The sequence below is a fragment of the Limnothrix sp. FACHB-881 genome (genome assembly GCF_014698135.1).
Lineage (GTDB): Bacteria > Cyanobacteriota > Cyanobacteriia > CACIAM-69d > CACIAM-69d > CACIAM-69d.
On sequence record NZ_JACJSN010000001.1, the window covers coordinates 1 to 57,671 of the forward strand.

General features: G+C 55.7%; 49 protein-coding genes, 2 tRNA genes and 1 pseudogene. 36 read left to right on the top strand and 16 right to left on the bottom strand.

The window, feature by feature from the left end; all coding sequences use genetic code 11:
• Positions 1-375 precede the first annotated feature (375 nt).
• From H6G52_RS00005 to H6G52_RS00065, 13 genes are all read left to right on the top strand, one after another.
• On the top strand, positions 376-789 hold the full coding sequence (locus H6G52_RS00005) for a XisH family protein (protein WP_190525647.1): 414 nt from the start codon (positions 376-378) through the stop codon (positions 787-789).
• Complete coding sequence (locus H6G52_RS00010; protein ID WP_190525649.1) at positions 777-1,145, top strand: XisI protein; 369 nt, start codon at positions 777-779, stop codon at positions 1,143-1,145. Before H6G52_RS00005 ends, H6G52_RS00010 begins: the two co-directional genes overlap by 13 nt.
• Before the next feature lie 34 nt (positions 1,146-1,179).
• A complete protein-coding gene (locus tag H6G52_RS00015) occupies positions 1,180-1,827 on the top strand; it encodes a type I restriction endonuclease subunit R (RefSeq protein WP_190525651.1) in 648 nt (215 codons plus the stop codon).
• A gap of 291 nt (positions 1,828-2,118) precedes the next feature.
• Positions 2,119-3,246, top strand: coding sequence for a class I SAM-dependent methyltransferase (locus H6G52_RS00020; protein ID WP_190525653.1), 1,128 nt, complete (start codon positions 2,119-2,121; stop codon positions 3,244-3,246).
• A 220-nt stretch (positions 3,247-3,466) separates the two neighbouring features.
• The gene (locus H6G52_RS00025) at positions 3,467-3,916 is read left to right on the top strand and encodes a YbjN domain-containing protein (RefSeq protein WP_190354091.1); all 450 of its coding nucleotides are present in this window, start codon (positions 3,467-3,469) and stop codon (positions 3,914-3,916) included.
• 74 nt (positions 3,917-3,990) lie between these two features.
• On the top strand, positions 3,991-4,746 hold the full coding sequence (locus H6G52_RS00030) for a biotin/lipoate A/B protein ligase family protein (RefSeq protein ID WP_190525655.1): 756 nt from the start codon (positions 3,991-3,993) through the stop codon (positions 4,744-4,746).
• Between the two features lie 161 nt (positions 4,747-4,907).
• On the top strand, positions 4,908-5,489 hold the full coding sequence (locus H6G52_RS00035; protein WP_190525657.1) for a hypothetical protein: 582 nt from the start codon (positions 4,908-4,910) through the stop codon (positions 5,487-5,489).
• A 290-nt stretch (positions 5,490-5,779) separates the two neighbouring features.
• On the top strand, positions 5,780-6,061 hold the full coding sequence (locus H6G52_RS00040) for a hypothetical protein (RefSeq protein WP_190525659.1): 282 nt from the start codon (positions 5,780-5,782) through the stop codon (positions 6,059-6,061).
• Between the two features lie 111 nt (positions 6,062-6,172).
• On the top strand, positions 6,173-7,927 hold the full coding sequence (locus H6G52_RS00045) for a glycoside hydrolase family 3 N-terminal domain-containing protein (RefSeq protein WP_190525661.1): 1,755 nt from the start codon (positions 6,173-6,175) through the stop codon (positions 7,925-7,927).
• Positions 7,928-8,003: 76 nt separating this feature from the next.
• Positions 8,004-9,314, top strand: coding sequence for a carboxyl-terminal processing protease CtpC (ctpC, locus tag H6G52_RS00050; RefSeq protein WP_190354094.1), 1,311 nt, complete (start codon positions 8,004-8,006; stop codon positions 9,312-9,314).
• Positions 9,315-9,454: 140 nt separating this feature from the next.
• Positions 9,455-9,643 (top strand): DDE transposase family protein, encoded by a 189-nt coding sequence (locus tag H6G52_RS00055; protein WP_190525663.1) that lies wholly within the window; start codon positions 9,455-9,457, stop codon positions 9,641-9,643.
• Between the two features lie 107 nt (positions 9,644-9,750).
• Complete coding sequence (gene cobA / locus H6G52_RS00060; RefSeq protein ID WP_190354095.1) at positions 9,751-10,599, top strand: uroporphyrinogen-III C-methyltransferase; 849 nt, start codon at positions 9,751-9,753, stop codon at positions 10,597-10,599.
• A 12-nt stretch (positions 10,600-10,611) separates the two neighbouring features.
• A tRNA-Ser gene (locus tag H6G52_RS00065) sits at positions 10,612-10,696 on the top strand.
• A gap of 168 nt (positions 10,697-10,864) precedes the next feature.
• On the opposite strand, the gene H6G52_RS00070 is transcribed toward H6G52_RS00065, so the two are convergent.
• From H6G52_RS00070 to H6G52_RS00080, 3 genes are all read right to left on the bottom strand, one after another.
• The gene (locus H6G52_RS00070; protein ID WP_190525665.1) at positions 10,865-11,167 is read right to left on the bottom strand and encodes a TIGR02450 family Trp-rich protein; all 303 of its coding nucleotides are present in this window, start codon (positions 11,165-11,167) and stop codon (positions 10,865-10,867) included.
• 77 nt (positions 11,168-11,244) lie between these two features.
• Positions 11,245-11,745, bottom strand: a complete 501-nt coding sequence (locus tag H6G52_RS00075; RefSeq protein ID WP_190525667.1) for a hypothetical protein — start codon at positions 11,743-11,745, stop codon at positions 11,245-11,247.
• A 5-nt stretch (positions 11,746-11,750) separates the two neighbouring features.
• On the bottom strand, positions 11,751-13,043 hold the full coding sequence (locus H6G52_RS00080; RefSeq protein WP_242026094.1) for a S1 RNA-binding domain-containing protein: 1,293 nt from the start codon (positions 13,041-13,043) through the stop codon (positions 11,751-11,753).
• A 260-nt stretch (positions 13,044-13,303) separates the two neighbouring features.
• Here H6G52_RS00080 and H6G52_RS00085 point away from each other — a divergent pair, with 260 nt between their 5' ends.
• On the top strand, positions 13,304-14,272 hold the full coding sequence (locus tag H6G52_RS00085; RefSeq protein ID WP_099531761.1) for a DnaJ C-terminal domain-containing protein: 969 nt from the start codon (positions 13,304-13,306) through the stop codon (positions 14,270-14,272).
• Between the two features lie 137 nt (positions 14,273-14,409).
• On the opposite strand, the gene H6G52_RS00090 is transcribed toward H6G52_RS00085, so the two are convergent.
• Together H6G52_RS00090 and H6G52_RS00095 are read right to left on the bottom strand one after the other, a co-directional pair.
• A complete protein-coding gene (locus H6G52_RS00090; protein WP_190525669.1) occupies positions 14,410-17,196 on the bottom strand; it encodes a DUF3769 domain-containing protein in 2,787 nt (928 codons plus the stop codon).
• 332 nt (positions 17,197-17,528) lie between these two features.
• A complete protein-coding gene (locus H6G52_RS00095; RefSeq protein ID WP_099531763.1) occupies positions 17,529-17,645 on the bottom strand; it encodes a photosystem II reaction center protein I in 117 nt (38 codons plus the stop codon).
• Positions 17,646-17,900: 255 nt separating this feature from the next.
• On the opposite strand from H6G52_RS00095, the gene dprA reads away from it, so the two are divergent.
• Positions 17,901-19,136: a DNA-processing protein DprA gene (gene dprA / locus H6G52_RS00100; protein WP_242026095.1), complete on the top strand. Its 1,236-nt coding sequence runs from the start codon at positions 17,901-17,903 to the stop codon at positions 19,134-19,136.
• 71 nt (positions 19,137-19,207) lie between these two features.
• On the opposite strand, the gene H6G52_RS00105 is transcribed toward dprA, so the two are convergent.
• The 3 genes from H6G52_RS00105 to H6G52_RS00115 form a co-directional block, all read right to left on the bottom strand.
• Positions 19,208-19,735: a hypothetical protein gene (locus H6G52_RS00105; protein ID WP_190525672.1), complete on the bottom strand. Its 528-nt coding sequence runs from the start codon at positions 19,733-19,735 to the stop codon at positions 19,208-19,210.
• A gap of 100 nt (positions 19,736-19,835) precedes the next feature.
• Positions 19,836-20,639, bottom strand: a complete 804-nt coding sequence (locus tag H6G52_RS00110; protein WP_190354099.1) for a glutathione S-transferase family protein — start codon at positions 20,637-20,639, stop codon at positions 19,836-19,838.
• Between the two features lie 221 nt (positions 20,640-20,860).
• A complete protein-coding gene (locus H6G52_RS00115) occupies positions 20,861-21,796 on the bottom strand; it encodes an Rpn family recombination-promoting nuclease/putative transposase (RefSeq protein WP_190525674.1) in 936 nt (311 codons plus the stop codon).
• 289 nt (positions 21,797-22,085) lie between these two features.
• Here H6G52_RS00115 and H6G52_RS00120 point away from each other — a divergent pair, with 289 nt between their 5' ends.
• The gene (locus H6G52_RS00120; RefSeq protein WP_190525676.1) at positions 22,086-23,816 is read left to right on the top strand and encodes a hypothetical protein; all 1,731 of its coding nucleotides are present in this window, start codon (positions 22,086-22,088) and stop codon (positions 23,814-23,816) included.
• Positions 23,817-24,100: 284 nt separating this feature from the next.
• On the opposite strand, the gene folE is transcribed toward H6G52_RS00120, so the two are convergent.
• Positions 24,101-24,817 (bottom strand): GTP cyclohydrolase I FolE, encoded by a 717-nt coding sequence (gene folE / locus H6G52_RS00125; RefSeq protein ID WP_190354102.1) that lies wholly within the window; start codon positions 24,815-24,817, stop codon positions 24,101-24,103.
• Between the two features lie 271 nt (positions 24,818-25,088).
• Entirely contained in the window at positions 25,089-25,694 is a 606-nt protein-coding gene (locus H6G52_RS00130) for a TetR/AcrR family transcriptional regulator (RefSeq protein WP_199291432.1), read from the bottom strand.
• Positions 25,695-26,169: 475 nt separating this feature from the next.
• Here H6G52_RS00130 and H6G52_RS00135 point away from each other — a divergent pair, with 475 nt between their 5' ends.
• The 5 genes from H6G52_RS00135 (at position 26,170) to H6G52_RS00155 (ending at position 31,770) form a co-directional block, all read left to right on the top strand.
• Complete coding sequence (locus H6G52_RS00135) at positions 26,170-27,480, top strand: HlyD family efflux transporter periplasmic adaptor subunit (protein WP_370567642.1); 1,311 nt, start codon at positions 26,170-26,172, stop codon at positions 27,478-27,480.
• A gap of 272 nt (positions 27,481-27,752) precedes the next feature.
• The gene (gene devC, locus H6G52_RS00140) at positions 27,753-29,048 is read left to right on the top strand and encodes an ABC transporter permease DevC (RefSeq protein WP_234406488.1); all 1,296 of its coding nucleotides are present in this window, start codon (positions 27,753-27,755) and stop codon (positions 29,046-29,048) included.
• A 12-nt stretch (positions 29,049-29,060) separates the two neighbouring features.
• On the top strand, positions 29,061-29,897 hold the full coding sequence (locus H6G52_RS00145; protein WP_370567643.1) for a DevA family ABC transporter ATP-binding protein: 837 nt from the start codon (positions 29,061-29,063) through the stop codon (positions 29,895-29,897).
• Positions 29,898-29,952: 55 nt separating this feature from the next.
• Entirely contained in the window at positions 29,953-30,216 is a 264-nt protein-coding gene (locus tag H6G52_RS00150) for a hypothetical protein (protein WP_190525678.1), read from the top strand.
• 399 nt (positions 30,217-30,615) lie between these two features.
• Positions 30,616-31,770 carry a response regulator gene (locus tag H6G52_RS00155; protein ID WP_158234318.1) on the top strand — a complete coding sequence of 385 codons (1,155 nt, stop codon included), beginning with the start codon at positions 30,616-30,618 and terminating at the stop codon, positions 31,768-31,770.
• Between the two features lie 133 nt (positions 31,771-31,903).
• On the opposite strand, the gene H6G52_RS00160 is transcribed toward H6G52_RS00155, so the two are convergent.
• Entirely contained in the window at positions 31,904-32,431 is a 528-nt protein-coding gene (locus H6G52_RS00160) for a hypothetical protein (protein WP_190525680.1), read from the bottom strand.
• 188 nt (positions 32,432-32,619) lie between these two features.
• Here H6G52_RS00160 and H6G52_RS00165 point away from each other — a divergent pair, with 188 nt between their 5' ends.
• Together H6G52_RS00165 and H6G52_RS00170 are read left to right on the top strand one after the other, a co-directional pair.
• Entirely contained in the window at positions 32,620-32,775 is a 156-nt protein-coding gene (locus H6G52_RS00165; RefSeq protein WP_190525682.1) for a hypothetical protein, read from the top strand.
• Positions 32,756-33,991: an NAD(P)/FAD-dependent oxidoreductase gene (locus tag H6G52_RS00170; RefSeq protein ID WP_190525683.1), complete on the top strand. Its 1,236-nt coding sequence runs from the start codon at positions 32,756-32,758 to the stop codon at positions 33,989-33,991. Before H6G52_RS00165 ends, H6G52_RS00170 begins: the two co-directional genes overlap by 20 nt.
• Positions 33,992-34,060: 69 nt before the next feature.
• On the opposite strand, the gene H6G52_RS00175 is transcribed toward H6G52_RS00170, so the two are convergent.
• A complete protein-coding gene (locus H6G52_RS00175; RefSeq protein WP_190525685.1) occupies positions 34,061-35,107 on the bottom strand; it encodes a hypothetical protein in 1,047 nt (348 codons plus the stop codon).
• A gap of 524 nt (positions 35,108-35,631) precedes the next feature.
• On the opposite strand from H6G52_RS00175, the gene H6G52_RS00180 reads away from it, so the two are divergent.
• The 9 genes from H6G52_RS00180 (at position 35,632) to H6G52_RS00220 (ending at position 43,860) form a co-directional block, all read left to right on the top strand.
• A complete protein-coding gene (locus tag H6G52_RS00180; protein ID WP_190525687.1) occupies positions 35,632-36,576 on the top strand; it encodes an alpha/beta fold hydrolase in 945 nt (314 codons plus the stop codon).
• A gap of 723 nt (positions 36,577-37,299) precedes the next feature.
• A complete protein-coding gene (locus tag H6G52_RS00185; protein ID WP_099531775.1) occupies positions 37,300-37,956 on the top strand; it encodes a HEAT repeat domain-containing protein in 657 nt (218 codons plus the stop codon).
• A gap of 140 nt (positions 37,957-38,096) precedes the next feature.
• The gene (locus H6G52_RS00190; protein ID WP_099531776.1) at positions 38,097-39,137 is read left to right on the top strand and encodes a permease; all 1,041 of its coding nucleotides are present in this window, start codon (positions 38,097-38,099) and stop codon (positions 39,135-39,137) included.
• A gap of 4 nt (positions 39,138-39,141) precedes the next feature.
• Positions 39,142-40,011 (top strand): DUF6816 family protein, encoded by an 870-nt coding sequence (locus H6G52_RS00195; protein WP_370567644.1) that lies wholly within the window; start codon positions 39,142-39,144, stop codon positions 40,009-40,011.
• Between the two features lie 64 nt (positions 40,012-40,075).
• Positions 40,076-40,149, top strand: a tRNA-Arg gene (locus H6G52_RS00200).
• Positions 40,150-40,198: 49 nt separating this feature from the next.
• Complete coding sequence (locus H6G52_RS00205; protein WP_242026098.1) at positions 40,199-41,011, top strand: ABC transporter ATP-binding protein; 813 nt, start codon at positions 40,199-40,201, stop codon at positions 41,009-41,011.
• Positions 41,008-41,628: a hypothetical protein gene (locus tag H6G52_RS00210; RefSeq protein ID WP_370567645.1), complete on the top strand. Its 621-nt coding sequence runs from the start codon at positions 41,008-41,010 to the stop codon at positions 41,626-41,628. The genes H6G52_RS00205 and H6G52_RS00210 overlap by 4 nt, the downstream gene beginning before the upstream one ends.
• A gap of 365 nt (positions 41,629-41,993) precedes the next feature.
• On the top strand, positions 41,994-42,341 hold the full coding sequence (locus tag H6G52_RS00215; protein WP_190354108.1) for an antibiotic biosynthesis monooxygenase: 348 nt from the start codon (positions 41,994-41,996) through the stop codon (positions 42,339-42,341).
• Positions 42,342-42,399: 58 nt separating this feature from the next.
• Positions 42,400-43,860, top strand: coding sequence for an ATP-dependent DNA helicase RecQ (locus H6G52_RS00220; RefSeq protein ID WP_190525688.1), 1,461 nt, complete (start codon positions 42,400-42,402; stop codon positions 43,858-43,860).
• 206 nt (positions 43,861-44,066) lie between these two features.
• Here H6G52_RS00220 and H6G52_RS00225 read toward each other — a convergent pair whose 3' ends face one another.
• Both H6G52_RS00225 and rimI read right to left on the bottom strand, forming a co-directional pair.
• The gene (locus H6G52_RS00225) at positions 44,067-46,556 is read right to left on the bottom strand and encodes an ATP-dependent Clp protease ATP-binding subunit (protein ID WP_199291434.1); all 2,490 of its coding nucleotides are present in this window, start codon (positions 46,554-46,556) and stop codon (positions 44,067-44,069) included.
• Positions 46,557-47,011: 455 nt separating this feature from the next.
• Positions 47,012-47,599, bottom strand: a complete 588-nt coding sequence (gene rimI / locus H6G52_RS00230; RefSeq protein ID WP_190525690.1) for a ribosomal protein S18-alanine N-acetyltransferase — start codon at positions 47,597-47,599, stop codon at positions 47,012-47,014.
• A gap of 73 nt (positions 47,600-47,672) precedes the next feature.
• Here rimI and H6G52_RS00235 point away from each other — a divergent pair, with 73 nt between their 5' ends.
• Together H6G52_RS00235 and H6G52_RS00240 are read left to right on the top strand one after the other, a co-directional pair.
• Positions 47,673-48,152, top strand: a complete 480-nt coding sequence (locus H6G52_RS00235; protein ID WP_190525692.1) for a hypothetical protein — start codon at positions 47,673-47,675, stop codon at positions 48,150-48,152.
• Positions 48,143-48,802, top strand: coding sequence for a hypothetical protein (locus tag H6G52_RS00240; RefSeq protein WP_190525694.1), 660 nt, complete (start codon positions 48,143-48,145; stop codon positions 48,800-48,802). Before H6G52_RS00235 ends, H6G52_RS00240 begins: the two co-directional genes overlap by 10 nt.
• Here H6G52_RS00240 and H6G52_RS00245 read toward each other — a convergent pair.
• Positions 48,769-49,581 (bottom strand): hypothetical protein, encoded by an 813-nt coding sequence (locus H6G52_RS00245; RefSeq protein ID WP_190525696.1) that lies wholly within the window; start codon positions 49,579-49,581, stop codon positions 48,769-48,771. The genes H6G52_RS00240 and H6G52_RS00245 overlap by 34 nt on opposite strands.
• Before the next feature lie 42 nt (positions 49,582-49,623).
• Here H6G52_RS00245 and H6G52_RS00250 point away from each other — a divergent pair.
• Positions 49,624-49,806 (top strand): annotated as a pseudogene (locus H6G52_RS00250) (Uma2 family endonuclease); the annotation flags it as partial.
• Here H6G52_RS00250 and H6G52_RS00255 read toward each other — a convergent pair.
• Complete coding sequence (locus tag H6G52_RS00255; RefSeq protein WP_190525700.1) at positions 49,796-55,219, bottom strand: ATP-binding sensor histidine kinase; 5,424 nt, start codon at positions 55,217-55,219, stop codon at positions 49,796-49,798. The pseudogene H6G52_RS00250 and the gene H6G52_RS00255 overlap by 11 nt on opposite strands.
• A 301-nt stretch (positions 55,220-55,520) precedes the next feature.
• Between H6G52_RS00255 and H6G52_RS00260 the strand changes: the two genes are divergently transcribed.
• Complete coding sequence (locus H6G52_RS00260; protein ID WP_190525709.1) at positions 55,521-57,446, top strand: GTPase family protein; 1,926 nt, start codon at positions 55,521-55,523, stop codon at positions 57,444-57,446.
• The last annotated feature ends 225 nt before the right edge of the window (positions 57,447-57,671 follow it).

A 57,671-nucleotide genomic window follows, 5' to 3' on the forward strand; every position in this document is an offset into this window, starting at 1 on the left:
ATGGCAGACCGTTTGACCCCAGCCAACTAGCGGTCGCCACAGCTCCTGGCTCTTAAGCTTTACCTTTCTTCACTCTCAGCCCCTTGCGTCTATCCGGGGAACACAGTATCTACGAAATTTTGAGGTGATCGCGTAGGGTGCTGTGGGAGAACGCTTTCGGGGTAGCGGCTTGGCTGGTTTGGCTCCCACGCACCATCGATCGCCCCTCGGGATCACGAGTCGGTTGATCTGCGCCAACGGTGGCGGTGCGTAGGGCACAAAGAAAACATCAGAAACCCAGAAAACGTTGCCCTACGCACCCTACGGCAGAATTGGGGATTAAGCTAAAATCCAACTCAGCTCGCAAGCCTAACGCGATCGCCCAAGACAATTTCTATGGCCAAAGATCTATTTCACCAAGCGGTTCGCAACGCATTAGAAAAAGAAAATTGGTCGATTACGGATGATCCCCTGAGTCTCAAGCTCGGTGGTGTTGATTTGTATATCGACTTGGGGGCAGAAAAGCTGCTGGCAGCAGAACGCGCCGGCCAGAAAATCGCCGTAGAAATTAAAACCTTTGGCGGCCGATCCGAAATCGCTGAGTTTCATTTAGCACTCGGTCAATTTTTGAATTATCGATTAGCCTTACAAGTCAGTGATCCTGCGCGGGAACTCTTCCTGGCTGTTCCCCAAGTCATTTATGAAAGCTTCTTTACGCTTGAATTTATCAAAATGTCGATCACGAACTATCAAATCAAGCTGTTAGTTTATGAACCCGCAACGGAGACCATTGCCCTATGGAAAAACTAGCGACCTATCGGCAATACGTCAAAGAAGTGCTGAACGATTTTTGCGAATTTCGTCGCAACGCTTCCATTCGTCCCGAAGCCAGGGCGATCGCCGTTAACCCCATTTTTGATGAAGCCAACGATCGCTATGCCGTCGTCATTGATGGCTGGACAACCAAGCGACGCGACTATGGCCTGATCATGCACATTGACATCAAAAGCAGCAGCCCAGAGGATGCCAAAATTTGGGTTCAATACAACGGCACCGAAATCGAAATCGTGCAACAACTGCTCGATCGCGGTGTGCCCAAGGAAGATTTGGTGCTGGGCTACCATCACCCCAGCATCCGCTCCTTCACCGAATTTGCCCTAGGTTAGAGGTTGATGGATTGCTGCATTCTTGGAGGAAACCATGCCAGACACCCTCGCGATCGCCCAATCCTTCCTCAGTCTGCGCCAGGTCGAAACGCGCTTTCAGCTCAACCCCACCGTTGACCCCGCCTTCTTTGCCGAAGCAACCGCCGCCCAAGCTGCCCAAATCACTCTCAGTCCAGCAGAATGCCAAACCCTCGATCGCATTCGTGCCAGCTATCGCTACAGCAGTGCCGAAGGAGATTTGACCGAAGCAACGGTGAACTTATTGTTGGTTTCGCCGTTGCTTTATCTCGCAGGATTTTGCGATCCGCCCTTTCGGCTCCAAGCAGAAGCCAGCGTCGAAATTGTGGTGGACGATCGCAATGAACGCTACACCGGGCGAATTGATACGTTGGTGATTTGCCAAGAATTGTGGGTGGCGATCGTCGAGTCAAAACGCACCCGATTTGCCGCTTCAACAGGCATTCCCCAGGCCTTAGTTGATGCCTGCGCCAACCCCGATCGCGATCGCCCCCTGTTTGCATTAGTCACCAATGGCGATAACTTTTTATTTTTGAAAATCCAAGGCAATCACTACGCGATTTCCAGTGATTTTTCAATCTATTCCCAACCAGAAAACGGGCTATATGGTGTATTGCGATTATTAAAGTCCATTGCCTCACAGGTCGAGGAGATTCGCGTCTAACCACCCCGCCAAAACCCAACAGTGCCACAACATCCAAATTGCGATCGATCGCCCTCAGCATTCTAAAGATCGGTTGTTTGGTTATATCGATGCTGGGAGAAAACCGCGCCAGCAGGCTGCTTCGCTGCCCGATCGCCCGATTGATCGTAAAGTTTTCGTTACAATAGACCCTCAAGACCGCCCCAATTGCCATCGGGGTTTGGTTTTCGCCGGGGACTTGCCCCTTAATAATCCAAGCGATCGACGCATTCCCGGTCTCGGGTCGATCGCCCTTCAAAATTTTCCATTGCCATGACTGCCACCACCGATCGCCGCCCACAGCAACCTTTTTCGCTGCCGAATCCTAATGACCTGCTGAAGCTGGCCTATCAGACGTTTCAGCAGGGCAAGGGAGCTTTTAGCTTGGCCCACAAGCAAATGAACACGCGGGTTTTGAATGCGATCAAACCCCTGCCCCAACGAAATCAAAGCCTGCCGCCGGAGGTGTTCCAGTTGTTGCAGCGCCGGATGCAAACGCTGCTGGAAACCGATTGGCAGGATGTGGAGCGGGGGGTTTATGGGCCTGAGTTGGTGTTTGAAAATGCTTGGGATGAGTTCCTGAAGTTCTATCCGTTGGTGATTTGGGATGGGTTCCAAACGTGGATGCGCCTGTCGGAAAAGCGCTTTCAGGAGTTTTCGCCCTCGATCGACACCAATGGTTATCCGAAGTATTACCTACAAAATTTCCACTACCAAACCGATGGCTATCTGAGCGATTGGTCTGCGAATTTGTACGATTTGCAGGTGGAATTGCTGTTTAACGGGACGGCGGATGCGATGCGGCGGCGGGTGTTGGCCTCGATCGCCCAGGGGGCACGCGCTTTCCCAGAAGTGACGGGGCGCGATCTGCGGGTGCTGGATGTGGCTTGCGGGACGGGGCGCACCCTGCGATTCATTCGATCGATTCTGCCCAAGGCGGCGCTGTTTGGGCTGGATCTGTCGCCGGCCTATCTGCGCAAGGCGAATCAAATGTTGTCGCAACAGCCCGGTGAGCTGCCCCAACTCGCCCAGGGCCAAGGGGAAGCGCTGCCCTATGTGGATGACTATTTCCACATCACCACCAGCACGTTTTTGTTTCATGAGTTGCCGGGGCCGGTGCGCTCCCAGGTGATCCAAGAGCTGTTCCGGGTGACGAAGCCGGGGGGCACGGTGGTGCTGTGCGATTCAATTCAGGCGGCCGATGCGCCGGAACTGGAGCCGGTGTTGGCAGGGTTCCCGGCGGCGTTCCATGAACCGTTCTATCGCCACTACATCACGGATGATTTGGTGGCCTATTTGGACAAGGCCGGGTTTGAGCAGGTGGAAACCTCAACCCATTTCCTGAGCAAATATTGGGTGGCCCGGAAGCCGAGCGATCGCCCTGAAAATCCTGAAAATTAAGATCCCGAATATCCAGCAATAGATATTCAGCATCAGACGCTCAGCAATAGACGTTCAGCATTAGACATTCAGTATCAGTTGCATCGATCGAGCGTTGCGACCACACTGGATGGGGTGGGCATGGGGCGATCGGGCGGCTGGCCTGTGGCCAGTTGCTCGGCTCCTGCGGGGCGAAATCCCCTCCAGCCCGCTAACCTGACTCAACACTTGACTTAGACCTATGACAACGGCGGCGGAAGAAGCTTTGTTGGACGTAGCAGAAGGGCCCACCAGCGCGATCGAGACGATCGAAACGGTGATCTCCAGCTTGGCCACAGAAAACAGCGCTATGGTTAATCGCAGCGGCGGATCGTCCCTTTGGCGGTTTCAATACGGCTCGGTGGAGGTCTATGTGCAACTGACGGGCGAAACCGACGATGACACTTTGACGGTGTGGTCATCGGTGTTGAATCTGCCGGTGAAGGATGAGGCCGGGTTGCTGAAAAAACTGATGGCGGCTAATTGGTTGAGCACCTTTGAGGCCCGCTACGCGATCGCGGAAAATTCTGTGGTGGTGACCACAACCCGCACGGTGGCGGAACTGTCGCCGGGGGAAATTTCCCGATCGATCACGCTGGTGGCTTCGATCGCCGATGACAATGATGAAGCACTGCAAGCGGAATTTGGTTAAAGCGGCTTTTGCTGGCGAGTTGCGGGGCCGCGATTGATATATCCACAAATTGAGGCTATTCACCAATTGAGGCCATGGGCGATCGCTGGCGACTGATCCCAACCCTGAACGAATCCGGCGCGGTGCAAATGGCGACCGATCGCTGGTTGTTTGAGCAGCATGTTCAAGCAGCGGGCCCGCCGGTTCTGCGGTTTTATACCTGGTCGGAACCCACCATTTCTCTGGGGTTCCATCAACGGCGTTACCCGGCCGCTTGGGAACAGTTGCAATGGGCCGATCGCCCGATTCCCCTGGTGCGGCGGCCCACGGGGGGCCGGGCAGTGCTCCATGGGGATGATCTCACCTATGCGGTCATTGGCTCCCAGTTCGGCAGCCGTCGGGATGCCTATTGCCGCATTTGTCGATTTTTGATTGCGGGTTGGCAGGCTCTGGGGGTGGAGTTGCGGTTTGGCGAGGGGCGATCGGTCGGTTTGCGTAACCAAGCCAACTGTTTTGCGCTGGCCACCGATGCGGATTTGGTGCTGGCTGACGGCGGCGAAAAGTTAATCGGCAGCGCTCAATATTTGCGAGGCGCGGCGGTGCTGCAACATGGTTCGATCGCCCTGTATCCCAACCGATCGCTCCATGGCCAGATCTTTGGCACGGAGCCGCTGGAACCCCGGTTGCCGCCCCTGTCCCGATCGCACCTGGTGGCGACCCTGACTCAGGCCGCTCGGGATACGTTCTCGATCGAGCTGGAGGAACAACCCTTGAGCGATCGGGAATGGGCGGCCATTCGGGCCCTGGCCCAGGAACAGGAGTTGCCCGATCGTTCCCGGGCCGATCGCTAATGCCGTGATCAATTGCCGTAATCAATCGGTACGCTCAGACAATACGCTCAGACAATATGCTCAAACAGCATTAACAATTTCCCCAACCCAGCGCCCTCATCTCCGTCCAGCGTTATCGTGGATTTAGCAGAGAGATTGCAACGCCTGTCGTTGTCCTCGCGATGGTTTCCTCCACCCGCCTTCCGGATCTCAAGCCTGAATACGATCGCCTCTGGGAAACTTGCCAAATCCGCTCCAACTGGCAAGCCAGGGCCAAGCAAGCAGCCGATCGCGCTTTGAAGTTTCGATCGCGCTATGGGGCCATTGAGACTGCGATCCAAGTGCCCTGGTGGTTTGTGGCGGCGATTCACAACCTAGAGTCCACCTGTGACTTTCGCTGCCATTTACACAACGGGCAACCCCTCAGCCAGCGCACCACGATCGAGCCGATCGGGCGGGGCCCCTTCAAAACTTGGGAAGACAGCGCGATCGATGCCCTCACCCTCAAGGAGTTTGACGGCCCGCGCGTGAAGGATCATTCCTTGGGGGCTTGGCTGTGGCGAGCCGAACGGTTCAACGGCTTTGGCTATCGGCTCTATCGCCCCACGGTGCTCACGCCCTATCTGTGGAGCGGGAGCAATCACTATCAAGCGGGAAAATATGTGGCCGATGGTAAGTTCGATCCCCAAGCGGTGTCGGAACAAGTGGGGGTGGCGGTGTTGTGGAAGGCCCTTGAGGCTATGGGGGCGATCGACCTGCCTTGAGAGGCGGTTAAGTCGGGTTTGTTGAAGGGGCGGGCCCGCAATCAATGGTGGTGGAATAATCTCACCGTTAAGAAGAAAGATGCGATCTCAGCGGTAAAAGCAGGCGGCTATGGTATCCAAGGAAGTTGTGGTGATCATGCAGGTTGCCCGGATCCTGGGGGTTGAAACGGATGATCTTTAGAAATTGAAGGATCCACTACAGCGGATGGATTCGGAGTGAGAAGAGGCGAAAGAGGGCCCGATTGGCTCGCCTTCTTCGCTAGGATTGGGCTAGTTTTTCATCCAGTCCGATGGCTCCCAAAATTACCAAGACGGTTTCCGACAAGTCCCCTAAGCGATCCAACGTTTGGGTTGAACGGGTGGTGTGTGTGTTGTTTGGTGCGACGATGATGGCGATCGTGCCGCCGATGTGGAATGTGCTGTTTGGCAAGTCTGATTTTGAACGGGCAATCGAGAAAAACAAAGCCTGGTCGGAATGCATTGACCAAAATCGACAGGACGGGTTTGAGGCGGCCAAGGTGATTTGCGGCCAAGACCCGGATGAGCACGAACGCAAACAGCAGCAAAAGTGAGCACGGCATTGCTTGGCTGTGAGTGCGATTACGAGCCTATGCTGGCCGAAAAGCCTCATTGTTGGTTATGGTTCCACCAGGAATCGCGAGAAGTTGCCTAGAGTTGCTGCCATGACTGTTTCGGCCCCGTTCCCCTTGCCTGACCTCGATCGCCTGACCCTGCGCCAACAGATTGCCCAAATGGTTGTTGTGCGGGCTTCGGGCTTTCTGTTTGATGCCCAAATTCGCTATCCCGCTTGGGAGCCGATCGCCTCGGTGCTGGAATCTTGGATCCAGGAGTTGGGCGTGGGGGGCGTGATTCTGCTGGGTGGGGGCGCGGCAGAGGTGGCGCTGCGAACCCATGAGTTTCAACGGTGGGCCCCCGTGCCTCTGCTGATTGCGGCGGATATTGAAGAGGGCGTGGGGCAGCGGTTTGGGGGAGCCACCCAAGGGCCGCCCCTGATGGCCCTCGGCGCGTTGGCACAGCAGGACTTACCCCAAGCGCTGACCTTGGCCCACAACTTGGGAGCCATGACGGCAGCGGAAGCCCAAGCGATCGGGCTGAATTGGTTGCTGGGGCCGGTGGTGGATGTGAATAACAATCCTGCTAATCCGGTGATTAATGTGCGATCGTTTGGGGACGATCCGCAATTGGTCGGGCAACTGGCCGCGGCCTTCATCGCCGGGGCCCATCAGTTCCCGATTTTGACGGCGGCCAAGCATTTTCCGGGCCATGGCGACACGGCGATCGATTCCCATTTGTCTCTACCGGTGATTCCCCACGATCGCCCACGATTGAACGCGATCGAGCTGCCTCCCTTTGGGGCGGCGATCGAGGCCGGTGTGGATGCGGTGATGAGTGCCCATTTGCAAATTCCCGCCCTTGATGCCCAACTGCCCGCCACCCTGTCGCGATCGATTTTGACCCAGTTGCTGCGGCAAGACTTGGGCTTTGGGGGGCTAATTGTGACCGATGCGCTGGTGATGGGGGCGATCGCTCGGCACTATGGGGCCAACGAAGCGCCCGTGATGGCCGTGGAAGCGGGGGCTGATATTTTGTTGATGCCGGTGGATCCCCCGGGGGCGATCGAGGCCGTGGCCCAGGCTGTGGAGGCGGGACGCATTTCCCCGGAGCGGATTCGGGAATCGGTGGCGCGGATTTGGCAAGCCAAGGGCAAGGTTTTTCAGGCGGCCGATCGACAGGCGGCCGACGTTCCCCCCAGCGCGATCGACCTGCGGGGACAATTGGGCCAGCCCCAGCACCAAGCCACCGTGACGGCCATTTTGGAAGGCAGTTTGGGCGGTGGTAACGGGGTGTTGGCCCTGCCCCGATCGCCCGAAACACCCGAAACGCCCGATCGCACCTTAGCCCAGGAAGCCTTGGAAAATTTGGGCACTTTGGCAGAGCTGACCCCCGAAGCGGCGATCGACTCCCCGGCCGATACTCCAACCCAGTGCCCGATCGCCCGCAATTTGATCGTGGTGGATGACGCGATCGCCAGTGACTTCCTGGGGCAATTTGTCCCGGCGATCGCCTGGCCGCGCCAGTGGGGCATCGGGCAACTGCAAATTGTGGACAGCTACAGCCCGGTAGATTTCGAGGCGATCGGTTCCCTGGCGGCCCAGCAACCCACCCTTTTGCAAATTTTTGCCCGGGGCAATCCCTTCCGAGGCAGCGCCAACCTCACCCAAGGGGCGATCGCTTGGCTGAAAGCCCTTCAAGAATCCCACCAATTAGCGGGCGTGATTTTATACGGCAGTCCTTACCTGCTAGAAACTATGCGGCCGCTGTTGGGGTCAAAAATTCCCTACCGATTCAGCTATGGCCAAATGCCCCGGGCCCAAGCGATCGCCCTGGGCAGCCTGTTCAATCAAGTGATGCCCTAATTGCCTTGCCAATCGCCATCGACCCGGCAAAACACTATGATGAGAATGAGACGCGCGAATGATGAACTAGAGCCTTATGCCGATCGCGAATAGCAAGCTCGTTTTAGGTGCGGCGGCCACAACGGTGGCTGCTGTGACTCTGACAGGCGCGGGCATTCACCTTTCGCAAGGTCATGCTTTCTTCCAAGAAAACCCGAAGGAAGTGATCGACGAGGTTTGGCAAATTGTCGATCGGCTCTATGTGGATGGCACCTTCAACCAGGTGGACTGGCAAGCGGTGCGCCAAGACTATTTGAACCGCGACTATACCCAACCCGAAGCGGCCTACAAAGCGATTCGGGAAATGCTGGAAAAACTCGGCGATCCTTACACTCGCTTCATGGATCCCGATGAGTTCCGCAACATGCAAATCGACACCTCCGGTGAACTGACGGGGGTGGGATTGCAGTTGGGTGAAGACAAGAAAACCAAGGAATTGGTCGTTGTTTCCCCGATCGATGGCTCCCCGGCGGCCAAGGCGGGCATTTTATCGAAGGATAAAATCCTGAGCATTGACGGCAAATCCACCAAGGGGATGGATATTAACCAAGCCGTGAAGCTGATTCGCGGCCCGGTGGGAACCACGGTGGTGTTGACCCTGCAACGGGGCGATCGCACCATGACTTACACGATCGAGCGGGCCCGTATTGAGCTGCATCCGGTGAGTTTCAGCGAGCGGCCCAAAGACGGCACAGCCCCGATCGGCTACATTCGCCTGACCCAATTCAGCGCCAACGCCGCCACGGAAATGCGCGAAGCCATCCAAAAGCTAGAATCCCAAAACGTTTCTGGCTATGTGTTGGATTTACGCTCCAATCCCGGTGGCTTGCTGTATGCCAGCATTGACATCGCGCGGATGTGGATGAATGAGGGGGCGATCGTGTCCACGGTCGATCGCAACGGCGAGACCGATCGGCAACAGGCCAACCGCACGGCCCTCACGAACAAACCCCTCGTGGTTTTGGTGGATGGGGGGTCTGCCAGCGCCAGTGAAATTCTGTCTGGAGCTTTGCAGGACAATCAACGCGCCGTTTTGATTGGTACGAAAACCTTTGGGAAAGGGTTGGTGCAGTCAGTTCGGAACCTGGGCGATGGTTCCGGGATGGCGGTGACGGTGGCTAAATATTTGACTCCCAGCGGTCGCGACATCAACAAACACGGGATCGATCCCGATATCAAGGTGGAATTGACCGATCAACAACGGGAGTTCCTGAGTGAAAACCGCGACAAAATTGGCACGCTAGAAGATGCCCAATACGCGAAGGCCCTGGAAGTGTTGCAAGGGGAAATTGCCAAGCTGAAGGATGGTGAAAATGCTGGAGCCAGCGCCGCTACTGCTCCCCGATAGCTGATTAGATCTTTGAGGAAGCAAGCTGCTGTTCATCAACGGGCGATCGGCTCGGTGATTGCTCAATTGGGTGATTGATTAATTAATTGGCCGATCGGCAATTTCGGTAATTAGGGTTAATCAACAGATTGAAGACGTTGATGGAAGTCCCGGGACTCTATATTGTGCGCTGTGCAGACGATCGCTGCGAAATTGTCCCGAGCGATCGCCTGGCCGATTTGCCCAATCCCCATCCAACGGGCGATCGGTGGGGCCCCTATGGCGAGCTGGCGGAGGCGATCGCCAAGCGCGTGGGGCTGATTCGTGCGGGTAAATGCAAACCCCAGTAGGCACAGTTGGGCGATGTCGGTAGCCCATGACCCCAAAATTGCTCCCCGAAATACTGCTCAGGCATCCTTTAAGATCAATATCTCGAACGTTCCGGTAGTTCTCATTCATGACCGACTTTGCGACTCCCCAGCCGATCGGGAAGGTTTATTTGGTGGGGGCGGGGCCTGGCGATCCGGGCTTGCTGACCCTGAAGGGAAAGACATTGCTCGAATTGGCCGATGTGGTGGTTTACGATGCGTTGGTGAGTGCCCCGATTCTGGCCATGATTAATCCCCAGGCGGAACGAATTGACGCGGGAAAACGCCGGGGCCGTCACTCAAAGTTGCAAGCAGAAACCACCCAATTACTGATTGAAAAAGCCCAGACAGCGGCGATCGTGGTGCGGCTGAAAGGGGGCGATCCCTTTGTGTTTGGCCGAGGGGGGGAGGAAATGCAAGATCTGTTGCGATCGGGTGTGCCGGTGGAGGTGGTGCCGGGCGTGACGGCTGGCATCGCTGCGCCGGCCTATGCGGGCATTCCCTTAACCCATCGCGACTACAGCTCATCGGTGGTGTTTGTGACGGGGCACGAGTCGGCGGGGAAATATCGCCCCCAGGTGAATTGGTCAGCGATCGCCCAAAGTGCTGAAACGATCGTGATCTATATGGGTGTGCATAACCTGAACCAGATTGTGCCCGCCTTGATTTCAGCGGGGCGATCGCCCACCGATCCCGTGGCGCTGATTCGGTGGGGAACCCGTCCTGAACAGGCGGAATTGGTGGCCACCTTAGAAACGGTGTGCGATCGAGTGACCGAAACGGGATTTTCTGCCCCGGCGATCGCCATCATTGGCCCCGTGGTGCAGTTCCGGGCAGATTTGGCCGCGATCGCAGCCCCGCAGCAGTTTCAAATTCCGCTGACTGGGTGGGAAATCTCAGAATCAGGGGTCGATTTTGCGCCGACAGGGGTAAAATAACAGGGCTTACCGGGAGAGGTGGCAGAGTGGTCGAATGCGCTCGACTTGAAATCGAGTGAGCCGCAAGGTTCCGTGGGTTCGAATCCCACCCTCTCCGTTGATCTTTATTCCCACCACCCTAATACAACCGTTGATCGATCGAGCGGGGGACAAGATGCTCAAGCCCCCTGTTACGACGGTTGTGCATGGAAAATCAACTGATCCTAGGAAATGACGATCGGCCCTAGCCCCATGGCCCTTCCAAGTGGCGGCTGGGGGCTGGGCATCACAACGCGTCCGGGTGCAGCACTTCCACTTCTTCGCTCAGGTCATCGCCCCGATCGACCGCTGCCAGAATTTCAATTTCTTCGAGGGTTTGCCAGCCCGCTGCCCACAGATCACGGTTTTTGAGATTGCGCGCATCAATCCAAAACCGCGCATTGGGATCGCAGGAGGCCACCAATTCCGCATAGACTCGATCGCCCTCGTTTTTGCGATTGTTCACCTGGAAATGTCGCCAGCCGAAGGTGCGCTGGCGGGCCGTCCACTTGGAACCCAAGAGATGCGGAAATTTTTGCTTTTTAGCCATGGTTGCTCATGGGTGCTGAATCATGAATTGGGCAACCAACTTAAAAATTGGGTAACCAACTTAATCGGGCAGCCAACTTAATCGGGCAGCCAACCGCAGAGAATTTCCACGATCCGATCGCCCCGTAGGCGCAAGGTCAAAAAAGCCCCGTCATCGGTCAGGTAGCCCCAGCGATCGGAATTGCGCCAATTGGGTTCTCCGTAAACGGCCAGGATGCGGCTGGAGCGATCGCCCACCCGTACCCCTTCAGCCGTTCCCCAGTTGGGCCGCGTCGTCGTGATCATGGCCAACGCTCCATCACCAAAGCCCAAAATCAGGTTGGGGTAATACCAAGCCTCGTAGCGGTCATAGTTGCCAGGGGGCTGGTTTTGGGTGCGTTGGGGCCGGCCCAGTCGGGCGCGCACCCGCTGGGGATTGTCGCCCAAGCGCAGGCCATTGAACCCCAGCCGATCGCTCCGAATTTCTGCCGGTTGGTTCGGGGTGGCTTGGGCGAGTGGGCTAGGAGGCAAACCCGCGATCGCCGCCGGGGCGATCGCCCATTCCAGGCAAAGGGCCAAGACCAGGGCGATCGGGATCATAGGGGCTATGCGTCCGACTCAGGAGCGCGGCTAGGTTTCGGTTTCAAATCCACCAGCCGGATCGGGGCCTTGGGCGCAGGGGCCGGTTCTGGCTTGGTGGCGGGTTCCACTGCTGCCGGGTTGTCTGGCGTTTCCGGGGCGATCGCCTCGGGGCTGGCCTGGGCTGCGGTTGATTCGCTTGATTCGCTTGACTCACTTGAGTCAGTCGGTGCGATCGATTCTGCGGCTTCTGGGGCGGTGGGCTGCTCGGTTGGCTCCGGGCTGGACTCCGCGATCGGCTCCGGCTCTGCGTCCCAGTGGGGATAAAGCTGGGCATGACGGGCGATCGCCTCGGTCATCACCGTGGCCTTGTTTTCCAACATTTCGCCCCGATGATTTTCCAGCACCGCTGTTGAGAGGGCGATCCGTCCCTTCCACTCATCAATTTCCATAATCACGGCCCGGATCCTTTCGCCCTGGCTGAACAGATCCTCGATCGAGGCCACATGGGCTTGGCTCATTTGCTTGACATGCAGCAGCCCTGTGTTGCCCTCAAAGCTCACAAACACGCCAAAGGGGCGAATCCCGGTGATTTTACCTTCAATGAGTTGGTTCACCTTCAGGCGTGCCATCAGGCCCACCTTGGCCGCTTCCCGGTTCGAGAGCACCAATTTTTTGGCATTGCGGTTCACCTCGATCGGCACGACGGTCAAGGTTTGGCCCACCAACGAGTCCAAATCCTCCCGCTCCACCAGGTGCGATCGGGGAATGAACCCCCGCAAGCCCATCACGGCCGCCGTCACGCCGCCTTTGTTGACCCCATTCACACGCGCGGCGATCGCCTGTTTTTCCTCTTGGGCCTTGGCCAACTCTTTCCAGGCCTGATCCAACACCATTTGTCGAATTGAAATGGTCACCTGACCATCTGCGTTGGCTTCCTTGAGCACAATGAACTCGCGCTCCACATTGGGCGGCAACAGGTTTTGCAGTTCCTCAGCGCCCGAGGGTTCGCGCATGGCGGCTTCGCGCACCGGCAAAAACGCAGCGGATTTGCCGCCAATGTCTACATAAACCCCGTCGTTGGCGTACTCAAAGGGTTTGCCCTTGACCCGTTGCCCCGCCTCAAAAGAGACGGTTTTTTCGTCGAGGGCAGCCATGAAGTCCTCCATGGAAAAGGAGGGAGCAGCGGGTTTTGCGGCCATGATGGGTTTAATCAGCAAATAACAAGTCAAAAATCCGAGCCGGACGGGCGATCGCGCCGTGATTGGCTCCATCCCCTCACTATAGCTGAGGGGCGATCTTCCGGGGTCAGCGGGCATCCCTAGATCAAGACATGGATTAAGACATGCGGGTTGATCCAGGACGCTCCCGATCCGGCTCTGGTCACCTGCTGCTGATCGCGCTTGGAATGGTTGGGCGATCGCAATCTGCGGCCGGTCGTTAGATGGCCGCAGATTGCCGATCGCGCTGCCAATCGACCGGATCGGTTAGCCGATCGAACGCCTAAGGGCCCATCGCGGTAAGCTGGAAAGCCGAAGCGCCGATCGCGATCGCAGCCGTTTGAACTTGACCTCCCCGAATGCAAAACTTCCGCAACTACTACGCAATTCTCGGTGTTGCCAAAGAGGCCAGCGGCGACGAAATTAAACGGGCCTTCCGGCGACTGGCTCGGCAATATCACCCCGACCTGAACCCCGGAAACAAGGAAGCCGAAGAGCGATTCAAGGACATTGGCGAAGCCTACGAGGTACTTTCGGACACAACCAAGCGGGCCCAATACGACGAATACAGCAAATTTTGGAAACAGAAGGGATTCCAAAATGCCCGGCGGGCAGCGGCAGGACGCACCTGGGGCGATCGCTCCGAATCTCGGGTGGCCGACAACCTGGACTACAGCGAGTTTATTGACTTCAATAGCTTTGTCGATCGGCTGTTGAATCGACGCGGCGAACCGACGGCCCCACCCCAGCCCGGCAATCGAGATTACTACCGGCCCGGCACAACCCGCACGGCCTATACCGTGAAGCCACCGGTTGCCCGGGATGCGGAAGCACGGTTAACCATTCCCCTAGAAAAGGCCTTCAGTGGCGGCCGGGAACGAATTCGACTAGAAGACGGCCGATCTCTGGAGGTGAACATGCCGCCAGGGTTGGTGACTGGCCAGCGGATCCGCCTCAAAAATCAGGGAATTAATGGCGGTGATTTGTTCCTGAAAATCACCGTCGCCCCCCACGACTTTTTCCGGCTGGAGGGGGTCGATCTCTATTGCGAAGTACCAGTCACCCCCAGCGAGGCGGTGTTGGGCAGCGCGATCGAAGTACCGACCTTGGATGGGATGGTGAAGATGAACCTGCCGCGCGGGGTGCGCCACGGCCAGCGGCTGCGCCTGTCGAATAAGGGCTATCCGATCAACCGCGATCGCCGGGGCGATCAGATTGTGGAAATCCAAATCGCTACGCCAACCCAATTGAGCACCGATGAGTTGGCGTTGTATGAGCAATTACGGGCGATCGAGTCGTTCGACCCCAGAGCCAACCTGCCCATTTAAGAGCAAGGTTTGAGTGGCCGGTGGGATGGGCAATGCCCACCTGTTAATCGCTTTATGGCATCTGTTTCATGACTTGCCGATCGTTTTAGATCAAGGCTGGAGGTGAAGGCGATCAGGCCATAATCGATCGATTGGGCCTAGATATCACCAAATTCCTGACCGCTGCCCGTCCAGTTGAAATCCGTGATCCGCAGTTGCAGGGAGCCGGATTGGCGCTCTGGATCAACGCGCAACAGCAGACCGTAGGTGCGGCGGCTATATTCCAGGGTGTAGTTACTGTCGATCCGTTCGCCCGTATCAACGTTGTAGACCTGCTGGAAGCCAACCCGGAAGGGGCCATAAATTTGCTGCGTGAGGCCAACGACCACCACCCGCGCATCCCCGACGCGATCGAACAGGAACGGCGAGGAACCATGTCGCCAGTTTTCGATGTAGCCCAAGGTGAAGGCCGTGTAGTCTAGCCAAGGACGGGAAAAATGGCCCAACTGTCCCTGGAGGACGATCGAGCCGGTGAGCACGTTTTGATAGTCGCCGCTGCTGTAGTTTTGCCAAACCATTTGCAAGCGGGGAACCAGCACGATGCTCGGCCGCAGGGCCACAGGACTGTAGCGCAGGCCGGCTTCGGGTGTGGCCGGCAAAGCTTCGCCACGCCACAGGACGATCGGGCGGGCCACTGCAATTGCCATTTGCGTGCGATCGAGGGTGATTCGATCGTCCGTGTTGCGGCTGGGTTCATCAATCAATTCACCAAAGTCCGATTGGGCATTGATGTTTTGGTAGCCCAATTGGTAGTTGGCAATGAAGCCGGTGTTGCCAATCCGGATTTGGGGCGAGGCAAAGACGGCCCCGATGCTGCGTTGCACGGTGCGGAACCCAAAGGAGCCGTTAAATAACCGATCGCGATAGCTATATTCCAGGGTGAGGGAGTGGGGCCCCCAACCGGTGGGGATGATTTGATTGAGCCGAACGCTGCCTCGGAAGTCATCTTCAAAGCGATCGGGATCGAGCGTCACGGCTCGCACCACGCCCAGCAGAGAAGTGGTGGGGGACAGTTGCGCTGTCAGTCGAGCCTGCAAGCCCAACACATCCAGCCCGATCGGCCCGTTGGCTTGTTCGTCAAATAGGGCCCGCTGGATCAGGTATTGAGGCGTGACCCGCAGACGAACTCGGGGCGTGCGAATTACGTCGAATTGCCGTTGAATGTATAGCCCGCCTCGATCTTCACCGTCGTAGCGAATTTCAAAGGGCTGGGGCGGCCGTTCCCGGCGATCGATCACCGTTCGGCGCACCAACAGGGGCAGGGTGAAGCGATTGTCAAACACCACCCGGGGGCGATCAGCAATTAGCTCATCCCGCAAGGGCGACAAGCGCCGCAGCCGGGCCCGATCGGCCCGAATTTCCGTTTCCGGGGGCGAAAAGGGATCATTGGTGATCCGCACGTTTTGGGCCACCCAGCCATTGGGGTCAAAATCGACCCGATCGGCCTGGAAGCGGAAGTTTTGCACCTCGCCCACCTGGCCCGGCGGCGGATCCAGTAGCCCAAAATTGCCCGTGCCCACTTGCAGCCCAAATTGACCCGTTTGGCGCACATCCCGCAGCGGCTCGTTGGCCGAAATGCGATCGCTCAAGGGGCGATCGAGGGCGGGATTATAGGGCCCGGCGGTGATCACCTCTGCCGGGGCAAAGTCTTCGCCAGTGGTGGGCTGGAAAATTTCGCCGTAGCTCTCAAACAGGGAACCATCCCCCTGCACGAGGTTGTATTCCATCCTTGCGCCCCGAATCACCTGCTGGCCACGGGTGAGGGCTACGTTGCCTTCTGCAAGGGCAATTCGATTGTCAAGGCTGACCTGGAGTCGATCGGCATTGATCACGGCTCCTTGGTAACGCATGGTGACGTTGCCGATCGCGATGAAAATTTGTCGAACCGAGTCGAATTCCTGTCGATCGGCCGTTACTTCAATCGCCCCGATCGCGCCGGGGGGCAAATTGGGCAACTCTGGCCGCGGGGGCCGACCGCCACCGGGTCGATCGGTTCGGTTCGGTGAATTGTTGGGGTCTCCCGCATTCACCGGTTGGGGCGGTCGATCGGGGTCGATCGGTCGCTCTGTCGGCTGCGGATCCGTGGGGGATGGGGGTTGATCGCTCGATCGCGGCGGGAACGGTGGATCGCCCGTGGCTGGCTCGGGAGGCGGTATCTCCGGCCCCTCGGTTCCATTGGGTGGTTCGGTCACCGGCCCTGGCCCTTCCCGAGGAAACAGGGGTGGCACATTCCGCAGGGGATCCTCATCGGGATTGTCTGCCCGGAGCTGTTGCCCAGCGCCTTGAGCATTGGGTTGGTTCGTTGGATCCTGAGCGGCGTAGACCGTTGCTCCCTCAGTTGTAGATCCCTCAGTTGTGGATCCAACTGTTGTGGATCTGACTGCTGTGGATCCCCCGAGTCGGCCAGGGTTGGCGGCTGACGGTCGATCGGTGGACTGGGTTAATTGGGGGGACGTTGTTTGATCGCGAGTGGGTCTTGCCCAGCGACGTAGCGGCGGCAATCCAGCCGGCGGGTTCTTCCCGTTGCTGGTGGCGGTTGTCCGCTCTTCGGTCTGCGGGCGGGGTGGGTTTTGTCGGTTGGGCGGATCCACTTGCCGATCGATTTGTCGATCGATATGAATCAAGGCCCGATTCGGCCCCAACTGGTCGGCGGCCCGTCGGTCTTGGCGGTGCTGTTGCCGAAAATCTCGCAAGGATCCGGGCCGCAAGCTGCGAGCCGGCTGAGGCGGCAGAGATCCTAACCGGCGCAGGGGAACCGACGCGGGGGCGGTTGAATTTGGCTCAGGGGGGCGATCGCCCTCGGCGGCCGTCGGCTCAGTTTCCCGCGTTACAGCCACGTCCTGGACTAGCGGCGGCATCTCGGGCGGTAGCACCGGGTAGGGCATAAATCAGTCGTCCAATGGGCAAAAAATCACGACAATCAACCACACCATCGAGCCGGATCTCGATCGCAAGTAAACCATCCAGCCGGCCACTACTCAGCCCCAGACAATCCCTTGGGTGAGCGTGCTTGCGTGGTCATTGTACTGGGGATATGGCAAGAGATGCCGCCATTGGGATCCTTGCTGCCACACACAAAAACTCAGCGTAGCAAACTGGTCGCTATCGCTGAGTTTCATCATCAACACAAGGAGCAGGATTGAAGCTCGGAATTGCGATCGCGCCGATGGACAACCCATCGATGGCTAGCGATGGCATTCCAAAATCCAGCCCAGGTTTATTCAAAATCGCGACGGTTGGGGTTCCGGGCCGGGTCGTTGGACAGAAAACCAAACACAAACAGGCCAATGAAGAACGAGACAACAACGTATACAGTGATTTTAAGCGCCAGCATTTGTATTGCTCCGAACGAGGAAAGAGGCTTGGGCAGCCAAGTTGTGGGGCAAGCCGGGGCAAAGGCCAACGCGATAGCGAAGTTACCAACGGTGACTCAGTGCCGACGGGGGCCCACAGGGGCACTGTCGAATCGCGATCGAACGCTTGGCTAAGGCAGCCCCGATCGAACACGACGCGATAGCCCCCCTATGATACCAATCGGTTGATACCAAATCTGTTCACTGTTAATTAGCCCTCCTAATTTGAATCTGTTTTGAATCTGTCCCGATCGCACCCCACTGCACCTTCCACGGAGCGAGCTGCCTGGTTGGCCTGGTCGCGGGTTCCGGATGTGGGCCCCGTGCTCTTGCAGCGGCTCCAGCGGGCCTTTGGTTCCTTGGCCGCCGCTTGGCAGGCAGCGCCCGGGGACTTAACCCCCATCGAAGGCATCGGCCCCCAACGGCTGGCGAAAATCCTGGCCGGGCGATCGGCGATCGACCCTGAGCAGCTCTTGGCCGATTGGACTCAAAAAAATCCCCAGTTTTGGACTCCCGCCGATCCAGACTATCCCCAACTGCTGCGGGAGTTGCCAGATTTCCCAGCTCTGTTGTATTACCGAGGCCAACCCCACCCGGCGGAACTTCAGGGAACGCAACCTCTGGTGGCGATTGTGGGCACGCGCCAACCGTCGGACTATGGCCAGCGATGGACTAATCGGCTCACCACCTGTCTCACCAAAGCGGGGTTTGGCATTGTTTCTGGGTTGGCGGAGGGCGTAGATGCGGAAAGCCATCGTGCTTGTTTGGCGGCGGGTGGGCGCACCATTGCTGTTTTGGGAACCGGGGTCGATCGGGTCTATCCCACGGGCAACCGCGATCTCTATGGTCGAATTGTGGGTACGTTTGACTATCCCGGCTCCGGGTTTGCCCTCAGTGAATATCCCAGCGGCACGGGGCCCGATCGCGCCCACTTTCCGCGCCGTAACCGAATTGTGGCGGGGCTGGCGCGGGCAACCATCGTGATTGAAGGCGGCGAGCGATCGGGAGCACTGATCACTGCGAATCAAGCGGCCGACTATGGCCGAGATGTTTATGTGTTGCCCGGGTCATTGGACATGCCCCTTTCGGCCGGTTGCCTGAAGCTGATTAACAGCGGTGCGCAGGTCATTTTGAGCGAAAACCATCTGTTGGATTGTTTGGGGGCCCTGCCCCAGCTCGATCGGGCGGAGTCCGCCACCACCAGTGAAACCGCCCGATCGCCCGTTCCGGGGCCCGCTGCTCCTGGACCAACCCCAACGGCCAAGCCAGCCGTCGCCCCAATGCCGCCACCACCAAACCTGGCTCCGGCTCCGGCTGCCGTTTTGCGGGCGATCGACCCAACTCCCACGGCCCTGGATGCGATCGTGGCGGCCAGCGGCCTCAGTCCCGGAAACGTGATGGCGGCCCTTACGGAATTGGAGCTATTGGGCCTGGTGGAAAACTTGCCGGGAATGCGCTACCGCCGAGCTTAAGCCCGAGTGGCGGTTCAATGGCTCAAGGGGCGATCCATAACCATCGCAGGATTGAGAATCGTAACCGGGAATCAGTAGCCGATCGGTTTGGGTTCGGTGGGTTGTTGCCCCTCACCCGTGGCCGGTGGCAACGCTGCGGGCATGTTGGGCGATCGGCCGGTGGCTTCCGTCGTGTTGGCGGGCTTCAGGAAAATCAGTTGTTTCGGTGGGGGGGGTTGCAAGGTGGAGTCGGTCGCCGCCGCTTGGCGGGCCACCTTGTCTTTCAACACCTCTAGGGCCACGCGCAAATCTCGTTCTTGGCGCTGAAGACTTTGGAGTTTGCGATAGTCCATTGTCCAAGCCTGTTGCAACTGCACCGTTTGGGCATAAACCAACACGGCCAGAGCGATCGAAACCATTGCCGCAATGGCCGACCAACGCTGAATTCGCTTCAGGCGCTGAATGGGCCGCGGTAGTGGCGGCTTGGGCGGCAGGGGAGACACCTTGCGATTGCGGGCCGCCCGCCGCGATTGCCACAACGACAGCAGCGTCACCCGCGATCGGGAGGATCGAGGCGATCGGGCAGGGCGATCGGGGCGGGCCCGGCGAGCAGTCGGCATAGGGGTGGAGATGAGGTTGATCGGGTTCGATCGGGGTTTAGTGGGTTCGATCGAGCTGTTTCAGGCAGAATCATGCTCGATCGAACCATGCTCTGAAGCCCTAGTCGATCGAGATAGTCGTGGGCCCGGCATTGCTGCTGGAGCTGGCACTGGCCGCACCGGTCAAGGGCGTGCGAAAGTCACGATAGAACTGATCGCGCCAGTCAAAGAAGCGAGCATAGGCCGGATTGTCAGCAATGCCCGGAATGCCGCGCCCACGCAGCCCGATCGGTACATCAAAGTAGGGCGTGCTGGGAATTTTCACCAACACACTCACCGCCGCCACCGCCACATCGGCCAGGGTGGGTTGACTGCCAGTCAGGTAGGGATTTGCTTCCAAAAGGCTGCATAGACTTTCGATCGCGCGGCTGAGGTTGTCCTTAGCCTTTTTCAGCACCTCTGGCGTGAGACCCACACCGGCTCCCATCACCCCAAAAACCTCGCCGGGAATGAAGCCCACCAGGGTCTTCAACGGATCCGGCGTTTCATCCGGCAACAGGGCCGTGCGGTAGCCCGGATCTTGCCCCAGGGTGGCCAGAAAAACCTTGCGGGCATCGGCATAGAACGAATCATCGGCCCAAGCTTCCAGCACCGTCGCCAAGGCCCGCTCGGCAGGATTGGGGGGCAAAAGGGGGCGATCGGGATAGGCGCGATCGAGATAGTTCAAAATCGCGGTTGAGTCGGCAATCACCTCGTTGCCATCCTTCAGCAGGGGCACTTGGCGCTGGCCCGACAACCGAAAAACATCAATTTGCCCGACTCCGGGAGTCACTTCAACTTTGCGGTAGTCCAGGCTCTTGTAGTCCAGCGCAAGGCGCACCTTCTCGCAGTAAGCCGACAACTCAAATTGGTACAGTTCCAGCATGGTAGTTTGCGGCGTGGGTTCAAAGAGCCGATCGAATCGTTGCTCCCGTTAGCTCTTGGGCGATCGGGGAGCGTTTGATCGCAGTATAAGGCAAGGGTTTCGCCCTTTGGGGATTTGTCCTTGGTTTGCAGTGGGCGACATGACCCGTTGGGGTTGGTGTTTTGGTCTTAATGAACCCGGCGCAATTTGGGTGCAATTTTTGGCGCAACTTTGGCGCAATTTTAAGGATCATCGGCTTGGGCCAGCTCCTGTACTTGCTCGATCGACAAGCCCGTCACCCGGCTGACCGTTTCCGGATCCAGCGTTTTCAGCAGCTCGCGGGCAATTTCCAGTTCTCGCTGCTTTGCACCTAAGGTGATCCCCTCAGCACGCCCTGCTGCCAGCCCTTCAGCCAGCCCTTCCGCTAGTCCTTCCGCTAGTCCTTCCGCAAGACCCTCGTCCCGAGCGCTGAAAATTTGCCCTTGCATGACGCGCAGTCGATCGAGTTCCGCCTCAAAAAAGCGCAACTCCGCCGGAGACAGTTGACTTTCGTTGGCAATGTCTAGGGCTGACTGTAAATCATGATCGCTAGTCAATTCTGGAGGAGCTTGTTGCAACTCCCCTGCCCGTTGCAGGAAAAATAACCAGCGATCAACCAGTCCTTCTAAGTCCACCAAATCCTTACCAAATTTCGGTAATTCCACAAAAATCCAGCGCAATTGCGAGGTGCAAAGGGCGTGGGTTTCTTCATTCAGAATGCTGAACCGGGAAATGGGCAAGGACTGATCCACCTCTGGATCGTCGAATAAGATAAAGTCCGTAATAGTGACGGCAATCACGGGCCTCAAATCCCAATAATACTTACCCCGTCCCAGTTGGCTGGCATAGGCTTTGGTGGTGTTATACAAAATTCGCTGTATAAAGGCTTCCACCTTGGCCACCTGCATTTCAATAATCACGGTGGAGCCATCATCAAGCTGAGCTTTCACATCCAAAATGCTCAACTTAAAATCGGAAATTTCCGGTTGCTGATAGGGATCTAAAATTTCCAGATCCTGAATCCTCAGTTGCCCATCATAAATGAGGGCGTTGAGCAGGCTTTTCAAGATGGGCCTGCTGTTAGGAGAAGCGAAGATTCGCTTAAAGCCAAAATCCGTTTTTGGGTCAATGAAGCCCATGGTTCACAGGGTGTTTTGCGATCGCTCATTACCAGCCTAAACCAGATATCTGGGATCTGAATGACCGCTGGGGCAGTGGTGCTAGGGGGAAACGCAGGATCCCGAGGGGGGCGATCGCCTGGCAAGATGGGCTAATCAACAGCACCATCAGCACAAACCCCTTCGTTTCGTTGCACTGAAATTGGCGCTAGGGTTGCTCTGGGTTGTTGTTCATGGGTTCATCGATGAACCCATGACTGATGGCGATCGACATTCGGTTCAACACCCTGGCCCCTTTTTTCAAACCTCCATGATGTCTGCGATCGCCCGGCTTCGACAGCTTTTGATTGACCCCGAGCCAGCCCGTTGGGTCGATCGGCTCTGGTGGATTGCCAGTATTCTGTTCGGCTTGGGCTATGGCTTGGCTATCTTGCCGGAAGCCTTTGCGGATCCCTATGTGGTGGCCGATGACGGTCGGCAACATTTGTTCTGGATGCTGCGGCTCAGTCACCCGGATGCGTTTCCGGGCGATTGGATTGCGGATTATTTTGAGTCCGTTGCCCCCTGGGGATTTCGAGCCATCTACTGGTTCCCGGAAGTGATGGATTGGGGAGCGGTGACGGCGGCCAAGGGGTGGCCGTTAATTCTCAGTGGCGCGATCGGGGGATTGGCTTGGGCCGTCACGCGAGCCATTTTGCCGGTTCCCTTTGCCGGTTTTGTGGCGGCGCTGCTGTTTCTCCAAAACCTTTGGCTGAAGGACGATTTGGCTTCGGGCACGGCGCGGGCTTTTTTGAATCCCCTGTTTTTGATGGTGCTGTGGGCTTGGGTGAAGCGATCTCCCTGGGGGCTGTGTTTGGCGATCGGGCTGTTGGGGGGTTTTTATCCCCACTATGTTTTGGTGACGGCGGCCATGTTGACCCTGCGTTTAGCGATCGGGGTCTGGCGGCGGGAGGCCCATTGGCGCATTTGGGCGATCGGGTTGGGAGTTTGTGTGGCGGTGTTGCTGCCCTTTGCGGCCAATGCTTCTACCTTTGGCCCCACCATCACCGTTGATCAAGCACGTCAGTTGCCAGAATTTTTACCCAATGGGCGATCGCGCTTTTTCTATGAAGATTTTGGGCGTTTTTGGCTGTCGGCGGGTCGCAGTGGCATTCAACCGCCCCTGGAGCCGCCTTTGCTGGTTTTGGGGTTGGGCTTGCCCCTGATTTGGCGCTGGCGCGATCGGTTTCCCCTCTGGTCTCAAGTGCGATCGGGCATTGAAGTTCTGCCGTTGTTGACCCTGGCCAGTTTCGGTTGCTTTGGGTTAGCCCATCTGTTGCTGTTTCGGTTGCACTTGCCCAGTCGCTACACCCAACATGGCCTGCGAGCGGTTTTGGCGATCGCCACAGCAATTGTGCTGGTGTTGCTGCTCGATCGGCTTTGGACTTGGGCCCAAGGACAGCGGCGACTCCTGGCTTGGGGTCTCACGCTCGGGGCGATCGGGCTGTTAGTTGCCTATCCGTTGGCCGTGCGCGGGTTCCCGAAAGCGAACTACGTGATCGGCCAGGCACCGGATCTCTATGAAATTTTGGCTGACTATCCAAACAACACGCGCATTGCCACCCTTTCCGGCGAAGCCAGCAACATCCCCACCTTTGCCGGTAAATCCGTTTTGGTGGGGGCCGAATTTGCAATTCCCTACCACTGGGGCTATTACCGCGAGTTTCGATCGCGCGTGGAAACCTTGCTGCGGGCCCAATACAGCCCTGATCTCAGCCTGTTGCGAGCCGCGATCGCCCAATATCAACCCACTCACTGGTTACTGGATCCGGGCGCGTTCGATCTCGACTACTTGGAAAATAATGACTGGTTACGGCAATACCAACCCGCCTATGGAGAAGCTCGGCGCTGGTTAGCCCGTGGCCAGCGATCGGCGCTGGCTCAACGGGTCGATCGATGCTTGGCAGCTCAATCCCAAGAGGGACTCTTGCTCTTAGATGCCAACTGCTTGGCCCAAACGCTCCCCCCGACGGCTCCAGAATTACCCCCGATCGGGCAATGATGCAGATCTCAGCTCATTGGGCGCAGAAGCCGATAGACCAAGACGCTAGTAAATTCGCCCCAGAAACCTGTTGCAGAAAGCTTCTAGACAGGTCGTAGAAAACTTCTAGACAAGTTGCAGAAAGCTTCTAAACAAGTTGCAGACAAGGGGACTAAGCCCCTTATCCCTCACGATTTCGCAACAGGTAGACGGGGGCTTAACCCTTGGCTCCCCACGACTTCGCACCAGCAGGATTTAGACGATCGAGGATCTGATGACAGATCCTCAGTGCCCTGCCTTAAAACCTAGAACGACGGCTGATGCCGAATCAGGTTCAGAAACTCTTCGCGGGTTTTTTGGTCTTCTTGGAACACACCCACCATGGCACTGGTCACCGTCCAAGAACCCGGCTTTTGTACCCCACGCATCGACATGCACATGTGGGTTCCCTCCATCACCACAGCCACCCCCCGAGGCTCCAGAACTTCTTGGATCGCTTCCGCCACTTGACGGGTTAGGCGTTCTTGCACCTGCAAACGACGGGCATACATTTCCACAATCCGAGCCAACTTGCTCAAGCCCACCACCTTTTGGTTGGGAATGTAAGCCACATGGGCCCGGCCCATGAAGGGCAGCATATGGTGTTCGCAAAGACTGAAGAAGTTGATGTCGCGAACGAGAACCATTTCATTGTGGCCCTCATCAAAAATGGCCCCATTGACCAATGTTTCCAACGACATGTCATAGCCGCTGGTGAGGAAACGCATGGCCTCCGCCACCCGGTGCGGGGTTTTCAGCAGCCCTTCGCGCTCGGGATCTTCACCAACCCCTAACAGAATCGTCCGTACCGCGTCCATCATGTCATCCTTGCTGACTGCTGGAGGCTGGTTCACTTGCGCAGGTTGTCCGTCATGGGTGTTGCGATCGGGACGGGTTAAAAGCCCTTTGCCCTCGTCTTCCGTGGCTGAACTATTGGGATTAACCATCCCATTTGAGATCGCATTAGAGGCGGCGATAGTCATGATTGAAATAATGAGGGAAATCCTTCCAAGAAGAACGCGCAGTGCTCCAAACACTGAGTCTCTGTTAAAAAATGGTAATACTTTTTGGCGGCTGGCGGCGAAACCCGGCCAATTCACGATCCCCGGCGTTTGGATAGCTCAAGGCGATCGATCTGCATGAGTGGGGCGATCGAGTTGATGGATTTCTGAACCAATGGGGCCTGATGAAATCTATAAAAAAAATCTATCAATCCTGTCGATGGATCCAGTGCGGGGAATGGAGAGCCACCGGCTAGGGATTGCGCAAAATCATGGCCAGCAATGTATCAATGACGCGCTGGGGATCCATGGGAACCAAGTGCTTACCGCCCAGCATCTCTTGCGTAATGTTGAAGTGGGCCAAAGCACCAATAAAAACGCGGGCGGTTGCTTCTGGATCGTCAATCTTTAGCTCCGGATGGGCTGCTAAGTAGCTGGTGAGGGCTTCGCAACCGCGCTGGCAAAAATTCCGAATAAACAGTTCGGATAGCTCCGGGAACCGCTCCGACTCGGCCATGATCAGGCGAATGAAGGCCATATGTCCTTCGTCCTGGCCCACCTTGAAGATGAAGAGATTGGCCAAATGCCGCAAAAAGTGGTGTGGGTCAGCCCCCAAGAGAGTTTCGTCAAACATTTCTGGAAACTTGCTGCGGGCCAGCTCTTCCACCAGTGCCCCAAAGAGACTTTCCTTGCTTTGGAAGTGGCTGTAAACCGTTGCTTTGGAAACGCCTGCGGTGGCCGCCACGCGATCCATGCTCGTGCCTGCATAACCTTTGGCCAGGAAGGTTTTCATGGCTCCGTCCAGGATCTGGCGTTTTTTGCTGAGGGGGGCGATCGGGTGCGCAGCCGGAACGGACATGGTCATTACCTACAAAATAGCAACGGAATTGAGCAAGGGGGGCTGGGCTGCCCCGATCTCTGCCCAGGATCTTCCTGCCCAGAATTGACAGGATTGGCGGGATGAATGATTGACAAAATGGAGGCGGTGTAAGCGTTAATTCGCGGCTGATGCGCGTTGACTTTTGACGGGTTCCAACCCATGACGCTTCCGCAAGGTTTCAACCTTAACTCTCCTCTGGGCAGTCATTAAAGATTAATGGGCGATCGCCTTGGATTGCATCAGGTGATTTTGAGCGGTAAAAGGCCGTTGTGGTTAAAGGTTTGGAGAGATCGAGTCCGCAAATTACGATTTGGGATGAATTCCGCATTAATTCCTATTGTACTAAACGGTTTAGTCTAGCTATACTCAAAATTGAACTAGACAGTTCAGTTTGATTACCTGCTATACCTCTCTCACTCCACAGCTCGCTGCACAAGATTCGGAGGGCGACATCGTGACCAGTCCGGTTCCTTGGAAATTGCTCAATCCCCGTCAATGGACTCAAGCGACGATTCCGATCGCCCTGGGAGCGGTGGTCTTGGTGGGTGGGGGCGCGGTGTTGTTGCGCAGCCGGGCAGCGGAAACTCCAGCTCCGGTGGTTACGCCCTTGCCGTCGCCAACGGTGGTGACGGCCCTGGGGCAACTGGAGCCAGCGGGGGAGGTGATTACGCTGGCGGCTCCGTCATCGAGCACGGATTCGCGAATTGCCCGCCTGTTGGTGGAGGAGGGCGATCGGGTGCGGGCGGGCCAGGTGGTGGCGATTTTGGATGAGGCGGAACGGTTGGCGGCGGCGGTGGAACGGGCTGATCGCCAGGTGGATTCGGCTGAAGCGGCCCTTGATCGGGTGCGAGCTGGGGCCAAACGGGGCGAACTGAATGCCCAGTCGGCAGAGATCGATCGGGTGCGGGCCCAGCGGGATGGCGATTGGCGCTCCCAACGGGCCACGCTCGATCGACTGCTGGCGGAACGGGATACCCAACTGGCCGCCCAGCGGGCCACGATCGCCCGTTTGGAAGCGGAGTTAGCCAACGCCCAGGTGGAAGCCGATCGCTATGCCAGCCTCTATGGCACGGGGGCGATTTCTGCCTCTCAACGGGACAGCAAAACCACCACCCTGGATACGGCCCGTGCTCGGTTGGTGGAAGCGCGGGCTAATTTGGCCCAAATCGATGCTTCCTATCGAGAAAAAGTGGTGGAAGCCCAGGCCAGCCTCGATCGAATCCGGACAACGGGCGTGGCTCAGCTCACCGCCGCTCGGGCCACCCTCGATCGAATTGCGGAGGTGCGCCCCACGGATTTGCGGGTGGCCGAAGCAGACCTGGCCGCTGCGATCGCCGCCGCTAAGCAGGCGCGGGCGGATCTCAACCGCGCCATTATTCGCGCTCCCCGAGACAGTCAGGTACTGAAAATCTATGCTCGACCCGGTGAATTGGTGGGTAGCCAGGGCATTGCCGATTTGGGTCAAACCCAGCTAATGGAAGTGGTGGCGGAAGTGTATGACACCGATGCACCCAAGGTTCGCGTGGGGCAAACGGCCACCATCACGAGTGATGCATTTTCCGGTGAACTGCGAGGATCGGTGGTGCGATCGGGGTTGCAGGTGCGCAAACAGACCACCCGCGATATCGATCCCTCTGCCAATTTGGATGAGCGCGTGGTGGAAGTGCGAATTCGGCTGGAGCCAACCGACGGTCAGCGGGTGGCCAATCTGACCAATTTGCAAGTAAAAGCCACCATCGATCTGAAATCTCTGCCCCAGCCTTAGGGCCTGTCGTCATTTCCTAGGATCAGGCGGAAACGATTGATTTTCCACGTTCCAGTCGTTGTGACAAGGGACTTGAGCATCTTATCCCCCACGATCTGCCAACGGCGGAATCAGGGTTTCAGGCGATTTGACGACGCGCCCTAGCCCCAGTCTTGGCCCCAGTCTTTATCGATCGGGCTGTCTAGCGCGTCCTGATCTTCAATTTTTGCTTACCGTTGGCAGCCGGGTTTCCCCAATCACTGCCCGCGCTGTCTGAGAACCCTTCGGGATGGATGCCCATCATGCTCGATCGCCTCACTCGCTCTGCCGACTCAGCCCCTGAATCTCTGGCTCCCGGCACGGCTGACTTGGGAGCCGCCCCCCAACCTCGCCCCAATCCCGAAACCAAGACGACCCCTGCTTGGGTTGCGGCCCTGCAACGTCGCATTCCCCTCGGTTGGCTACAGCTTCGGCACGATCGGGGACGGCTACTGACGGCCTTGGCGGGCATTGCCTTCGCGGACTTGGCGATTTTTATGCAACTGGGGTTCCAAAATGCCCTTTATGACAGCAACACCCGGCTGAACCGGGCCATCACCGCCGATGTGGTGTTGATCAGCGCCCAGGCCCGCAACCTGATTGGTCTATCTAGCTTTGCCCGTCGTCGTCTGTTTCAAGCGGAAGCGATCCCCGGCGTGGCCAATGCGGATCCCCTCTATGCCACGATTAGCAACTGGAAAAATCCCGAAACCCGCAAGGAAAAACAAATCCTGATTTTGGGAACCAATCCCGATCGCCCGGCCTTTGATTTCCCTGAAATTCAACAGCATCAGAATGATCTGAAGCTGCAAGATCGCTATCTGTTCGATCGGGCAGCCCGGGGGGAATATCAAAAAACCATTGCCCAGCTCGATCGGGGCCAACCCGTGCAGACCGACCTCGATCGCAAACGAATTGAGGTCATTGGTACTTACAAAGTGGGCGCGTCCTTTGCCGCCGACGGCAGCATTCTCACCAGCGATCGCAACTTTTTGCGGGCCTTTCCCCGGCGGGATCCTGGCAGCGTCAGCATCGGCCTAATTTACCTGGAACCGGGAGCCGATCCCGTCACCGTGCGCACCCAACTGCAAGCCGCCTTGCCAAACGATGTGAACGTGCTGACCAAAGCGGAATTTGTGCAATTTGAAAAGGACTACTGGGCCAAAAACACCGCCATTGGGTTCATCTTCAGCTTTGGTGTGGCCCTGGGGTTTGGCATTGGCGTAATCATCGTCTACCAAGTGCTTTCCACCGATGTCAACGACCACATTCGGGAATATGCCACCCTCAAGGCCATGGGCTATCGCCACCGCTATTTCATTGGCGTGATTTTGGAAGAAGCGCTGATCTTGGCCATTGTTGGGTTTGTGCCCAGCTTGGCCGTGTCCGCTGGGTTATATGCCCTAACCCGTAATGCCACCAACTTGCCCATGTTTATGACCTTGGGGCGGGCGCTGTTGGTGTTGATGGTTACCTTCGTCATGTGCTGTTTGTCGGGGGCGATCGCCTCGCGGCGTTTGCAATCGGCGGATCCGGCAGACATGTTCTAGGTGCGGCAACCCGTGCGGCAACCGGCACGGCAACCCGTGCGGCAATTTCAGACAGGCAAATCAACCACCATGACTCACCCCATCCTCAACCAAGCCGTCACGGGACAGCCCAACGGGGCGATCGACAGGCTGAACACAGCGATCGACAGCGCGCCCGAAGCCGACTGGGCCATTGAAATTGCCAATCTCAATCACTGGTTTGGTCACGGAGACCTGAAAAAACAAGTCCTCTTTGAGATTAATTTGCAAATTCGGCGCGGGGAAATTGTGTTGGTGACGGGCCCTTCCGGTTCCGGCAAAACCACGCTGCTGACGCTGATTGGCGGTTTGCGTTCCGTCCAGGAAGGACACCTGAGCGTGTTGGGGCGAGAACTCCACGGGGCCAGCTCCGAAGAATTGGTCTTGGCGCGACGATACAATGGCTATATCTTCCAAGCACACAACTTGCATCGCAGTCTGACCGCTGCCCAAAACGTGCAAATGAGTCTGTCCCTGCATGTGGGTTGGAGTGTCCAGGAGATGCGATCGCGCGCGATCGAGATGCTAGGACTTGTGGGTTTGGGTCATCGCACGGATTACTATCCCGATGATTTATCCGGTGGGCAAAAGCAACGGGTGGCGATCGCCCGCGCCCTTGCCAGCCATCCCAAAATCGTGTTGGCCGACGAGCCGACTGCTGCCCTCGACAGTCAATCTGGCCGGGAGGTGGTTAACCTCATGCAAGGCCTCGCCAAGCAGCAGGGTTGCACAATTTTGATGGTGACCCATGACAATCGCATTCTTGATGTTGCTGATCGCCTCGTTTCCGTTGAAGATGGACGGCTTGTTTCCACGCCTCGATCTGCCTAGCTCGATCCGAGCTAGCCTGCTCTGAACTAGCTCGATCCGAACTAGCCCGATCGGCATGAGCCTGATCGACATAAACCTGATCGATTTGCCCAGCCGCTATACACCCTCGCCGGCATTCGCTCTGATCAGGGGAATCGATGATCTCGATCGTTGCACCCAAGCCGGGTTGATGCAACTATCACCCCACCATCGTCTGAACCATCTTCTATGGTCAAAGTCGGCCAAACTTCGTGACCCATTTGCTGTGCCGCGAGTCAACCGGGTTTCCAACCCCTCCAAGGCTCGCCAACTCGGCATTATTGAGGTTGTCTCCGCCTAGGCGCAAAATTGGTGGCTTAAAGTCCGGCTTTTGCGGATTTCGAGCGAAAAAGCAATTATTCGACCCGTGACCCCTCGGATCGGGTCGGCCGAATAAGCCTACGATCACGGATACCCATTCACCCGTCACCGATTCACCCGTAACCGACCACCGATCGCTAACAACTGGTCACAGGCCCACCGAGCACGCGCCAGTGATCGCTGACAATCGCTAACAGACAATCGCTAACAACTGATCACAGACAACCGATCGCCCGCAGTGATCGATTTATGCTTGGGGTAAGTCAAAGATCGAGGGCGATCGTCACCCACCTGAATCAGCCATTGCCAATTATTGAGGGTACGAGGATACGCAGAGTTGATGTTGAGGCAAACATCAGGGATTTCTAGACTGAGGGCGTTGCTGACAACGATCAATGCCAAGCAGCTCTCGGGTGTTCTGTCGCTTACCGACACCAAGCACACCTGGTTGCTCCCGTTTTACCGTGGCAAACTCGGTTATCCCACCTGCGAAATTCACCGCGTTCGTCGCTGGAGCCGCGCCATCAAACGCAGTTGCCCGCAATTTCGCCCCAGCCGAATTCGGATTGAATTTGCCAGCCCTTCAGAATTGCGTTTTTGGGAACAGCTCACCCTGGCCCGTGGCCTGAAAGCCGAAGAAATTAACCCAGAGCAAGCTCGCGATATTGTTTGTACGGCGGCCAAGGAAATGCTCTTTACGGCGGCCAGCATGATGGAGCCGCAGTTTAATTGGCAGCCCTTTCCCCTGTTGGATCATGACACCGGATCCCAGGTGACTTTGGAACAATGCGAAGTCCAGTCTTTGATGCAGGTGGCAGAGCAACTCTGGCAGCGCTGGCAACTGCTGGGTTTGGATTTGGACTATAGCAATCGTGCGCCGATGTTGAAAGATTCGTCGGCTTTGAATACCAAAATTCAAGAACAAACGGAAAGCACATCTTTTTATAGTTTGCAGCCGCTGTTTAATGGTCAGCGAACCTTTTGGGATATTGACGTTAAGCTGCAACAATCTTCGATGGTGGCCATTCGCATTTTGCGCTATTTCTTGCAACAAAATGCGGTGGAATTTCGGAGCTTGCCAGATTTACCCAATCCCCTTTCGGGCTTGCTGGAACCAACGGCAGGGGCACTGGTGGCTTGCATTGATGACAGTATGGTGATTTGTCGGTCTTTAGAAAATATTGTGACCCATGCGGGTTATCGGTTTGTGTCAACGCAGGATCCGGTGCAGGCGATTCCGTTGTTGCGCAAACACCGACCGGATTTCATCTTTTTGGATTTGAATATGCCGGTGGTGAATGGGTATGAGATTTGTACTCAGATTCGCCGTTTGGAAGGGTTTCGCGATACGCCGGTCACAATTTTGACGGGCCAAGATGGGCTGGTCGATCGCGTGCGGGCCAAGTTGGTTGGTTCTACGGACTTTTTGCCCAAACCGCCTCGCAAGGAAAAGATTGTGGCTCTGTTGGAAAAATATTTGGGCGATCGCGGTGGCGCGGGAACTGCGAAGTCCCCGTCTCCATTGAGAAACTAGACCTCTTGCCCCAATCAAAACCCTCACCCTAAATCCCTCTCCCAAGTCGGGAGAGGGATTTGACGACTGATAACGAAATCGCCGTTATTCCTTAAAAACCAGATCACCAAACCAACCAGGCCACCAGAGGAGGCTATCGGGCGGGAATTCCCAAGCATTCGCGGACGGTGACCACTGGCATGTCCAGCAGGTATTCAGCGGGCCAGTTGTCAGGATCGAAGGTGTCGGCGGCCGCTTGGCCGCGACGATAGGCGGCCTGGACTCGATCGCGCCATGGGCCGGTAAGTTGTCCCGATCGCCCCAATCGCCGTAACAGACCCGCCACGATCGGCAGATGGAGATGGCGGAATTTGCAGCCCAACAGAAACGCTTGCACTTCCAATTCTCCCCAATCGTCGGTGTCATAGCCGGTCAGCACATGGATCGCATCATGCAATTGCTTGCGACGGGGGCCGCTGGTGAGCAAGGGATAGCCATTGCGGGTGACTAACTCAATCCATTCCCGGCCGAGGCTCTGGGGTGGGCAGGCTTGCAACTGTTCGCGGGTGACCACGGGCGGCTGGCTCAGCCCAAGGCGATCGGACAGGCGATCGATCCACTGAAACAGGGCTTCCGCCGAAAACAGTTGACCCGAAAATTGGAGAGAAGGGAGTTTCTGCATGGTGTTGGGGCGCTGATGGTGTTGAGGCGCTAAGGGGTGTTGAGGCGCTGAACTCCTTTAGGATGGCAACTCCGTTTGACGATGCTGTGGCGATCGGCTGGCGTTGGCTTGGCGAATGGGCTACGAACGCACGGCGAATGGGCTGCGAATAATCTGCGAATGCACGGTGAGTAATTTGCGAATGCACGGTGAATGATCTGCGAACCGCCCAAAAAGACCACAGCTTTTCTACACTGAAGGGGTTGGGGGCTGTGGATGGCCCGGCTCGATCGCGCCCTTGGGCTGATCGATTATTTGCTTTCAAGTTCTATTTCTCGCCAGCCTATGACCGCTCACAGCACTAGCCCACGGATTGTGATTTTGGGAGGGGGCTTTGGGGGTTTGTATGCGGCCCTCCGCCTTGATCGCTTGGATTGGGGGGATCATCGCCCGGAAATTCTGTTGGTCGATCGGGGCGATCGATTCGTGTTTTTGCCCTTGCTGTATGAGCTGATGACCGGCGAGCTGCAATCTTGGGAGGTGGCCCCGCCCTTTGCAGAGTTGCTGGCCGGAACCCAAGTGCGGTTTGTGCAAGGAACCGTGGAGGCGATCGACCTTCAACAGCGGCAGGTGAGCCTCAGCCCTGTCTTCGGCCAACCACAAACCTTGACCTACGATCGGTTGGTGTTGGCTCTGGGCTGCGAAACGCCGATGGACTGGATCCCCGGCGCGGCGGAACATGCCCTGCCCTTCCGGTCGATCGCCGATGCCTATCGGTTGGAAGATCGGCTGCGGGCCCTGGAAGCAACTGATCGCGACAAAATCCGAGTGGCGGTCGTTGGTGGCGGCTACAGCGGTGTGGAACTGGCTTGCAAACTTGCCGATCGGCTTCAGGATCGAGGGCGGTTGCGGCTGATTGAACAAAGCGATCAAATTCTGCGCAATTCGCCCAACTTTAACCGTCAAGCGGCTGACAAGGCCTTAGAACAGCGCGGTATTTGGATTGATTGGGAAACCAGCGTGCGCGACATCGGCCCCGATCGCATCATGCTCGACTATCGCGGCCGCCTAGAAGATATTCCCGTAGAGCTGACCATTTGGACGGTGGGGAATCGAGTGCCTGAGCTGGTTCGAGGGTTGCCCCTGCCCAAAAATGGTCGCGATCAACTGCTGGTGGAACCCACCCTCCAGGTGATCGACCATCCTGAAATTTTCGCCCTCGGGGACATTGCCGAAATGCGCGATGCCAACGATCCCCAAGGCAGTCCCGTGCCCAGCACCGGCCAAGCGGCCCTGCAAGCGGGGGACTATGTGGGCTGGAATCTTTGGGCTTCCTTGTGCGATCGGCCCCTGCTGCCGTTCCGATATCAGCATTTGGGCGAAATGTTGGCCCTCGGCAACACCAGCGCCACCCTCACCGGCCTGGGGGTGCAATTGGATGGGCCCCTGGCCTATGCCCTGCGGCGACTGGTGTATTTGTACCGAATGCCCACCCTAGAACATCAAATTAAGGTGGGCTTGAACTGGATGACCAAGCCCCTGCTCGATCGCCTGGCCGAACTCAATCCCGATCAGCGCTGAGGAATCAGTGACCAAAAGAAGCAAGGAAATTGCAAGGATAGTGGTAGCCCAAACTAGCCGCTCTCCAAACTAGCTACCCAAGAAAGTTGTGCTGACCAACACATCGCTAGCATCCAGATCAACCCCTGCCACGATCGCCATCAGGTCAGCCCCACCCGTCAGAAACGGAGACCGGGCATAAACATAAACACCATCCGGAGCGCTGACAAATTCAGTGCCTGACACATTAAAGCCGGGATCTCCCTGCTTAGTTCCTAAAATTAAGCGATCCTTGCCCGGTTCAAAATTCTGAATGCGCACAAAATCTGAATTGCCAGCAGCGGTGTAAAAGGGGTCGTAGTTGATGCCAAGTCGGGTGGTGAGTTGGCGGCCCACTTCAAAGGAATCCACACCGGGCCCGCCCGTCAATGTATCCAGTTCGTTGGCTCCCAAGGAGAGATATTCTCGGCATTGTCCACCGGTTAACGTGCCACCCGCAAAGCATCGTCCCGCATCCATTTCGACCCCTGTGAGCGTATCGAGGGCCCCATTGCCCACCACCAAATCATTGCCTTTGGTTCCCGAAAATGTGGCCACTCGCCCTTCAATGCGACCCGCTTGATTGAAGTGATCCCAGCCGGATAAAAACGCCGCGCCGTTGTCCCTGGCCGCTTTCACATCGGGATAGGCTTGAAAATAGTCAAAGTCAAAAAAGGTTGAGGGGGCACGCTGTTCGCCACGCCCAAACCGCACGTAATGTTCTAATCCGGAAGTAAAGGTTTTTTGGGTGATGGCATTGTTCACATCCGAGAACCGTTTGCGATACCACTGCTCATCAAACGCGCGGGGAAACAGGCTGCGGCCTTCCGATTCTCCTGACTGGAAATAGTGCTGCAAACCGGAGGCCAAACCACCTGATCGAAGGGCTGCATCCACGTCGGGATAGGCTTGACGATAGGCCAACTCTCGATCGGGTTGGCTATAGAACCGGCTGATGGCTGTGCGCCCTTCCCGCATCCCTGAATTCAGGAAATGTTGCAAACCGCTGACCTGTTGACGATTGCGAACGGCTGCTGCCACGTCGGGATAGGCTGCCAGATAAAAAGATTCATCAAACAAGCTATTCAAGGCTGTCATTGAGTTGAGTCCTGACTAGGGTTAATGGGCAAGCGAAACTGGCTCCCGACCAATGGGGGGAGCAGTTTCAAATTTCAAAGAACAGACGAATCGATCGCGCAAGCTAATCGCGCAATCTTTTGACTATTCAAGATCAAGGTCACAAGTTTGTGTTCACAAGCTTTTGCTCACAAGTTTTTATTTACAAACAAGATCAAGAGACGCTGTGTGTAAATAAAAACCGGCTGTGAACAGGGGCCAGAATTTCGTGATTCGATATTTCGCTCAGAACAAGCTTGTCCAAACTTGTCCAAAAAACGCTCTCTATCCAGATCCCAAGAGAAACTCTGTTTTAGCATCTGCCATAGAGCCAATCCTTATTTCAGCCAAATCTTTTAATCTATTTTGACCTGGTGAACATTGCGATTGAATTCATAACACCCTGACTGGTGTGAGGCTTGTAGAAGTTCCATGATCGCGACAAGATTTGAGCTTGGCGCTAGAATATTTACATAAATTTATAATCGCTCCCTAAATCTAGCCCCATGACTGCCGTGAATCTCCCGATCGCCCCAAATCTTGACCGCCGTGCTCAGTTGGCGGCGGCCGATGCGCCCCCCAGCCAGTTTTGGCAGTGGCGCGATCAAGCGATTCACTACGTGCGATCGGGAACGGGCCATCCCCAGCAACCGCCCATTCTGTTGGTGCATGGGTTTGGAGCTTCGACGGATCATTGGCGCAAAAACCTTGCGGATCTTCAGCAAGACTTTGAAGTCTGGGCGATCGACCTGTTGGGCTTTGGGCGATCGGCCAAGCCCGATTGGGTTTACAGCGGTCAACTATGGCAAGCGCAGCTCCAGGAATTCATTCAGCAGGTGATTGGTCAGCCGGTTGTGATCGCCGGGAATTCCTTGGGGGGCTATGCATCCCTTTGCGTGGCTGCCAATCATCCCGAATCGGTTTGTGGGGTTGCCCTCTTGAATAGTGCGGGCCCTTTCACGGAAACCACAACCCAAACTCAGCCCAATGGGTTCCAAAAACTGGTTCGATCGCTAGTTCGGAATGTGCTGTTGCAGCCGTTGCCCAGCTATTTACTATTCCAAAATGCCAGACGCAAATCCACCATTCGCAAAACCCTGCAAAAGGTGTATTTAGATCAAACCGCCGTGACCGATCGCCTGGTGGAAGAAATTTATCGCCCTTCTTGCGATCCGGGAGCCGTGAAAGTGTTCGCTTCGGTGTTTAAATCTCCCCGGGGTGAAAACGTTGATCAACTCCTGGGCAAGTTGCAATCTCCCTTGCTGTTGCTGTGGGGCGAAGGAGATCCTTGGATGCAAGCCAGGGCGCGATCGGCTCAGTTTCATCAATACTTCGATCAGATCACGGAGCACTTTTTAAATGCGGGCCATTGTCCCCATGATGAAGTGCCGGATCTGGTGGATGATTATTTGCGCAATTGGATTCAATCCCAAATTCAAAAACGAGAATAGCACCCAAGCGATAGACTGCTTCTGTTCTCCTCTCATACGTTGATCCTTAGCGGATTCGGTCTCAACACTGCCATGATTCACACAGGATTCATGAAGGTTGAAAATTGCTGTTTCAGCAACTTAAACCGAAATTCCCTGGATAATTAAGCTGGGGAGAAATGAGCGTCTCAGCAGGGTGCTATTGCTCGATCTTGAACGAAAAACAGCGTTTTGCAATCAAACTATTTGCAATTGACTCTTCAACAGGAGTCGTTAGGAGGCTGTTTCGGAGCTGAAGCTCTCTCGCTTCATGTTGCTAATCTACCATCGAGTTTTTGAGGATAGTCTCTGTTGCAATCAATGTTTACTCATTCGTTGAGTAATGGCTGATGAATATAACAGCCTTGTATCAGAAATGCGGTGAGCTGCTATTTCAGGTAACGGCTCTTGAATTTATGTTTTAAATTTATGCGACCACTTGCCTGGGGATCTGTCAGTATGTTTAAGAAATGGCGATTCCAACGCTGAAAGCCCTGCTACGTCCTTGGACGGGGATCGCAGGGCCGTGAAGCGTCTCCGGTTTTTCCGTATAGTTGCTGAAAGCGCCACCCCATCTTTGGGCCCAAGGGCGATCGCCTGTTTCGCCCATTGTTCGGCTGGGATTGGGGCCGGGTTGATGGTTGGTTGGTTTGTTGGTTGATTGAATGAATTTCTGTTTGACTACGTTCTTTAAATGACTCTGTTATGACTGCCACGCCTGACCAAATTCGCGAGTTGCTGCATTCTGAGAATTTGAGCGATCGCCTGCGGGCGGTGAATGATATTCGTGCCCTACCGCCGGATCAAGGATTTGCGCTGATTCAACTGGCGATCGGGGATGCCAACACCCGAGTTCGCTATGCGGCGGTGAGCCAGTTTGACAGCCTGGGCGGGCAAGATCCCGATCGATCGCTGGAGCTGTTGCGGGGGTTGCTGTCGGATCCGGAACCGGACGTGCAGGCCGCGGCGGCCGACTGCCTCGGTGGCTTGAAGCTGACGGCGGCCTACGAAGACTTGGTGGCCTTGTATCAATCCAGCGGGGAATGGCTGGTGCGCTTCAGCATCCTTTCGGCCCTGGGAGAATTGGGCGACCTGCGGGCGGTGGATGTGCTGCTGTCGGCCTTGGCTTCGGACAACGAGTTGGAGCGGCTGGCGGCCATTGGGGCCCTGGGCGAGTTGGCGGACGATCGCGCCTTGCCCCATCTGTTACCGTTTATGGACAGCAGCGATTGGCAGGTGCGCCACCGGCTAGCCCTCACCTTGGGGCAATTCGATGCACCCCAGGCCCGGGCAGCGTTGGAGACCCTCAGCCAAGATGCGATTGCCCAGGTATCCGAAGCGGCGGCGGCCCAACTGGGTTGATGGGCGGCCGGGCGGCGGCGAATGGGCGGCTGACTGGCGGTCAGTTCTTTAGTATCGGTGCGGTACAATCGCCCCGTAGCATCGCCGGTCGATGGGGCCCTGGGCCTCGTTAGTTTCCGACTTTGAGCTTGGAGATTTGAATGCCGCTCGATCGCGCTTTCAACGCTGGTTTTACGCTGTTCCTGAGCCTAATTGTGGAGGCACTGCCCTTCCTGCTCATGGGAGTGGTGTTTTCGAGCGCGCTGTTACTGTTCATTGACGAAGGGCGCTTAATTTCCCTGCTGCCGCGCCATCCCGTTTTGGGGGCCTTGGCGGGCAGCGTGATGGGATTCTGCTTTCCGGTCTGTGAATGTGGCAATGTGCCCGTGGCGCGGCGGCTGTTGTTGCAGGGAATTCCGGCCCCGGTGGCGGTGGGGTTCTTGCTGGCTGCGCCCACGGCCAATCCGGTGGCCATTTGGGCCACCTGGACGGCCTTTCGCGATCGACCCGAATTGGTGGTGTTTCGGGTTTTGGCGGCCTTGCTGATTGCGGTGATTGTGGGCTGTGTGTTTGGGGCCCAAAAGGATTTACGGCCTTTTCTGAATCCGGGTTTGGCCCGTTCCATGCTGCGATCGCGCGAGTTAACGGGCATTGAGCGAGTGGCCCAGGAGCGGGGCTTGCTCACCTCGGGAACCTACTGGCCAGGGGTGACCACGGGCAAACCGCTGGAGTCTTCATTGGCCACGATGCAGTCCTTAGCGGTGGATCGATCGCGCGAGCGCATGAGTGGAGCCGAGCGCTGGCGATTGTTTTTGGAGAACGTGGTGCGGGAACTGCGAGAACTGGGCGGCGTGTTGATCTTGGGCAGTGCGATCGCGGCGGTGGTGCAGGTGGCCGTACCGCGCGAGGTGGTGCTCAGTTTGGGACAAGGGCCCGTCACCTCAATCATCGCCATGATGGTGTTGGCGGCGGTGATCTCCATTTGTTCCACTGTGGATTCCTTCTTTGCCCTTTCCTTTTCGGGTGCGTTCACCAGCGGTTCTTTGCTGTCCTTTTTGGTGTTTGGCCCCATCATTGACCTGAAGGCGATCGGGCTGCTGCTGTCCATTTTTCGGCCCCGCGCAGTGCTGTATATGTTCGTGCTGGCGGCCCAGTTGGCGTTTTTTGTGGGGCTGTTTATGAATTTCCAAACGGGGTGGTAGTGGGGTGACGCGGCGATCGAAGCGATCGGCAAGCCGAGGGTTCAGCCGTTGGTTTGCCCCGGGGATTGCCCTGGGTTTGGCCCTTGGTTGGGGGTTCATGGCTTGGTTGGGTTGGCCGTCCGTGGCCCAGGCGGGCCCCCTGCTCGATCGGGTCAATGCTTTTCCCTATTGGGTCACCAAACCCCCCACCAAACCCGCCGCCGGAGACTTGATCTATCCCCCGTGGATGGCGGGTGATTGGCAGGTCACCAGTACATTGTTGGAGTTGTCGGCTCCGTTCGCGCCGGAAATTGTGACTCCCGGTTTTGAGAGCAATCGATCGCTCCTGGGACAGCCCGTGAGCTTTGCGGTGCGATTTGGCCCCCAAACCATTGCGCCGGCCCTGAGTGCCTTTCCCCTGCGGAAATATCAACCGCCCGATCGGGCCCCGATTGTGGCCGATCGCGCCTTGAACGGTTTGAATATTGCCGCTGCTTACCTGGGACGAGGGGCCATTGCTGGGGTGGTGGCGGATCCGGGCAATCCCAATGAGCAGATTTTGAAGTTGGCTAATCAGCGGGCCTTGGTTTCCACCGTGACCGATCGAGCCAGCGAAACACCGAGTGATCGGCGGTTTCTGGCTACGGAAGTGATTGTGCAGTCCTTTCAAAACGAGGGGACTCAACAGGGGCGATCGGTCTATGCCAACGCGGTGGAAACCACCACGGATTATCGCCGCACTGCCCCGGACGCGATCGAAGCCGATCAGTTCACGGCCGTTTATCTGGCCCCACGCGATCGCTATGCCTCCGTGACCCGCAACCGTCCCGTGGCCCTCTACCATTACCGATTGACCCTCCAGGCGATCGCCCCTGAGGTGAATCCACCACCGTAACCGTTGCCGCCTTAACTAAAGGAACGCAAAAAATTCGCCTATAATCGGTCTGAAATTTGGATTTGGGGCTGTGGCTCAGATGGATAGAGCAAGCGCCTCCTAAGCGCTAGGTCGCGGGTTCGAATCCCGCCAGTCCCGTGTTTGTGGGGCCCCGTGGGGCCCGTTGCCCCTTGAGTCGCCCGTTGCCATGACCCCTTCCACCAGCGATCGGCCCCAAATGACCGAAACCCTGCCTGCTCGGCCCCTGCTGCAAGCCAAGCAACTTTGCAAAAGCTTCGGGGGCCTGAAAGCCGTGAAGGGAGCCAACATTGAGGTGCGATCGGGCAGTATTACCGGCCTGATTGGCCCCAACGGCGCGGGTAAAACCACCCTCTTTAACCTGCTCTCTAACTTCATTCCCTCCGATAGTGGTGAAGTGTTTTTGGATGGGCAACCCATTCACAATCTGTCGCCCCACCAAATCGCCCGCCAGGGGATGGTGCGAACCTTCCAGGTGGCGCGGGTGCTCTCCCGGCTGTCGGTGTTGGAGAACATGATTTTGGCAGCCCAAGACCAACGGGGCGAACGGTTTTGGGAAGTTTGGACTCAAAGCAGCCGCATCCGTCGCCAGCAGCGGGACTTGGAATTGCGAGCCATGGAACTGTTGGAGGCGATCGGCCTGGCCCACATGGCGCGGGAATATGCCGGTTCCCTGTCCGGTGGGCAGCGCAAACTGCTGGAAATGGGACGGGCCCTGATGGTGCAACCCAAGTTGGTGTTGCTGGATGAGCCAGCGGCCGGCGTGAATCCAGCCCTGATTGAGCAAATCTGCGATCGAATCCAAACTTGGAATCGGGAAGGACTGACCTTCCTGATTGTGGAACATAACATGGATGTGATTATGTCCCTGTGCGATCGGGTGTGGGTTTTGGCGGATGGTCAGAATTTAGCGGATGGCTCCCCGGACATGATCCAAGCGGATCCAAGGGTTCTGGAAGCCTATTTGGGGCAAGCCGCGTGAGCCGGGCAGCTCGCTGGATGGTTGTTGGCTTGGGGGCGATCGGGCTGGGGTTTGGCCTGACCTGGCCCTCGGGGGCCCACCAGGTGAAGACGGGAGCCGACGTGGCGGCCCTGTTTCACTTGGAACCCGACCACAACCCCCGATCGGGGGAGCCGGCCACCGTTTGGTTTAGCCTCACTCGCAAAGGCGGCGCAACGATCCCCCTCGATCGCTGCAACTGCCAACTCACCATCAGCCCCCGCTTGCAAAGTCCGACAGCCCCCCAACCCTGGCAACCGCCCCTTACACCCAAGGCCGCCGAAGGGTTTCAAAACATGCCCGGCGCAACCACCGTGTTTCCGGCAGCGGGGGCCTATGACTTGGTGTTGAAAGGTCAGCCGAAACAACCGGGCGACTTCCAACCCTTTGAGTTTCGATACGAAACCACCGTGCTGGCCGGAGCTGCCCCCACGACCAGTCCCGCTCCCGTGGCCGCTGCGATCGCCTCACCAGTAGCCGCCACCGCTGAAACGACCACCGAGACCCCATGGCATTCTGGGGAACTGGTGTGGTTGGGTGTGGGTGGCGTGGGTTTGGGATTTTTGGGACTTTGGGCAATCACCCGATCGCGCCGTTAGCCGAGTTAACTGAGTTAACTGAGTGAACCAAGTTACAGCCTTTACCTAAAATAATTGGCACGCCATATCGCAGATGCTTATGAAGCAACGGTGAAGCAACGGTTTGGTGGGCATTGCCCACCCTACGGGCTACTGAGTTAGCCAAGTTAACTAAAAAAATTTGGTCGAAAGTCGATTCGTTCAACTGGCTGATTATGACCTTTAGTATCGCTTTGATTATTGCTTCGTAAAGTTAGCAAACCGAGAAGTTGCAAAGCGTTTCAATTCGCTACAAGTTAGTGATGTTTGATCGGCTTTTTTCAGTTGCGTCAAGGGATCGAGTTAGGCTGGCCTTAAGCAAGCACCGTTAGGACTCAACGAGCGTTATGAGCGAATTTCTAGACTTCCTGAAGCATCAGTATGCCTACGTGGCGATCGGGGAATTTCGGCCGGGCAAATTTGCCGAAGCTCAACAACTGTTTGAAGCGGCAGTTTCCACCTACAAACAGGGTTTTGAAGGGGCTTATTTGCTGCAAGAGACCAACAGCGATCGCGGCATTGCGGTGATCTTTTGGGACAACATTGATGATATGGATGCCAATCGCAATGAAGCTTGCGAGGCAATTTTTGCCAAAATGGCTCACCTTTTCCTGAAACCGCCGGTCACGAATTTCTACGAAGTGTGCAGCAAAGTTGATCCCAAACCGGCTGATCGCCCCCTGGCTTCGGTTTAGGCCATTGGTTTAGGCCACTGACGAATGGCGCGGCATCCGGGGCGGAGGCGTGATCGGGATGGATGAGTGGCAACGGGCGCGATCGCTCTTTCAAACCCTGTGGGGCTACGACGGATTTCGCGGCCCCCAGGGCGACATCATCCAAACCATTTTGCAAGGACGGGATCTGTGGGCCCTGTTGCCAACGGGAACCGGTAAATCCTTGTGTTTTCAATTGCCAGCCCTGTTGCGATCGGGGTTGACTGTGGTGGTGTCGCCCCTGGTGTCGCTGATGGATCGGCAAGTGGCAGACCTGCGGGCCAAGGGATTGCCGGCCGCCACCCTGCATAGTGAAGTGCCTCGATCGCAACAAAAAGAGGTGCTCGATCGCTTGGAGCGGGGCCAGTTGCGATTGCTGTATCTGTCGCCCGAGACTCTGTTCAGCCAGCGAGTTTGGTCACGGTTGTTGCGGTTAGCTCCCCAAATTCAGGGCCTGGCGATCGATGAGGCCCATTGCTTGGCCCAGTGGGGCGAAACCTTTCGGCCCGCCTACCGCCGGTTAGGGATCGCCCGCCAAACCCTGGAAGCAGCGGCCCAAAAGCCAATCCCGATCGCCGCGTTCACGGCCACCGCCACCCCCACCGATCGGGCCATCATTGCCCAAGTGCTGGGGTTGCGGAACCCAGCCCGGTTTGAGCAATCCCCCTATCGAGCCAACCTGCGATTACAGGTGCAGCGCTGTTGGGTTCCCGCCCAGCGTCAGTGGCGTTTGCGGCGGTGGTTACGCGATCGCCCCGGCCAAGGGGGCTTGATTTTTGCCCGCAGCCGCCAAACCTGCGAAGACCTGGCCCGGAATTTGCGCGATCGGGGCCACCAGACAGCCGCCTATCATGCCGGGTTGCCACCGCCCGATCGCCGCCGGTTGGAAGCTCAGTGGGTGGGGGGTGAGTTGCCCTTTTTGGTCTGCACCAGCGCCTTTGGCATGGGGATCGATCGCCCCGATGTGCGCTGGATTGTTCATTGGCATCGACCGCTGATCCCGGCGGAATATGTGCAGGAAATTGGCCGCGCCGGTCGGGATGGGCAACCGGCCGATATTTTGCTGTTGGTCAGTGAACCCACCGGCTGGCTAGACAGCACCGATCGACGGCTCGATCGCCACTTTCAGCAACAAACCCGCCAACAAATTCAAAATTTGGGACTTGTGGCCCGACGTTTGCCCCAGGAAGGCACGATCGCTGAAATTGCCGATCAGTTTGCTGAAGGGGCGATCGCTCTCAGTTGGCTCCATGCCCTCGGTCAACTGGACTGGCTCGACCCGTTCCACTACAAATTGTCGGGGCAATTGTCGGGGCAATTGTCAGCGACGATCGCCCGCCAAGCCCGCACCGGTCGATCGGTTGAGCTTTCGATGCGTCGCTACGGGGGCGATCGGGGTTGTCGATGGCGCTTTCTGTTGCAAGCGTTGGGGTTACCGCCCAAGTCGGCTAACTGGCGCTGTGGTCAGTGCGATCGATGCCGCCGCGTCGATCAGCGGTGATCCCTGGGTGGTATTCAGCCAATCTGGATCAAGAACTGGCCCCAGCAAATGCCAGCAAATGTCAGTAAAAACCGTAAAAGGGCGGCCCCAACGGGTCGCCCTTTCACAAATGAGCACTAGTGCATTCCCATCAAGGGCTGGAACCGAGCTGAACTAAACCTGATCGCGATCAAGACGAGATTGGCTCGATCGCGTTCGATTCAGTGTTACTCAGCCCCTTGACCCACCAGCTCGCGGGTTTCAGCGGGCGGCGCACCGGCCGTCACGTCCACCTTCACGTTGCGGTCTTCGTCCAGGTCGATCGTGGCCGTGTCGCCGTCCTTGATCCGGCCGGAGAGGATTTCCTCCGCCAGCACGTCTTCCAGCAGGCGCATAATTGCCCGACGCAGTGGCCGCGCCCCGTAGCTGGGGTTGAAGCCCTCTTCGATCAACCGTTCGCGGAACTTGTCGGTTACCGCCAGGGTGATGCCGCGCTCGGTCAAGCGCGCAAACACTTCCTTGAGCAGGATTTCGGCGATTTCCTTCACCTCGTCCTTGCTCAGTTGGCGGAAGACGATGATTTCGTCCAGGCGGTTCAGGAACTCGGGGCGGAAGTAGTTCTTCAGCTCCTCGTTCACCAGGGACTTGATCCGGTTGTACTGAGACTCGGCTTGGTCTTCGCCAAACTCGAAGCCCAGACCGCCGCCACCCTTTTCGATCACCTTGGAACCGATGTTCGAGGTGAGGATAATCAGGGTGTTCTTGAAGTCCACCGTGCGGCCCTTGGCATCGGTCAAGCGACCATCTTCCAGGATTTGCAGCAGCATGTTGAACACATCGGGGTGGGCCTTTTCGATTTCGTCGAACAGCACCACGGTGTAGGGACGACGACGCACGGCTTCCGTCAGTTGGCCGCCTTCGTTGTAGCCCACGTAGCCCGGAGGCGAACCGATCAGTTTCGAGACCGTGTGCCGCTCCATGTATTCCGACATGTCGAGGCGGATCATCGCTTCTTCGGAGCCGAAGAAATAGGCCGCCAAGGCCTTGGTCAGCTCGGTTTTCCCAACCCCGGTGGGGCCAGAGAAAATGAAGCTGGCGATCGGGCGGTTGGGGTTCTTCAGACCCACGCGGGCCCGGCGGATGGCGCGAGACACGGCCTTCACCGCTTCGTCTTGGCCAATCAGCCGCTGGTGCAACACATCTTCCATGTGCAGCAGCTTTTCGGATTCGGACTCGGTGAGCTTGTTCACCGGCACACCCGTCCAGGAGGCGACGATTTGGGCGATGTCCTCCTCGTCCACCACCGGTTGCAGCGGATCATCGGCCCGCTCTTCCGATTTTTTGGTTTGGGCGATGTTGCGGATTTGCTGCTTGATTTCCATTTCCTTGTCGCGCAGCTCGCCGGCCTTGTCAAAGTCCTGCGATCGCACAGCTTCGTCCTTTTGCTTGAGGACTTCCCGCAGCTCCTTGTCCAATTCCTTGGCGGCCGGAGGCAGTTGGGAATTCAGCAAGCGCACCCGCGATCCCGCTTCGTCGATCAAGTCGATCGCCTTGTCCGGCAAGTAGCGATCGCTGATGTAGCGATCGGACAGCTTGGCCGCCGCCTCCAGCGCTTCATCGGAAATCTTCAGCTTGTGGTGTTGCTCGTAGCGCTCCCGCAGACCGCGCAGAATCTCGATCGTTTCGTCCACGGTCGGCTCGCCCACCATCACCGGCTGGAAGCGCCGCTCCAGGGCCGCATCCCGCTCGATGTGCTTGCGGTACTCATCCAGGGTTGTTGCGCCGATGCACTGCAATTCGCCCCGTGCGAGGGCTGGCTTCAGTATGTTGGCGGCATCGATCGCCCCTTCCGCAGCACCCGCGCCAATCAGGGTATGGACTTCATCGATCACCAGGATCACGTTACCGGCCTGGCGAATCTCATCCATGATCTTCTTCAGGCGCTCTTCAAACTCCCCGCGATACTTGGTACCGGCCACCAACAGACCGATATCCAGCGTCACGACCCGCTTGTCTTCCAGGATGTCCGGCACATCGCCATTGGCAATCCGTTGGGCCAGCCCTTCGGCGATCGCGGTTTTACCCACGCCCGGCTCCCCGATCAACACCGGGTTATTTTTGGTGCGGCGACCCAGAATCTGAATCACCCGCTCAATTTCCTTCTGGCGACCCACCACCGGATCCAACTTGCCTTCAGCAGCCTGTTGGGTCAGGTTAGCCCCAAACTCATCCAGGGTTGGGGTCTTGGTGCGGCCTTGGGAGCCACCGGCAGTCACTTCCGCCGTTTCGCCCAACATCCGAATCACTTGGGTGCGCACCTTCGACAGGTCAACGCCCAGATTTTCCAGCACTCGGGCCGCGACCCCTTCTCCTTCGCGGATCAGGCCCAGCAGCAAGTGCTCTGTGCCGATGTAGTTATGACCCAGTTGGCGGGCCTCTTCGAGCGACAGTTCCAGAACCCGCTTGGCCCGGGGCGTGAAGGGAATTTCCACAGCCACGAAACCGGAGCCGCGACCGATAATTTTTTCGACCTCAATCCGAGCGTCCTTGAGGTTGACACCCATGGATTTCAGGACTTTGGCGGCTACACCAGTGCCTTCGCCAATGAGTCCGAGAAGGATTTGCTCAGTGCCCACGAAGTTATGACCCAGGCGGCGGGCCTCTTCTTGGGCGAGCATGATCACCTTAATGGCTTTCTCAGTGAAGCGTTCAAACATTGGCGGTTCCCTATCACCTGCGAAGTGCTGGCAAATCTGATTTTAACACGCGCGGTTTGGGCAGTTTGGGGCTGACCTGGCCGGCAATTGGGGGGTGATCGGGCGGTTTCCCCAACTCGATCGTCTTCCCCTTGGCAAGCTCAAGAACTCGAGAAATTGCCATGAACTTTCGGGGGATTTTGTTCCCCGATGGGGTAGGGGGGGATCAAGCCTTTTGGGCGATCCTGGGGGATGGATTGATGAATGCTTTTAGGATTTTTAAAGAACGTTTGGGTTGAAAATCGGATCTCAGGATTACTGATGGCAAGGGCCAGCGGCAAAACGGCCCGATCGGGAGTGAAACATGGGCCAGCTCAAGCATTAGCCAGAATTTGGCAGACCCCCATTGAGCCAGCGGACTGGGGTGAATCCCAAAAATTGGGTGAACCTGTTGGGCAGGATTGAAAGATAGGTTTTTAATCTAGCGCATGGCTTGGGGGGCTGCCGACCCCGGCGGTTGGGGGCATAATCTCTCCCCACCACTGCCATTGATGTTGCGCCAGTCGATCGCTCAGGTCAGCAGCGGTGCGATCGAGCTGTTGAGCAAACTGGGGCCAATCCAACTTGCCTAACCACAGGATCGCCGCATCCTCGCCATCGGCGTAGTAGCGTTTGCGACGGCCGGCCTCCTGGAAGCCAAATTTTTCGTAAAGCGAGAGGGCGGCTTGGTTGCTGGGTCGCACTTCAAGGGTGGCGCGTTTCATTTCCCGTTGCCGCGCCAAGCTCAACAGGCCCCACAGCAGGGTTTGGCCCAAGCCCTGCCGTTGCCACTCGGGCCGCAGGGCGATCGCCGTGATGTGGCATTCGTCAACGATCGCCCAGGCGCAGCCAAACCCGATCAGTTGCCCCTGCGGATCGATCGCCCCGAGCAAATCACTATTCGGGCTATCCAGTTCCCGGCGATAGGTGTCGGCGCTCCATAGACCACCCAAGGCTATCTGGTCGATCGCCACCAATTGATCGAGATGGTCATGATCCAACAACTGCAAACGGAGCGATCGCATCAGGTCAAGGCCCTAGTTTGGCGGTTATCTTGAAAAGGTAGGCAACACTGTAAATTCATACCAGAATCCAAGCATGAACACGACAATCGTTAACAGCAGAGTTCGTGATGATCACCCAGATATCGTTGTGGTTAGTCCCGATGGTGAATATTTAGTAATTGTTTTGATAAAGTTAACGAGCCGTAGCTTTGACAGTGTTTTAATCGATTGCTTGAAGCGTTTTATGCTTTCACTAGGTTGCGCCAATGGCTTGCTAATTTGTGGTGTAACGGTTACGTTGCTTCACGATTCTTTGGAACAATCTGATGGAAGCTCTATCCAGGTAATCGGCGAGGCCCAGCTACCCGAAACATTGCTACCCTCCACCAGAAATCAGTCTCCGACACAAGCTGGATGGGAGTTTGCCACCAGAGTTCAGCAATGGATGGAAGGGTTAACTCTAGCCACCAATGTTCAGAAACTGCCTGAGGATTTGCAGCATTTGTTCAGTGAACCCATTCTCAATTTGCTGCGTATGGGTGAAATCAGATCTGGCGGCCCACGATGGAGTTAGGTAACGGCGTGAAGGGGCAAGCTGTTTTTGTTGAAACCAATTGGGTTGTTGATGTCATTGCTCCAGCCCACCTACAAAGCTTAAAATCTGTTCAACTGCTGGAGCAGGCTAATGCTGGATGCTTTGATCTATACTTACCGGCTATTTGTTTAATAGAAGCACGCGAAACAGTACTTCGGCGGTTTGCGCCGCGATCTCGCTCTGATGATTTTCGCAAGTTCGTGAAATGGGCAAGAAATCAAGGTCGAATTACTGTTGAGGATGCTGGTGCGGCCTTTCGAGTTTTTGATCAGTTTGATGGACTGGTAACTCATCAACTAGCGGAAACACCGGAGCGATTAGCAAACTTAGCAGAAAATCCCGGACTCACAATTTTTTCACTGTCAGAGGCGATGCTGAAACGTCAGGTTGAAATTGGGGCAATCGACGGACTCTTTCTCAAACCCTATGATTTAGCAGTGTTGGCAGCAATTTTGGTGCAGGCTGAACATTTACGAAGCGTGGGATATTCTCAAGTTGTCTTTTGTGAACTCGACTCTGATTTGCAGCCTTGGAATAAAGCGGGGGATAGGAAATCAATCTTGAGCGATCTCTATGATGACTCAAAAATCTTAGTTCAAGGAGACTTTTTATTGGAAAGAATAGAGTGACAAAGTTCTTGAAATAACCAGGTTGGCATTTCAGAATATAGTCCTAACTGAGATGCATCAACTGACTCATGAATAGGGTTTCTTGACAAGCTGTCAGAGATAACATATTCACCTGCTTTGTCCAAAATTGTAATGCGCTCATATCTGCCACTGGCTCTGTAGTTTGTTGTTCCATATCCATCACACCAACCTTGTATCTGTAGTATTGCCAACTCATTTGATGTCGTCTTTGTAGCAACCTTTACTGAGTAACTTTTTTTTCCACGAAACCCTGCTTTGGAAGAAAAAAACGATGTATCAAGCCAGACAGGTGTTGATAGTGCAGAAATTGGGATGTACTTCCACTGACTCTTGTCAGAGTAGAAGGCTGGGCAGGGCTGTAAGCAAGGAACTGGTACAGCTTCAGGGCGATATTCTGCTTGTTTATCTTTCAATGGCATCCAGAAGAAAACATTAGATAATAGAAATATCGACAAGAATATCAGTCCGATCCATATCAATGCTCTTTCCAGCGATACATTCCATGGACGTTTTTTAAAAAAGATGTAAATTGCCACTGAGGCAACACATACAAATACAAAGGCCCCAATTCTAATGCTAACAGCATCAACTTTATGCACCAAAAAGATGCCTGCCACAGTCAAAGCAAGTGACAGAATAGCTGTTGGAAAACAGCCAATATTGACTTGCTTTCCTGATTGAAATAAAGGATCTTTAAATGCTGTTTTTCTTCCTCTAGTCTTCAGATTTTTAATTTTTAAAGGTTTATTGAGACTCATTTTTCTTACAGATTTTGACTCTGATTTTACTATGCCCGCGAGGCGATCGGGGACTATTGGTTAGTAGACTTGGAGCAGCGCCACTTAGAAGTTTATCGATCGCCCCGTGCTGATGGCTATGGCGATCGGCTGATCTTGCAACCTGGTGAGACGATCGCCCCGATCGCCTTTCCCGATCGAATTATTGCCGTTGAGCAATGTTTTGCAGCCTTGTCTAGCCCTTGATTGGCAGTTGAATCAAAAACTCAGTTCCCTGTCCTAATTCTGACTGGACTGTCAAACTGCCGCCATGTTTTTTCTCGACAATTTGGCGGGCGATCGTTAGCCCTAATCCCGTCCCCTTGCCCACGCCCTTTGTGGTAAACAAATGGTCAAAGATTTTGGCTTGCACCTCTTCGCTAATGCCCTTGCCATTATCCCGAATTGAAATCTGCACTTGATCATCAACAACAGTTGTACTGATTGTGATGATTTGGGGATGTGCTTCTAATTCCTTGAACGATCGACCCTGCACCATTTCATCAAACACATCGATTGCATTGGCCAGGATATTCATAAATACCTGGTTGATTTGTCCTGGGAAACAATCAACTTCTGGTATGTCTCCGTAGTCAGTTTTGACTTCGATGGCAGGCCGAAACTGATTTGCCTTGAGTCGATATTTCAAAATCAGCACCGTGCTGTTAATGCCCTCATGCAAATTGGCACTGACCTTATATTCTGTGTCGGCACGAGAGAAAATGCGAAGGCTGGTGCTGATCGATTTGATTCGATCGGTTGCTCCCTGCATTGAGTTCAGCAACTGGGGTAAATCTTCGCAGATATATTCCAAGTCAATGTCTTCAGCGTGATCTTGAATGGGAATAACTGGATTGGGATAATGTTGCTGATAAAGCGCCAAATGTGCCAACAAGTCTTTGACGTGATCCTTGCCATTGTTAATGCTGCCATTGAGAAAGCCGATCGGGTTGTTAACTTCGTGAGCTACCCCTGCCACGAGGTTGCCAAGAGAAGCCATTTTCTCGCTCTGCACCATTTGCAATTGGGACTGTTCCAATTGTTGCGCATAGGTTTGAGACTGTTGGTAAAGTCGAGCATTTTCCAAAGAAATGGCGGCTTGGCTGCAAAGGAATTTCAAAATAGTGATTCGATCGCTGGTAAACACGCCACTGGTTGATCGATTTTCCAGGTATAAAATAGACCGCACATTTCCTTGGTTAAGAATTGGCAAACACAAGACACTCTTGGGTTGATAGCAGTTTAGATAATCACCAATGACGGGTAAATCGGTATCAAGATCATTGACAACAACCGTTACTGCCCTGTTTTTGACATATTGAATCAGCTTGATCGGAATGTCGGGGTTATCGTCTAAGGGAGTCGATTGCAATGTCACCTGCTCTGGGTTTGCCATCACTCTCACCTGCCATCGATCGCCCTCCCAAAGGATTAAGGCACATCGATCGGCTCCCGAGTTTTTCAACATCGTCTGAGCTAGGGTTTGCAGCAATTCATCTAGGGCGATCGTACTGACCAGATTTTGAGAGACCTGTAGCAGGGCAGTAAAATCAAGCATTTGGTTAATGCTGCCGCTAGAACTTCCATGCGGAGTGGCGCGTGATGAATCAGCAGGATTTGTGATCGTCGCTAGGGTTTCTAAAAGGGCGAAGGGTTGATTGGCCGCTTGCAGAATCGGTTGTAGTAATTGGGCGTAGCGTTGCTCTAAATCAACCACTTTGGCTTTCGCTCCCCAGCGAGCATAGCCATAGTAGGCTTCCTGCATATAGCTGGCGGCGATTTTCTCCTTACCCCAATCGAGATAAAATTGCGCGGCCAGTTCATATGCTAAGGCTTCTTCTTGAATGAAACCATTAGCCTTAGCACCCGAAATTGCCCGCTCATAGCCATTAATTGCCTCCAAGAAATTGCCCAAAAATCGATGTTTTTCTGCTGTCAGCAGATCCAGTTTATGCTGATAATTCATCGGGGCATTCTCTGCCCAAGTTGATAGGCTGCTTTGGTGCTGTTCCACCAAGGCGAGTAGCTCTAATCGCTCATTTTCGGGCTTGCCGATCGCGACTGCCAAACAGGTTAACCCTCCATAAAAATGGATGGCGGGAATATGCAACATTCCGACAATGTTATCTAGATACTGCTTGACTTCACTGAGATATTCAAGGGCAAGCCCATAATCACCAAACAAATAGGCCAAGATCAATTTGTAGGTGTAAGCAATCCCAAGATCAGTTAGTTGCTGATTTTGAAGATGTTTTGGAAAGATTTTCGTCTCGTCATAACGATCGCCAATCAAGAGAGCGGGCTGGCGGTGTGTGACCAACAATCGTTCAAGAAACTCACTCGTCATCTGCAAGTACGCCAGAGCGTTATCTTGCTTTGACGAAGCAATAGCAGAACAGAATTGATCAACCTCGGCTTGCAGTCCAGATAATTCCTTGCCGCCATAGAAATAAGCATAAAAATAGTGGGCTAAACAATAGCCTAAATATAAAAAGTCACCGGCTTCTATACCGGTTAAATATCCCTGCTTGAGCAAAGCAGCTATGGAAGTCATTGATTCTTTCTGGTGCTGAACACAGGCCGCAAAGAAAAGAATGCTCAAACACTTGTATGCTTTTGTATTGAGTCGATCAATTAGGGTTAAGGACATTTTTCCCAAGCGATAGCCCCGATCGACCTGACCGAACCCCGTGGCTAAAACTAAGCCGTAAGTCGCATAACCAACACTTGAGACAGGCGTGTTGCCAAACTGGAGCGATAAACTCACAATTTTTGCGCAAACAAAGGGCAGAAAAGTGGGCTTTGCAATAAATACCATGGGCATAATCATGCCCAGCAATTCCATGGCGGCAATGGTCTTTGGGTCAGTCATCACCGGCAAATTGACCAAATCCTCAATGACCGTTCCTTCTAGCTCAGTTTCCACAGTTTGCAAGGTTTGAGCGATGAGGCTTGGTGTGATGTCGTCTGGAAACTGAACTCCCAATTCAGTGATAGCTTGGGCAGCAATGGCGATCGCCTCTGCCAATTGATTCTGAGCCGTCAACACCCTGACTTGCACCATATAAACAGGCACTTTATCCAAGACGGTTTGAGCTTGCTCTAAAACCTGTTGAACTTGGGCGATCGCCCCCTCAAAATCAGCCTTTAAACAGGCCACATCCGCCGCCATTTGATGGAGTTTTAAGCTCAATTCATACTGGTTTTGCCAAGGCTCTTCTGAAAGTAGCTCCAGCCCGATCGTCACGAGGTCTTGAGCCGCACCGTAAGCCGTTGCCTTTTTCGCCTTGTCAATGGCAGCAAGATTCAGTCGAATCAATGACTCTCGTTCATTTTGCTGACTTAATAGCCCACGCCCCAAATTCAAATGCCCGACAATATCAAATAGCTTCTCCTCGCGCTCTGCTGCCGACAGGCGACTTTGGAGCAACTGACCCATCTTCAGGTGAGTCACCTGTTTTTGATCTTCAGGAATCAGGGAATAGGCGGCCTGTTGCACTCGGTCATGGAAAAAACGGTATTGAATTTGCCCAGAAATTTCTTCGCTCCAGGCTTGATCGACCTGGGATGAATCACGATCCGCATAGAACTTATAAATCTTGCCCTCTGGCAAGATTAGCCCCTCTTGCAGTGCTGGCCATAGGGCTGAAGCCGCTTGAATTTCGGTTTGTTCTGAAACAATCGCTAAGGTCTTGAGGTCAAACTTAGCCCCAACACAAGCGGCAAACTTCAGTTGTTCCTGGGTGACCATGGGCAACTTTTGGAGCTGCAAGGCCATGAACTCCACCACATCATCCGTTAAGGCTGCATCCTGTACTGGTACTAAGTCGCATTGCCAGTGACCCGCCTCCCGATCGAAGGTAATGAGACTATCTTGGTGTAGTGCTTTGAGGAATTGGGTCGCAAAGAATGGGTTGCCCTGGGTTTTTTGCATCACCAGATGGGTCAAGGGCTGTACTTTGCTGTTTGAGGTTCGGAAAGTATCAGCAATTAACTGGTTGAGACTCTCCGCACTTAAGGGGCCGAGGGTGAGGGTCGTCAGGGAAACATGGGCCTCTTCTAAGGCTTTTACTGTGATTAAAAAGGGATGGCCGGGCAATACTTCATTATCTCGATAGGCTCCCAAAACCAAGAGACATTGAGCATGGGAGCGAGCCTCTGTTAACAGATTTTGCATCAATCCCAAAGAAGTTGAATCAGCCCATTGTAGATCATCGATAAAAATGACGAGGGGGTGATCTGATTTTGCAAAAACTTGAATGAAATTTTGAAATAAGTGGTTAAAACGATTTTGGGCAGCTTCACCAGAAAGCTCTGGAGCGGGCGGCTGCGGCCCAATAACTTGTTCCAGCTCAGGAATGAGATCGATCAGAATTTGACCATTGCTGCCCACGGCTTCCAGAATATAGGTCTTCCATTGGGCTAATTGCGCATCAGATTCTGACAAAAGCTGTCCCATCAGGTCGCGCAATGCTTGTACAAACGCAAAGAGAGGAATACTGCGATTGAATTGATCAAATTTGCCCTTAATGAAATAGCCTTTTTTCTGAGTAATGGGCTTGTGAACTTCGTTGACAACAGCGGTTTTGCCAATTCCAGAGAATCCCGCCACTAGCATCAATTCTGAACGGCCTTGAGCAACCCGATCAAAGGCTTTCAGGAGCGCTTGAACTTCCGTTTCGCGGCCATAGAGTTTTTCAGGAATCAGGAAGCGATCGCTTAAATCCCGTTGACCCAATTCAAAATCAGCAACAGTGCCTGTGTCCTGCCACTGGTTCAAGCATTGTTGTAAATCATGTTTGAGTCCCAGGGCACTTTGATAGCGATCCTCAGCATTTTTGGCAATCAATTTAGCAACGATCGCCCCCACGATGGCTGGAATAGCTGGATTGATTTGCTCAACGGGTGTGGGTACTTTGGCAATATGACAATGCACCAGCTCCATTGGATCCTCTGACTCAAAGGGCAATTGGCCACTGAGTAGTTGATATAAGGTCACACCCAAGGCATAAAAATCCGTGCGATAGTCAATCCCCCGGTTCATGCGTCCGGTTTGCTCCGGCGCAAGATAAGTCAGGGTTCCTTCAAGAACATTCGGATTTTGAATTTCCTGTGTCTCTTTGGGCAATAGGGACGCGATGCTAAAGTCAATGAGTTTGACTTGCTTGGATTCTGGATGAATTAGAATATTGGCCGGCTTAATATCTTTATGAATGACCCGTTGCTGATGCAGGTTATGCAGAATGGTGGTCAGTTGCAGGGCAATGTTGAGTACATCACCTAAGCTGAGTTGTTGTTGCTGACAATATTGCTGAAGAGAAATGCTGCCACAGTCTTCCATGATCAGGGCATAGCTATTGCCGATCGGCTCCAAATCTAAAGGCTGCACAATGCCTGGAACATCAAGATTTTGAGTGATGGCGTATTGATTTCGGAATTGAATTAATTCACTAAAGGTGGGATAGCTTGAATGCAGCGCTTTTAGAATTACTAGTCGCTGACTATGGTGCTGGACGGCGCGATAAACGGATGTACGTGACCCACGGTGAATTTGTTCAACAATTCTATAGCCAGGAACTTCAGGAAAAGAATTGATTGAAGAAGCATTCAGTGGAGACATCTAAATTAATCCGTGATGAAGCGTTGATAGAGTTGAAATTGATCGTGTTTTCATCAACTCAGACATCTAGCTTAGCAATTTCTTTTGGTTAGGTGTCAATCTTAATGTTTGTGCTGAGGGTGATGATGATCACCTGATTTTGTAACCTGGTGAACTGATCGCCTTTTTTGATCGCCTTTTTTTGATCGCATGGTTGCTGTTACGCATGGTTTTGCTGCCCATTCTCACGCATTAAAAAAGCTTGGGCGATCGCCCCTGATGGTTTCTAGAATGGGAACCGTAGCCTTGGGAGTTGGCGGCAATGGTGCGATTGGCGCGGTGGCAGTGGGTGGTGTTGGCGCTGCCGTTGGTGACGATAGTGGGGGTGGTGCTGTGGGCGGCCGGCTCCCAGTTGCACGCTTGGGGCTTGAGTTGGATTTGGGGACTGTTTACCCTGATGCTGGTGGGCTGGCGCTGGTTACTGGTGCGCTGGACAAAATCCATGGTGGGGCAAGTGGAAGCGGCGATCGCCTCGGCGGGGCTGGCGGACTGGGAACAGCGGGGCGATCATGTTGCTGTGCCGGTGAATGAAGGTGCGTTGGCGCGGGCGGAAGTGGCCTTAACGGAACTGTTGCAAGCTGCCCAAAACGACCCGGCCCCTTGGGAAAATTGGGATCAGTTTTGGCAGCGTTGTTTGAGCTTAACGACGGCAGTGGCTCGGGCCTATTACCCAGAGGCGAGCTATCCCTTACTCAGTATTTATGTGCCCCAAGCCTATCGGTTGATGCGAGGGACGGTGGATGATTTGGATCGCTGGATGCAGCAACTGGAGCCGGTTTTGGGCCAGGTGACCGTGGGCCAAGCCTACGAGACCTATACGCTGTATCAGAAGCTGGAGCCTTCCATGCGCAAGGCGTTTCGGGCTTGGCAGTGGGCCCAGTGGTTTTTGAATCCGGTGGCGGCGGTGGCTCGAACGATCACCCAAGGCTCCAGCACTCGGGCCGATCGCGCCCTGTTGGCGAATTTGGGGCAAGTGTTGCGGGAAACGGCTTTGCGGAATTTGGCGCGCCAGGCGATCGCCCTGTACGGTGGGGCCGGGTTGCCGCCGGAAAATTTTGCCCCGATCGCCTCACCCATTCCCCAGGCCCAAACCGAAACCCTGCAAGCCTTGATTGCCCAAGCGGAACCGGAAGAGGCGATCGCCACCGCCGTGGTGAATGTGTTGTTGTTGGGGCGAACGGGGGCCGGCAAAAGCAGCCTGGTGAATGGGCTGTTTGCGGCGGAGTTGGCGGAAACGGATGTGTTGCCCAACACCGATCGGGTGGTGAGCTATGAGTGGGTGGCCGCCACGGGCGATCGGTTGCGGCTGTGGGACTCACCGGGCTATGAACAGGCGGGTAACCCAACGGCCGGAGAGCGGGCCCGGGCGGCCGCTCGGGCCGCAGACGTGATCCTGTTGGTGACTCCAGCGCTGGATCCGGCGCTACAGATGGATTTGGACTGCTTGCGAGATTTGCAGGCCGCTGGGGTAACGGCTCCGGTGATTGGGGTTATTTCCCAGGTGGATCGCTTGCGGCCCCTGCGGGAGTGGCAACCGCCCTACGACTGGTTGGGGGGAGATCGACCCAAGGAGCAATCGATGCGGGAAGCGGTGCAATATCGCGCCGAGCTACTGGGGGCCCATTGCGATCAATTCTTGCCTGTGGTGTTGGGAGAGCGGGGGCCTTGGGGGCTGGAAACCCTTTCCCTGGCATTACTAGAGGCGATCGGCCCAGCCCAGGAACTTCGCTTGGCCCGCTTCCTGCGCGATCGGGAAGCCCGCGCCACGGCCGCCGCTCGCATCATCGATCAATATGTGTTCCAAATGTCCACCGCCCAAGGGCTGGCCCTGTTTCTCAAAAGCCCCGTTCTGCAACTCATTTCGCGGGTGATGACCGGCTCTCCAACCTTGGCCTATCTGCTGGCCGAGCGCATCCCGATCGAGCAATTGCCCTTGGTGGTTGGTAAATTGCAACTGGCCTACGACCTGTTTAGCCTCCTGCAACCCACAGCAGGCCTGGACGGCGAAGCGCGATCGCGCAACTTAGATTGGCTGTCCCTGTGGCCGCTGGTGATCGACAACGGTCAGCCACCGGAGCGGGAAGCTTGGGCCTTGGGCCATGCCTTGGTGGAACATTGGAGCCAAGAAACCCCGGCTAATACCCTGCGCGATCGGGTGCAGTTCTATCGCCAAGCGCGATTGGTCTAGGCAAAATTGGTTTAGAACCGCTGGAACGGGCGATCGCCGCCGATGAATCTCCATGGCGAAGGAACGCGCCTTGACCCGAACGGAGTCGAAATTTCGCGCTAATCGCATCCCTGCTGATTTTTGGCGAAAAATTGAGCAAAATCAATTCAGAACTTTAACGCACCACTGATCGGCAGCTAAGGTGGGGGATTAATTTGTGATGATGCATTATCGAAACTTTAACTA

Bases quoted from the DNA above. Each gene is read 5' to 3' on its own strand.
- H6G52_RS00005 (WP_190525647.1), top strand. From the start codon at position 376: ATGGCCAAAGATCTATTTCACCAAGCGGTTCGCAACGCATTAGAAAAA.
- H6G52_RS00010 (WP_190525649.1), top strand. From the start codon at position 777: ATGGAAAAACTAGCGACCTATCGGCAATACGTCAAAGAAGTGCTGAAC.
- H6G52_RS00015 (WP_190525651.1), top strand. From the start codon at position 1,180: ATGCCAGACACCCTCGCGATCGCCCAATCCTTCCTCAGTCTGCGCCAG.
- H6G52_RS00020 (WP_190525653.1), top strand. From the start codon at position 2,119: ATGACTGCCACCACCGATCGCCGCCCACAGCAACCTTTTTCGCTGCCG.
- H6G52_RS00025 (WP_190354091.1), top strand. From the start codon at position 3,467: ATGACAACGGCGGCGGAAGAAGCTTTGTTGGACGTAGCAGAAGGGCCC.
- H6G52_RS00030 (WP_190525655.1), top strand. From the start codon at position 3,991: ATGGGCGATCGCTGGCGACTGATCCCAACCCTGAACGAATCCGGCGCG.
- H6G52_RS00035 (WP_190525657.1), top strand. From the start codon at position 4,908: ATGGTTTCCTCCACCCGCCTTCCGGATCTCAAGCCTGAATACGATCGC.
- H6G52_RS00040 (WP_190525659.1), top strand. From the start codon at position 5,780: ATGGCTCCCAAAATTACCAAGACGGTTTCCGACAAGTCCCCTAAGCGA.
- H6G52_RS00045 (WP_190525661.1), top strand. From the start codon at position 6,173: ATGACTGTTTCGGCCCCGTTCCCCTTGCCTGACCTCGATCGCCTGACC.
- ctpC (WP_190354094.1), top strand. From the start codon at position 8,004: ATGCCGATCGCGAATAGCAAGCTCGTTTTAGGTGCGGCGGCCACAACG.
- H6G52_RS00055 (WP_190525663.1), top strand. From the start codon at position 9,455: ATGGAAGTCCCGGGACTCTATATTGTGCGCTGTGCAGACGATCGCTGC.
- cobA (WP_190354095.1), top strand. From the start codon at position 9,751: ATGACCGACTTTGCGACTCCCCAGCCGATCGGGAAGGTTTATTTGGTG.
- H6G52_RS00070 (WP_190525665.1), bottom strand. From the start codon at position 11,167: ATGGCTAAAAAGCAAAAATTTCCGCATCTCTTGGGTTCCAAGTGGACG.
- H6G52_RS00075 (WP_190525667.1), bottom strand. From the start codon at position 11,745: ATGATCCCGATCGCCCTGGTCTTGGCCCTTTGCCTGGAATGGGCGATC.
- H6G52_RS00080 (WP_242026094.1), bottom strand. From the start codon at position 13,043: ATGCCCGCTGACCCCGGAAGATCGCCCCTCAGCTATAGTGAGGGGATG.
- H6G52_RS00085 (WP_099531761.1), top strand. From the start codon at position 13,304: ATGCAAAACTTCCGCAACTACTACGCAATTCTCGGTGTTGCCAAAGAG.
- H6G52_RS00090 (WP_190525669.1), bottom strand. From the start codon at position 17,196: ATGCCCTACCCGGTGCTACCGCCCGAGATGCCGCCGCTAGTCCAGGAC.
- H6G52_RS00095 (WP_099531763.1), bottom strand. From the start codon at position 17,645: ATGCTGGCGCTTAAAATCACTGTATACGTTGTTGTCTCGTTCTTCATT.
- H6G52_RS00105 (WP_190525672.1), bottom strand. From the start codon at position 19,735: ATGCCGACTGCTCGCCGGGCCCGCCCCGATCGCCCTGCCCGATCGCCT.
- H6G52_RS00110 (WP_190354099.1), bottom strand. From the start codon at position 20,639: ATGCTGGAACTGTACCAATTTGAGTTGTCGGCTTACTGCGAGAAGGTG.
- H6G52_RS00115 (WP_190525674.1), bottom strand. From the start codon at position 21,796: ATGGGCTTCATTGACCCAAAAACGGATTTTGGCTTTAAGCGAATCTTC.
- H6G52_RS00120 (WP_190525676.1), top strand. From the start codon at position 22,086: ATGATGTCTGCGATCGCCCGGCTTCGACAGCTTTTGATTGACCCCGAG.
- folE (WP_190354102.1), bottom strand. From the start codon at position 24,817: ATGACTATCGCCGCCTCTAATGCGATCTCAAATGGGATGGTTAATCCC.
- H6G52_RS00130 (WP_199291432.1), bottom strand. From the start codon at position 25,694: ATGTCCGTTCCGGCTGCGCACCCGATCGCCCCCCTCAGCAAAAAACGC.
- devC (WP_234406488.1), top strand. From the start codon at position 27,753: ATGCCCATCATGCTCGATCGCCTCACTCGCTCTGCCGACTCAGCCCCT.
- H6G52_RS00150 (WP_190525678.1), top strand. From the start codon at position 29,953: ATGAGCCTGATCGACATAAACCTGATCGATTTGCCCAGCCGCTATACA.
- H6G52_RS00160 (WP_190525680.1), bottom strand. From the start codon at position 32,431: ATGCAGAAACTCCCTTCTCTCCAATTTTCGGGTCAACTGTTTTCGGCG.
- H6G52_RS00170 (WP_190525683.1), top strand. From the start codon at position 32,756: ATGACCGCTCACAGCACTAGCCCACGGATTGTGATTTTGGGAGGGGGC.
- H6G52_RS00175 (WP_190525685.1), bottom strand. From the start codon at position 35,107: ATGACAGCCTTGAATAGCTTGTTTGATGAATCTTTTTATCTGGCAGCC.
- H6G52_RS00180 (WP_190525687.1), top strand. From the start codon at position 35,632: ATGACTGCCGTGAATCTCCCGATCGCCCCAAATCTTGACCGCCGTGCT.
- H6G52_RS00185 (WP_099531775.1), top strand. From the start codon at position 37,300: ATGACTGCCACGCCTGACCAAATTCGCGAGTTGCTGCATTCTGAGAAT.
- H6G52_RS00190 (WP_099531776.1), top strand. From the start codon at position 38,097: ATGCCGCTCGATCGCGCTTTCAACGCTGGTTTTACGCTGTTCCTGAGC.
- H6G52_RS00205 (WP_242026098.1), top strand. From the start codon at position 40,199: ATGACCCCTTCCACCAGCGATCGGCCCCAAATGACCGAAACCCTGCCT.
- H6G52_RS00215 (WP_190354108.1), top strand. From the start codon at position 41,994: ATGAGCGAATTTCTAGACTTCCTGAAGCATCAGTATGCCTACGTGGCG.
- H6G52_RS00220 (WP_190525688.1), top strand. From the start codon at position 42,400: ATGGATGAGTGGCAACGGGCGCGATCGCTCTTTCAAACCCTGTGGGGC.
- H6G52_RS00225 (WP_199291434.1), bottom strand. From the start codon at position 46,556: ATGTTTGAACGCTTCACTGAGAAAGCCATTAAGGTGATCATGCTCGCC.
- rimI (WP_190525690.1), bottom strand. From the start codon at position 47,599: ATGCGATCGCTCCGTTTGCAGTTGTTGGATCATGACCATCTCGATCAA.
- H6G52_RS00235 (WP_190525692.1), top strand. From the start codon at position 47,673: ATGAACACGACAATCGTTAACAGCAGAGTTCGTGATGATCACCCAGAT.
- H6G52_RS00240 (WP_190525694.1), top strand. From the start codon at position 48,143: ATGGAGTTAGGTAACGGCGTGAAGGGGCAAGCTGTTTTTGTTGAAACC.
- H6G52_RS00245 (WP_190525696.1), bottom strand. From the start codon at position 49,581: ATGAGTCTCAATAAACCTTTAAAAATTAAAAATCTGAAGACTAGAGGA.
- H6G52_RS00255 (WP_190525700.1), bottom strand. From the start codon at position 55,219: ATGTCTCCACTGAATGCTTCTTCAATCAATTCTTTTCCTGAAGTTCCT.
- H6G52_RS00260 (WP_190525709.1), top strand. From the start codon at position 55,521: ATGGTGCGATTGGCGCGGTGGCAGTGGGTGGTGTTGGCGCTGCCGTTG.